45 protein-coding genes are annotated in these 44,166 nt (G+C 40.0%); 31 read left to right on the top strand and 14 right to left on the bottom strand.

The genetic code is table 11. The annotated features are described in order from the left end of the window. Nucleotides 1-288 precede the first annotated feature (288 nt). From HMPREF2619_RS06055 to HMPREF2619_RS06040, 4 genes are all read left to right on the top strand, one after another. Nucleotides 289-1,467: a ryptide export MFS transporter gene (locus tag HMPREF2619_RS06055; RefSeq protein ID WP_070460032.1), complete on the top strand. Its 1,179-nt coding sequence runs from the start codon at nucleotides 289-291 to the stop codon at nucleotides 1,465-1,467. Between the two features lie 225 nt (nucleotides 1,468-1,692). Next, a complete protein-coding gene (locus HMPREF2619_RS06050) occupies nucleotides 1,693-2,241 on the top strand; it encodes a carboxymuconolactone decarboxylase family protein (RefSeq protein WP_045763587.1) in 549 nt (182 codons plus the stop codon). A 14-nt stretch (nucleotides 2,242-2,255) separates the two neighbouring features. Further along, nucleotides 2,256-3,320 carry an acyl-CoA dehydrogenase family protein gene (locus HMPREF2619_RS06045; protein WP_049502898.1) on the top strand — a complete coding sequence of 355 codons (1,065 nt, stop codon included), beginning with the start codon at nucleotides 2,256-2,258 and terminating at the stop codon, nucleotides 3,318-3,320. 108 nt (nucleotides 3,321-3,428) lie between these two features. Then, the gene (locus HMPREF2619_RS06040) at nucleotides 3,429-4,325 is read left to right on the top strand and encodes a TDT family transporter (protein WP_070460029.1); all 897 of its coding nucleotides are present in this window, start codon (nucleotides 3,429-3,431) and stop codon (nucleotides 4,323-4,325) included. Between the two features lie 74 nt (nucleotides 4,326-4,399). Here the strand turns inward: HMPREF2619_RS06040 and HMPREF2619_RS06035 are convergent, their stop codons facing one another. Genes HMPREF2619_RS06035 through HMPREF2619_RS06010 form a run of 6 tightly spaced genes read right to left on the bottom strand, consistent with a single transcriptional unit; the run spans nucleotide 4,400 to nucleotide 6,960 of the window. Continuing rightward, on the bottom strand, nucleotides 4,400-4,939 hold the full coding sequence (locus HMPREF2619_RS06035) for a DUF3278 domain-containing protein (RefSeq protein ID WP_070460026.1): 540 nt from the start codon (nucleotides 4,937-4,939) through the stop codon (nucleotides 4,400-4,402). A 12-nt stretch (nucleotides 4,940-4,951) separates the two neighbouring features. Beyond that, the gene (locus tag HMPREF2619_RS06030) at nucleotides 4,952-5,293 is read right to left on the bottom strand and encodes a hypothetical protein (protein WP_070460023.1); all 342 of its coding nucleotides are present in this window, start codon (nucleotides 5,291-5,293) and stop codon (nucleotides 4,952-4,954) included. A 10-nt stretch (nucleotides 5,294-5,303) separates the two neighbouring features. After that, a complete protein-coding gene (locus tag HMPREF2619_RS06025; protein WP_070460020.1) occupies nucleotides 5,304-5,846 on the bottom strand; it encodes a DUF3278 domain-containing protein in 543 nt (180 codons plus the stop codon). Nucleotides 5,847-5,872: 26 nt separating this feature from the next. Next, entirely contained in the window at nucleotides 5,873-6,199 is a 327-nt protein-coding gene (locus HMPREF2619_RS06020) for a hypothetical protein (protein ID WP_070460017.1), read from the bottom strand. Nucleotides 6,200-6,209: 10 nt separating this feature from the next. Then, on the bottom strand, nucleotides 6,210-6,752 hold the full coding sequence (locus HMPREF2619_RS06015; protein WP_070460014.1) for a DUF3278 domain-containing protein: 543 nt from the start codon (nucleotides 6,750-6,752) through the stop codon (nucleotides 6,210-6,212). Between the two features lie 13 nt (nucleotides 6,753-6,765). Beyond that, on the bottom strand, nucleotides 6,766-6,960 hold the full coding sequence (locus HMPREF2619_RS06010) for a helix-turn-helix transcriptional regulator (protein WP_006152985.1): 195 nt from the start codon (nucleotides 6,958-6,960) through the stop codon (nucleotides 6,766-6,768). Nucleotides 6,961-7,168: 208 nt separating this feature from the next. On the opposite strand from HMPREF2619_RS06010, the gene HMPREF2619_RS06005 reads away from it, so the two are divergent. After that, on the top strand, nucleotides 7,169-8,002 hold the full coding sequence (locus tag HMPREF2619_RS06005; protein ID WP_070460011.1) for a metallophosphoesterase family protein: 834 nt from the start codon (nucleotides 7,169-7,171) through the stop codon (nucleotides 8,000-8,002). A gap of 63 nt (nucleotides 8,003-8,065) precedes the next feature. Here HMPREF2619_RS06005 and HMPREF2619_RS06000 read toward each other — a convergent pair whose 3' ends face one another. After that, nucleotides 8,066-8,875: an amino acid ABC transporter substrate-binding protein gene (locus HMPREF2619_RS06000; RefSeq protein WP_070460007.1), complete on the bottom strand. Its 810-nt coding sequence runs from the start codon at nucleotides 8,873-8,875 to the stop codon at nucleotides 8,066-8,068. 222 nt (nucleotides 8,876-9,097) lie between these two features. Between HMPREF2619_RS06000 and HMPREF2619_RS05995 the strand changes: the two genes are divergently transcribed. The 6 genes from HMPREF2619_RS05995 to brnQ all read left to right on the top strand — a co-directional run bounded on the left by HMPREF2619_RS05995 (nucleotide 9,098) and on the right by brnQ (nucleotide 14,046). Further along, a complete protein-coding gene (locus tag HMPREF2619_RS05995) occupies nucleotides 9,098-9,703 on the top strand; it encodes a nitroreductase family protein (protein ID WP_049502903.1) in 606 nt (201 codons plus the stop codon). A 9-nt stretch (nucleotides 9,704-9,712) separates the two neighbouring features. After that, the gene (gene pepV / locus HMPREF2619_RS05990) at nucleotides 9,713-11,113 is read left to right on the top strand and encodes a dipeptidase PepV (RefSeq protein ID WP_070460004.1); all 1,401 of its coding nucleotides are present in this window, start codon (nucleotides 9,713-9,715) and stop codon (nucleotides 11,111-11,113) included. A 50-nt stretch (nucleotides 11,114-11,163) separates the two neighbouring features. Then, nucleotides 11,164-11,748 carry a uracil-DNA glycosylase family protein gene (locus HMPREF2619_RS05985; RefSeq protein WP_070460001.1) on the top strand — a complete coding sequence of 195 codons (585 nt, stop codon included), beginning with the start codon at nucleotides 11,164-11,166 and terminating at the stop codon, nucleotides 11,746-11,748. Between the two features lie 12 nt (nucleotides 11,749-11,760). After that, on the top strand, nucleotides 11,761-12,252 hold the full coding sequence (locus tag HMPREF2619_RS05980) for a prolyl-tRNA synthetase associated domain-containing protein (protein WP_070459999.1): 492 nt from the start codon (nucleotides 11,761-11,763) through the stop codon (nucleotides 12,250-12,252). A 20-nt stretch (nucleotides 12,253-12,272) separates the two neighbouring features. Beyond that, a complete protein-coding gene (locus HMPREF2619_RS05975) occupies nucleotides 12,273-12,554 on the top strand; it encodes a rhodanese-like domain-containing protein (RefSeq protein WP_070459996.1) in 282 nt (93 codons plus the stop codon). A 166-nt stretch (nucleotides 12,555-12,720) separates the two neighbouring features. Continuing rightward, complete coding sequence (brnQ, locus tag HMPREF2619_RS05970; RefSeq protein WP_049502907.1) at nucleotides 12,721-14,046, top strand: branched-chain amino acid transport system II carrier protein; 1,326 nt, start codon at nucleotides 12,721-12,723, stop codon at nucleotides 14,044-14,046. A gap of 47 nt (nucleotides 14,047-14,093) precedes the next feature. On the opposite strand, the gene HMPREF2619_RS05965 is transcribed toward brnQ, so the two are convergent. Continuing rightward, nucleotides 14,094-14,630 (bottom strand): DUF1307 domain-containing protein, encoded by a 537-nt coding sequence (locus HMPREF2619_RS05965; RefSeq protein ID WP_070459992.1) that lies wholly within the window; start codon nucleotides 14,628-14,630, stop codon nucleotides 14,094-14,096. A gap of 133 nt (nucleotides 14,631-14,763) precedes the next feature. On the opposite strand from HMPREF2619_RS05965, the gene HMPREF2619_RS05960 reads away from it, so the two are divergent. The 5 genes from HMPREF2619_RS05960 (at nucleotide 14,764) to pheT (ending at nucleotide 20,850) form a co-directional block, all read left to right on the top strand. Then, a complete protein-coding gene (locus tag HMPREF2619_RS05960; protein WP_060955400.1) occupies nucleotides 14,764-15,801 on the top strand; it encodes a M42 family metallopeptidase in 1,038 nt (345 codons plus the stop codon). 1 nt (nucleotide 15,802) lies between these two features. Beyond that, nucleotides 15,803-16,264 carry an HIT family protein gene (locus HMPREF2619_RS05955; RefSeq protein ID WP_070459989.1) on the top strand — a complete coding sequence of 154 codons (462 nt, stop codon included), beginning with the start codon at nucleotides 15,803-15,805 and terminating at the stop codon, nucleotides 16,262-16,264. An 11-nt stretch (nucleotides 16,265-16,275) separates the two neighbouring features. After that, entirely contained in the window at nucleotides 16,276-16,992 is a 717-nt protein-coding gene (gene ldcB, locus HMPREF2619_RS05950; protein WP_070459985.1) for an LD-carboxypeptidase LdcB/DacB, read from the top strand. 275 nt (nucleotides 16,993-17,267) lie between these two features. Beyond that, nucleotides 17,268-18,314 carry a phenylalanine--tRNA ligase subunit alpha gene (gene pheS, locus HMPREF2619_RS05945; RefSeq protein WP_000103748.1) on the top strand — a complete coding sequence of 349 codons (1,047 nt, stop codon included), beginning with the start codon at nucleotides 17,268-17,270 and terminating at the stop codon, nucleotides 18,312-18,314. Between the two features lie 130 nt (nucleotides 18,315-18,444). Further along, a complete protein-coding gene (gene pheT / locus HMPREF2619_RS05940) occupies nucleotides 18,445-20,850 on the top strand; it encodes a phenylalanine--tRNA ligase subunit beta (protein WP_070459982.1) in 2,406 nt (801 codons plus the stop codon). 115 nt (nucleotides 20,851-20,965) lie between these two features. Here the strand turns inward: pheT and HMPREF2619_RS05935 are convergent, their stop codons facing one another. Further along, entirely contained in the window at nucleotides 20,966-21,871 is a 906-nt protein-coding gene (locus HMPREF2619_RS05935) for an alpha/beta fold hydrolase (RefSeq protein WP_070459979.1), read from the bottom strand. Nucleotides 21,872-22,198: 327 nt separating this feature from the next. Here HMPREF2619_RS05935 and HMPREF2619_RS05930 point away from each other — a divergent pair, with 327 nt between their 5' ends. The 7 genes from HMPREF2619_RS05930 (at nucleotide 22,199) to HMPREF2619_RS05900 (ending at nucleotide 30,628) form a co-directional block, all read left to right on the top strand. Continuing rightward, nucleotides 22,199-23,092: an ABC transporter ATP-binding protein gene (locus tag HMPREF2619_RS05930; RefSeq protein ID WP_070459977.1), complete on the top strand. Its 894-nt coding sequence runs from the start codon at nucleotides 22,199-22,201 to the stop codon at nucleotides 23,090-23,092. Next, complete coding sequence (locus tag HMPREF2619_RS05925; protein ID WP_070459974.1) at nucleotides 23,089-24,288, top strand: ABC transporter permease; 1,200 nt, start codon at nucleotides 23,089-23,091, stop codon at nucleotides 24,286-24,288. The genes HMPREF2619_RS05930 and HMPREF2619_RS05925 overlap by 4 nt, the downstream gene beginning before the upstream one ends. 290 nt (nucleotides 24,289-24,578) lie before the next feature. Then, nucleotides 24,579-25,154, top strand: a complete 576-nt coding sequence (gene rpoE, locus HMPREF2619_RS05920) for a DNA-directed RNA polymerase subunit delta (protein WP_070459970.1) — start codon at nucleotides 24,579-24,581, stop codon at nucleotides 25,152-25,154. A gap of 321 nt (nucleotides 25,155-25,475) precedes the next feature. Beyond that, nucleotides 25,476-27,083, top strand: coding sequence for a CTP synthase (locus tag HMPREF2619_RS05915; protein WP_070459967.1), 1,608 nt, complete (start codon nucleotides 25,476-25,478; stop codon nucleotides 27,081-27,083). A gap of 116 nt (nucleotides 27,084-27,199) precedes the next feature. Further along, a complete protein-coding gene (locus HMPREF2619_RS05910; protein ID WP_070459964.1) occupies nucleotides 27,200-28,330 on the top strand; it encodes an N-acetylmuramoyl-L-alanine amidase family protein in 1,131 nt (376 codons plus the stop codon). 103 nt (nucleotides 28,331-28,433) lie between these two features. Further along, the gene (locus HMPREF2619_RS05905; protein ID WP_070459962.1) at nucleotides 28,434-29,387 is read left to right on the top strand and encodes a class I SAM-dependent methyltransferase; all 954 of its coding nucleotides are present in this window, start codon (nucleotides 28,434-28,436) and stop codon (nucleotides 29,385-29,387) included. A 50-nt stretch (nucleotides 29,388-29,437) separates the two neighbouring features. After that, a complete protein-coding gene (locus HMPREF2619_RS05900) occupies nucleotides 29,438-30,628 on the top strand; it encodes an acetate kinase (RefSeq protein WP_045763559.1) in 1,191 nt (396 codons plus the stop codon). Nucleotides 30,629-30,682: 54 nt separating this feature from the next. Here the strand turns inward: HMPREF2619_RS05900 and birA are convergent, their stop codons facing one another. Continuing rightward, nucleotides 30,683-31,618, bottom strand: a complete 936-nt coding sequence (gene birA, locus HMPREF2619_RS05895) for a bifunctional biotin--[acetyl-CoA-carboxylase] ligase/biotin operon repressor BirA (RefSeq protein ID WP_070459959.1) — start codon at nucleotides 31,616-31,618, stop codon at nucleotides 30,683-30,685. A gap of 210 nt (nucleotides 31,619-31,828) precedes the next feature. Between birA and HMPREF2619_RS05890 the strand changes: the two genes are divergently transcribed. Beyond that, complete coding sequence (locus tag HMPREF2619_RS05890; protein ID WP_000835674.1) at nucleotides 31,829-33,019, top strand: O-antigen ligase family protein; 1,191 nt, start codon at nucleotides 31,829-31,831, stop codon at nucleotides 33,017-33,019. Nucleotides 33,020-33,068: 49 nt separating this feature from the next. Here HMPREF2619_RS05890 and HMPREF2619_RS05885 read toward each other — a convergent pair whose 3' ends face one another. Further along, nucleotides 33,069-33,617, bottom strand: a complete 549-nt coding sequence (locus HMPREF2619_RS05885) for an NADPH-dependent FMN reductase (RefSeq protein WP_070459956.1) — start codon at nucleotides 33,615-33,617, stop codon at nucleotides 33,069-33,071. Nucleotides 33,618-33,878: 261 nt separating this feature from the next. On the opposite strand from HMPREF2619_RS05885, the gene HMPREF2619_RS05880 reads away from it, so the two are divergent. The 5 genes from HMPREF2619_RS05880 to HMPREF2619_RS05860 all read left to right on the top strand — a co-directional run bounded on the left by HMPREF2619_RS05880 (nucleotide 33,879) and on the right by HMPREF2619_RS05860 (nucleotide 39,293). Continuing rightward, nucleotides 33,879-34,367 carry a cell wall elongation regulator TseB-like domain-containing protein gene (locus HMPREF2619_RS05880; RefSeq protein ID WP_070459953.1) on the top strand — a complete coding sequence of 163 codons (489 nt, stop codon included), beginning with the start codon at nucleotides 33,879-33,881 and terminating at the stop codon, nucleotides 34,365-34,367. Further along, nucleotides 34,364-35,542, top strand: a complete 1,179-nt coding sequence (locus tag HMPREF2619_RS05875; protein ID WP_070459950.1) for a pyridoxal phosphate-dependent aminotransferase — start codon at nucleotides 34,364-34,366, stop codon at nucleotides 35,540-35,542. Before HMPREF2619_RS05880 ends, HMPREF2619_RS05875 begins: the two co-directional genes overlap by 4 nt. A 149-nt stretch (nucleotides 35,543-35,691) precedes the next feature. Next, nucleotides 35,692-37,035: an asparagine--tRNA ligase gene (asnS, locus tag HMPREF2619_RS05870; RefSeq protein ID WP_083279616.1), complete on the top strand. Its 1,344-nt coding sequence runs from the start codon at nucleotides 35,692-35,694 to the stop codon at nucleotides 37,033-37,035. Between the two features lie 223 nt (nucleotides 37,036-37,258). Further along, on the top strand, nucleotides 37,259-38,458 hold the full coding sequence (locus tag HMPREF2619_RS05865; RefSeq protein ID WP_070459948.1) for an MFS transporter: 1,200 nt from the start codon (nucleotides 37,259-37,261) through the stop codon (nucleotides 38,456-38,458). A gap of 67 nt (nucleotides 38,459-38,525) precedes the next feature. Next, entirely contained in the window at nucleotides 38,526-39,293 is a 768-nt protein-coding gene (locus HMPREF2619_RS05860) for an epoxyqueuosine reductase QueH (RefSeq protein ID WP_006154672.1), read from the top strand. A 265-nt stretch (nucleotides 39,294-39,558) separates the two neighbouring features. On the opposite strand, the gene HMPREF2619_RS05855 is transcribed toward HMPREF2619_RS05860, so the two are convergent. The 3 genes from HMPREF2619_RS05855 to HMPREF2619_RS05845 form a co-directional block, all read right to left on the bottom strand. Continuing rightward, nucleotides 39,559-40,092: a nucleoside tri-diphosphate phosphatase gene (locus HMPREF2619_RS05855; RefSeq protein WP_000775325.1), complete on the bottom strand. Its 534-nt coding sequence runs from the start codon at nucleotides 40,090-40,092 to the stop codon at nucleotides 39,559-39,561. Nucleotides 40,093-40,180: 88 nt separating this feature from the next. After that, nucleotides 40,181-40,957: a recombination regulator RecX gene (recX, locus tag HMPREF2619_RS05850; protein ID WP_070459945.1), complete on the bottom strand. Its 777-nt coding sequence runs from the start codon at nucleotides 40,955-40,957 to the stop codon at nucleotides 40,181-40,183. Between the two features lie 9 nt (nucleotides 40,958-40,966). After that, entirely contained in the window at nucleotides 40,967-41,740 is a 774-nt protein-coding gene (locus HMPREF2619_RS05845) for an aminoglycoside 3'-phosphotransferase (protein WP_070459942.1), read from the bottom strand. Nucleotides 41,741-41,795: 55 nt separating this feature from the next. On the opposite strand from HMPREF2619_RS05845, the gene rlmD reads away from it, so the two are divergent. Together rlmD and tpiA are read left to right on the top strand one after the other, a co-directional pair. After that, nucleotides 41,796-43,163, top strand: a complete 1,368-nt coding sequence (gene rlmD, locus HMPREF2619_RS05840; protein WP_070459939.1) for a 23S rRNA (uracil(1939)-C(5))-methyltransferase RlmD — start codon at nucleotides 41,796-41,798, stop codon at nucleotides 43,161-43,163. Nucleotides 43,164-43,280: 117 nt separating this feature from the next. After that, nucleotides 43,281-44,039: a triose-phosphate isomerase gene (tpiA, locus tag HMPREF2619_RS05835; protein WP_000087887.1), complete on the top strand. Its 759-nt coding sequence runs from the start codon at nucleotides 43,281-43,283 to the stop codon at nucleotides 44,037-44,039. Nucleotides 44,040-44,166 lie beyond the last annotated feature (127 nt).

Here is a 44,166-nt window from a genome sequence, read left to right as displayed (position 1 = left end):
GCGGTTTGAAGAGATTTTCGAAGAGTATTATGTCATAAGATGAATGAAATTCAATAGTACCTCTTTAATGATATCCTTTATTTGCACTTTTATTTATTGTATAATAGTCAGCATAAATCTGTTTTTATACTCAATGAAAATCAAAGAGCAAACTAGGAAGCTAGCCGCAGGCTGTACTTGAGTACGGCAAGGCGACGCTGACGTGGTTTGAATTTGATTTTCGAAGAGTATTAGTCTGATATGTCTTGTTTCATCTATGTGCGAAAGAGAAATAAACTGGAGGTGTTTATGTCAAAAGATATTCGAAAATTAGTGACTTCACAGGGAATAGCGAATCTAGCAGATGTCTTTTTTAGAGTCATTGTGATTGCGAATGTTTTTGTCTTATCTGGTTCGGTCATTTCAACCTCCCTAGTGCCAATTCTGATAGGTCTATCCTCCTTTTTAGCCAGTTTCTTAGTTCCATTAGTAACGAAGAGATTAGCTTTAAATCGTGTTCTTTTCTTGACTCAATTTGGTAAGACGATTCTGCTAGCGATTTTGTTTTTTCTACTCAAGCAATCTGAAACTATTTCCCTCCCTCTTTTATATGCTATTGTTACCTTAATCTCCGTTTTGGAAGGTTTTGCAGCGCCTGTTTCCTATGCGATTGTTCCACGATATGCAAGTGATTTAGCTAAAGCGAACGCAGCTATTTCTATGAGTGGTGAAAGTGTACAGCTAGTAGGTTGGGGCTTAGGAGGTTTCTTATTTGCGAGTCTGGGAATGAATCCTAGTCTGCTCATTGTGTTAGTTTTGTTTACAATTTCGACGATTTTGATGTTCGGTTTACCACTTGTCGAAAAAGAAGAGTTGTCCTCTGAAACAAGTCTTGAGACTTTAACAAAAGGTTGGCGATTGGTAGCTAAAGAATCAAGATTAGGCTTTATTGTCCAAGCCAATCTTTTAGAAATTCTAGCCAATGCTATCTGGGTATCTTCTGTTTTACTTGTGTTTGTGACTGAAATTTTACATCAGTCAGAAAGCTATTGGGGCTACGTCAATACAGCCTATTCCTTGGGGATTATCTTGGGAGGAGCTATTGTCTTCCGTCTAGCAGAGAAAGTTGTTACCTATAAATATCAAACTATGACCTTTTCTTTGTTAGCAACAGCACTAGTAACTCTTTTGATAGTGTTATTTCCAAATCCACCTATTTTTCTATTCCTATCTCTAGTAATTGGTTTTCTATCTCAAATTAAGGAAGTTCCTGAGAGCGTATTTTTACAGGAATCGGTTGATGAGAAGGAACTTGTGAATGTTTACTCCGTTATCGAAGTTGTCTCTACATTGGCCTTTTCTGTCTCTGTTTTTCTAATGAGTTTTATCACAGAATATTTTGGAGTATTTACTGGCTTTGGCTTGGCTATCTTCTGCTTGCTGGTAGAGTCTATCTTAGTTTTAAGAAACAAGCACCAGATAAATTAACAGTTATAATCACACATCTGGTGTGATTTTTTTGTTTTCATAAAAATTTTTTATCAGTGCAATTTAAAATATATATTATGCAAGGTATAGATTCTGTGTTAGACTTATTGTCAACGAAAAGCTAATGAGTCATCAATCAAGGCAAGGATTTGTTCAATAGGCTGATGAGATTTCGTAAGATTTTCGCAGAAACCATTTAATTACAAAACGAAAAGAGGTCCCCTTATGACAACATTTACTATCCACACAGTAGAATCAGCGCCAGCAGAAGTGAAAGAAGTTCTTGAAACGGTACAAAAGGACAACAATGGTTATATCCCAAATCTTATCGGTCTTTTGGCCAATGCCCCTACAGCCCTAGAGGCTTATCGCACTGTTGGAGCTATTAACCGTCGCAACAGTCTAACACCTGTAGAGCGCGAAGTGGTACAAATCACTGCAGCCGTAACTAACGGTTGTGCCTTCTGCGTCGCTGGCCATACAGCTTTTTCTATCAAGCAAATCCAGATGAATGATGACCTACTTCAAGCCCTTCGCAATCGTACTCCAATCGAAAGCGATCCTAAGCTGGATACCCTGGCTAAGTTTACCTTGGCAGTTATCAATACCAAAGGGCGCGTTGGAGATGAAGCTCTTGGAGAATTTCTTGAAGCAGGCTATACACAAGAAAATGCCTTGGATGTTGTTCTCGGTGTCAGTCTAGCAAGTCTTTGTAACTATGCCAACAACCTAGCTAACACACCGATTAATCCAGAATTACAACCTTATGCATAAGAGGAGGACAAAGTATGGGATTTTTTTCAGAAGAATTTTTAAGCTGGTTAGACCAGCACGCTGATGAAATTGACAAAAAATCATGTCAAGCTGGAGAAGAGCTGATTGAGAAAATTGCTGCAGAAGGCGCCTTTCGTGTAGGAGTACCAAAAGTTCTTGGAGGGCTAGATGGAAATGATCAAGATGTTATCGATATCCTTGCTGAACTCGCTCAACATTCCTTAACAGCCTCCTTTATCTCATGGGGGCAACGAACTTTAATAGACAATATTCTACATACTGACAATGCTTATTTCAAAGAAGTTTACTTGGAAAAACTCTTATCAGGAGAATATGCAGGTGCTACGGCCTTATCTAATGCGGTCAAGTATCTATCTGACTTAGAGGAACTAAATGTTCGAATCCTTGAAGAAAATGGAAATTATTATCTTAAAGGACGACTTCCTTGGGTAACCAATGCTCGTAAGGATCGCTTCCTCACTATTTTTGTAGCAGGATTTGCAGATGATCCGAGTACAAGTTATGTAGTAGCCGTACCATCGGACGCAGAAAACTTTAGTCGTTCCGAAGATTTGGAATTTGTCTCTCTTCAAGGAGGGAATACAGCAGCTCTGACTTTTAACAAGGTCCCTTTAAAGGAAGAGTGGATTCTATCCAAGGATGCTCATCAATTTTTAGCGCAAAATCGTCCAGCCTTTTTAGGCTACCAATTTGGCCTAGCCTTTGGTTTGGCTGAACGTTCACTCTCAGAAGTCGAAAAAGAATTGGGGAAACGAGGTGTCTTGAAGGAAGAGTGGCAACATCAGGTCGAACAGTTAGATGATATTCGACATTCTCTCTATCAAGGACTATCTGAGGAGTCCTATTTCGTTAAAAATCCTCGTGAGCTATTCCAGTTACGGATTGATATTGTTGATGTTGTTGCCCAAAGTCTCTTATTAGAACTACAAGCTGGTGGCGGTAGAGGATACTTTAGTAAATCGACATCCGGTTTCATACGTCGTTGGAATGAAGGTGCCTTTTTACCAATTGTTTCTCCTAGTGCAGTGCAATTGCGACATATTCTAGCGACAAACTAAAAATAAAGAAAATAAAAACGAGGTTTATCTTTTTAAACTTCGTTTTTTAATCCTCCATTTAAGCGCTTTTATGCTATACTGATAATAACATGACTATTGGAGGTTCACATGAAAAAACTCCCCTTGGCCTTTTCAGGGTGCTTATTGGGATTGGCTGGAGCAGGCAATCTCATATTAGATATTTTTCCACTATTATCGCACGTCTTTAGTTTGTCAGGCTTAATTTTATGGTTTTATTTTTTATACAGTCATCTTAGTGATTGGCAAGAAAGCCAGCAAGAACTTAAGAAAGCTCCTCTATTATCGGGAATGGCGACCTTTCCCATGGCAGGGATGATTTTATCAACCTACTTACTGCGAATCTTACCTACGAGTATGAGTATCATAGCGCAAGCTCTTTGGTGGTTTGCCTTTCTACTGGATGTAGGTTTAATCATCTATTTCACTAAAAATTATGTGCAGACTAAACCAAGAACGAGCGCAACGCCAAGTTGGACAGTTCTTTATGTAGGGATAGCAGTAGCAAGCTTGACCTACCCAGTGGTGGGCATAGTCGAGATTGCCTATGGGGCTTGGATTTTTGGATTTACCTTAACCCTTTTCCTTTATCCTCTGATTTATCAAGATTTGAAAAGTAATCCATTGCCACGGGCTTTACTGGGGCAAGAAGGAATCTATTGTGCTCCCTTTTCTCTACTGTTGGCCGCACTCGTTCGGATCGGAGGTTCAGGTCTTCATGGCTGGATTTTGCTAGTCATGATCCTTGCTTCACAAACTTTCTTTTTCTTTGTCCTCAGTCGTTTGCCAAGGATTTTAAAACAGGGATTTCAACCAGCTTTTTCAGCCCTAACCTTCCCAACTATCATCACAGCAACATCATTGAAAATGGCCCAAGGCATTCTGCAGTTTCCAGTCCTTAACCTTCTCGTTTGGCTCGAAACGATCATTTGTTTAACAATCCTTGTCTATGTATTAGTAGAGTATATGCGGTATTTAAGGAACTAAAAAAGCCCCTAGCACTGAGAAGTGTTAGGGGTTCTTCTATCGTGAATGTGTAAATCAATTAGTTCAGCTTATACCTACTGTTCTTCATGTTCGGATAAAAAATAATAAGTCATAGTACCGAAGATTGATCCTACTCCAAGTCCTACTAGTAGGAAAAGTGCGATCATTTTGAGTTCTAGAAACTGCAAGAAGAAATCTGTAATCGAGTGATTTTCAAGAAGTACTTTTTTGGAAAATAGGATAAATAAGTAGAGTGTTGGGATGCTAGTTCCAACTAACCAACTTCTTAACTTGATTTGGCGCTTGCTGTAAGTGATTTGTGGGATCTCGGATTGATCATCATCTTCTAAGTGGAGCCCTCTAGTAGAATATCTTGCCTTGAGACTGAGGGCAAAAATCATCAAGAAGTAGAGATAGGGCATAGCCATTCGAACTATCTCTATAAAGCGCCCAAACAACAGATAGAACAGGAAGAAAAAGAAGGAAGAGTAAAAGATTTGGACCATGGAACGGGCGCAAGCCTTGTAGATGACCTCTTGACGGCATTCATCAAAGGGGCCTTGGATATGAAAGAAATTTCGAACTAAGCGAGTGGTTAAGTCTTCTTTTTTCATGGTAGTGACCTCTTAATAACCTTGTTTTTGATTAGCTTCTTTAAAGAGTTGATAGAGAGTATAGAAGTAGATCAAGCTAAAAACGATACAGATGGTTAGAAATAGTAGATATCTCCAATCCATAGAATTTGTTAACAGTTGTGGGAAAGATACGAGGATAAAGCAGAGAGATGCGTTTAAGAGGCGTATTTTTTTTGATGTGATTTTCTGAAATCTTTGTCCTTTGTTCAAGACAGGAAGGGCTATGAGGAAGATGATCAGAAAAGGACGCGTAATTTGGCCATAAACTAGGAAAACTGTCATAAAGATACTGACCAAAATATGGCTGAGAATTAAAGTTTGTAGTGATTTCATAAGTTTCCTCCTAATCGTCGTCTTGATCTTCTCTAGCTTTTTGAATACGAAGAGTGATGACAATATGCACTGTTAATCCGAAAAAGAAGGTTGCAACGATGGTTGACAAGATGCTTCTTGTATTCAAAAGAGCGGTAAGATAGCTTTTGCTATCATCCATTAGGATATTGAGAAGTGGCATGCCAAAGAACATAAAGACTCCATAGAAAAGTCCAGCTTTAAGGCCAGGATTACGTAACTGTTTCTTTTCCTTCTGGCTCAACATATCAGGATCGATAGCAGCAATACCAGTTTTTTTAGTTTGAGTAGTGACATAGAAAGCACAAACCAAGGAAACCAGAAAAATAATGATTGGATATCCGAAAGCGACCATTTGGGGATATTTATAAGCAAGAACAAAGGGGATGAAATTGCCTAGAGTCATGAGGTAAAAGAGAATCATAAAGACTTTATTCCCGATGTGGTCAGCCTCGCGTCGTTTGTGTTCATCAAGTGGCCCTGAAATGCCATAGATACGTTTGATTAGTTTTTCATAGAGGGGTTCTTTTTTCATGGGTGATTTCTCCTAAATGAACGATGTTATTTTGTTTCTTTTACGAATTGATAGAGACAATAGAGATAAGTGATAGAAGAAAGGCTGGCGATAGTTAGCAATAGATAATATTTCCAATCGTTTGAAATAACCGTCAGTTGTGGCAAGGATATAATCATAAAGCATAGTGCTAAGTTGAGTATGCGCGTTTTTTGGGAATCTATCTTTAGATAAGTCAGTCCTTTGTTGAGTGCTGGAACAAAGACAAGAACAAGGACGGTATCGTAGATGGGCAAGTTTCCTGAAATGATGATGAAGGCGAGTAGAGAACTGAACAAAAGATGATAGGTAAGTAACGTTACTAGTGATTTCATAGGGTACCTCCTAATCCTTATCCTGCTCTTTTTTAGCTCTTGCGATCCGGCGGGAGATGAGGAACTGTATGCTCGCTCCGAAGAAGATAGAACCGAAAATGCTTGCTAAACCATTTCTTATAGTGAGAAGAGAATGGAAATAGTCCTGACCTTCACCAGTAATTATATGGAGAAGAGGGGTTATAAAAAACATCCATAGGCCAAAGAATAAACCCGCTTTAAGACCAGGGTAGTGTAGTTGCTTATTTTCTTTCTCACTTAACATATCTGGTTCAATAGTTGTAATCCCTGTTTTTTGCATTTGGTAGGTGACATAGCCAGCAGCGATGAGGGCAATCACTAAAATCAGAGGAGGATAGACTAGAGCCACTAGTTGAGGAAATTGATAGGCCAGAACAAGCGGAATAAGATTGCCGAAAATCATCAGATAAAAGAGAATCATAAAGACTTTATTTCCGATGCGGTCAGCTTCGCGCCGTTTGTATTCGTCCAGTGGATCAGAAATACCGTAAGTGCGTTTGATGAGCTTTTCAGTGAAGGTTTCTTTTTTCATTTTTCTTCTCCTTTTAAAAATCATCCTCCCAAAAGAGACTGTTGAGGTCAGTTTGGAGGCTTCGAGCGAGATTGAGACAGAGTTCCAGGGTAGGATTGTACTTGTCGTTTTCAATCATATTAATGGTTTGTCTAGAGACACCAATATCCTTGGCAAGTTCGAGTTGGGACTTTCCCAGTTCCTTGCGGAATTCTTTCACACGATTCATGCTTCCTCCTTTTTAGATTATGTCACATATATTTGACTACAGTATATTCTTTTAAGAACATAATGTCAACTATTTTTGACATATTTTTAAAAGAATCTTGGTAACAATATTTCCCTACGAGAATCTTCTAGCGATTTTATGCTATAATGAAGAAAAATAAGAGTGATTTGGATACCCTGAATGCTATCCAATAAAGAAAGAGCAGAAAATGAACCATAAGATTGCAATTTTATCAGACATTCACGGCAACACGACCGCCTTAGCTGGAGTGCTTGAGGACGCTAAAAATTTGGGAGCGACTGAATATTGGCTTTTGGGAGATATTTTTCTTCCTGGGCCGGGAGCAAATGACTTGGTGGCTCTTTTGAAAGAACTTCCCATTACAGCATCCGTTCGAGGGAACTGGGATGATTGTGTGTTAGAGGCTTTAGATGGGCAATATGGTTTAGATGATCCCGAAGAAATTCAGTTTCTCAGGATGACTCAGTATCTGATGGAGCGCATAAACCCCGAGCATATTGATTGGTTGAGAAAGCTACCTATGATAGCCAAGAAAGAAATCGAAGGCTTGCACTTCTCACTTTCTCATAATTTGCCTGAGAAAAACTATGGTAGAGATTTACTAGTTGAAAATAATACTGAAAAATTTGACCAGCTACTTGATGAAACTACTGATGTAGCCGTCTATGGGCATGTCCATAAACAACTTCTACGTTATGGTAGTCAAGGCCAACAAATCATCAACCCAGGTTCGATTGGTATGCCTTATTTTGATTGGGAAGGGCTAAAAAATCATCGAGCCCAGTATGCCTTACTTGAGGTTGAAAATGGTGAATTGGTCAATATCCAATTTCGTAAGGTTGCCTATGATTATGAAGCAGAGCTAGAATCAGCCAAGACCAAAGGTCTTCCTTTTATCGAAATGTATGAAGAATTACGACGTGAGGACAACTATCAAGGACATAATAGGGAATTACTTGCTAGCCTAAATGAAAAGCATGGCTATGTGGAGGATGTGAAAAATTATTTTGATTTTTTGTAAGAGTTGCTTTAACGAACAGATACTAAATAAACGATTGGACGAGCCAATCGTTTTTAATATATCTTATTGTAATTGAGATTGATCTGGTAGGTAAGAACCACCGAGATAGGTTTTGCTGAGTTTTTCAAGGGTTCCATCTTGGTAGAGTTCTTTGAGGACCTTGTCAAACTGGTCTTTAAATTCTTTTTGGTCACTTGAAAAGATGATGTAGTTGTTTGGATTATCATTGCTCTCCAAGTCGACTACGTTTAAGTCTAAACCTCGGTCTTGAATAATTTTTTGAACAGAGATTTTATCAAAGATTAGGAAATCAAATTCACCATTGGCGAGATCAGTCAGACGTTTAGCGACATCCTCACCAGAGTATTGGATGGTTGCAGGATTGTCGGAGTGACTTTGATTCCAGTCTGTAACAACTTTGGCAGTAGAAGTTCCTGTATCATCCTGGGTTGTTTTACCAGCGATATCTTGCAGAGAAGTAAGAGCCTTGTCTTTTCTGCTCACAAGAACCAAAGGGTTTTTAGCGATTGGGAGTGAGTAGAGGTATTTGTCGGCTCTCTCTTTGGTATAGCTCAAGTTGTTGGCAGCAGCTTGGTAACGGCCAGCATCCACTCCAGGGAAAATACTTTCCCAAGCTGTTTTTTGAAATTCAATCTTGTATTGATCCAGTTTTTCATCGACTGCTTTTAACACCTCAACATCATATCCGGTCAAATTACCATCTTTTTCAAAATCAAAAGGTGGGATGTCTCCAGCAGTTGCTACAACAATGGTTTTAGGACTAGCAGTGGAAGTAGAAGCACTATCCTGTTTAGATTGTCCACAGGCGACCAACAAGGGACTAATGGCTAATAATAAGATTAATTTTTTCATAAGAGTCTCCTTTACTTAATGGTATCTAGCTTACCAGACAATCAATCAGATATCCAATATATATTTTTTATGGAAGTGATAGAGAAATATTATAATTTCCAGTTTTGTAGTAAACAACTCAAGTAAGAAAAAAGATAATTTGTTTCACTAATGAAAAAACTCTGCAAGCTCTTTCAGAATGTGGTAAAATGGAAGCAATAGAAATAGAAAAGGAAATCAATTATGAAATTTCTTGAGTTAAATAAAAAACGTCATGCGACCAAGCATTTTATTGATAAACCTGTCGATCCGAAGGATGTTCGTACAGCTATCGAAATCGCAACCTTGGCACCAAGCGCTCACAACAGTCAGCCTTGGAAATTCGTCGTGGTTCGTGAAAGAAATGCTGAACTAGCAAAATTGGCTTACGGTTCAAACTTTGAGCAAGTGGCATCTGCACCTGTAACCATTGCCTTGTTTACAGATACAGACTTAGCTAAACGTGCTCGCAAGATTGCTCGTATTGGTGGTGCCAATAATTTCTCAGAAGAGCAGCTTCAATATTTTATGAAAAATCTTCCAGCAGAATTTGCGCGTTACAACGAACAACAAGTCAGTGACTACTTGGCTCTTAATGCTGGGCTTGTAGCTATGAACTTGGTCCTTGCTTTGACTGACCAAGGAATCGGATCAAACATTATCCTTGGTTTTGACAAATCAAAAGTCAATGAAGTCTTGGAAATCGAAGAACGCTTCCGTCCAGAACTTTTGATCACAGTGGGATATACAGATGAGAAGTTGGAACCAAGTTATCGCTTGCCAGTAGATGAAATTATCGAAAAAAGATAGGAAGAAAAAATGACAGTTATTGATTTTACAGCAGAAGTAGAAAAACGTAAAGAAGACCTCTTGGCTGACTTGTTTAGCCTTTTGGAAATCAACTCAGAACGTGATGACAGCAAGGCAGATGCTGAGCATCCATTTGGACCTGGTCCAGTAAAAGCCTTGGAAAAATTCCTTGAAATCGCAGACCGTGATGGCTACCCAACAAAAAATGTCGACAATTATGCAGGACATTTTGAGTTTGGTGAAGGAGAAGAAGCTCTCGGAATCTTTGCCCACATGGACGTAGTGCCAGCAGGTAGCGGATGGGATACTGATCCTTACACTCCAACTATCAAAGATGGTCGTCTTTATGCGCGTGGTGCTTCTGATGACAAGGGTCCTACTACAGCTTGTTACTATGGTTTGAAAATCATCAAAGAATTGGGTCTTCCAACTTCTAAAAAAGTTCGTTTCATCGTGGGAACAGACGAAGAATCAGGTTGGGCAGATATGGACTACTACTTTGAGCATGTAGGACTTGCAAAACCAGACTTTGGTTTTTCTCCAGATGCTGAATTCCCTATCATCAATGGTGAAAAAGGAAATATCACTGAATACCTTCACTTTGCCGGTGAAAATACTGGTGCAGCTCGTCTTCACAGCTTTACAGGTGGATTGCGTGAAAACATGGTTCCTGAATCAGCAACAGCAGTCGTTTCAGGTGACTTAGCTGACTTGCAAGGGAAACTAGACGCTTTCGTTGCAGAGCACAAACTCAGAGGAGAAATCCAAGAAGAGAACGGTCAGTACAAGGTGACTGTAATTGGTAAATCAGCCCATGGTGCCATGCCTGCTTCGGGTGTCAATGGTGCAACTTATCTTGCCCTCTTCCTAAGCCAATTTGCTTTTGAAGGACCTGCAAAAGACTATCTTGACATTGCTGGTAAGATTCTTTTGAACGACCACGAAGGGAAAAACTTGAAAGTAGCTCATGTGGATGAAAAGATGGGTGCTCTTTCTATGAATGCGGGTGTTTTCCGCTTTGACGAAACAAGTGCTGACAATACTATTGCCCTTAACTTCCGTTATCCAAAAGGAACAAACCCAGAGCAAATCAAGTCAGTTCTTGAAACCTTGCCAGTTGCTTCAGTTAGCCTTTCTGAACATGGGCATACTCCTCACTACGTACCAATGGAAGATCCACTTGTCCAAACCTTGTTGAATGTTTATGAAAAACAAACTGGACTTCAAGGTCATGAGCAAGTCATCGGTGGTGGAACATTTGGACGATTGTTAGAGCGTGGTGTAGCCTACGGTGCTATGTTCCCAGATTCTATCGATACCATGCACCAAGCCAACGAATTTATCGCCTTGGACGATCTTTTCCGTGCAGCAGCCATCTACGCTGAAGCTATCTACGAATTGATCAAATAATGATATAGAAGTCTGAGATTGTATGCTTAGACTTCTTTTTGGAGGAGAAAATGTCTCAAATCGAAAGAATCAAGCAAGCTATCATAGAGGATCCACAGAATGCCAGCTATACTGAGCAAGGCATCGAGCCACTCTTTGCAGCACCAAAAACAGCTCGTATCAATATCATTGGCCAGGCGCCAGGTCTCAAAACCCAAGAAGCAGGGCTATACTGGAAGGATAAAAGTGGGGACCGCTTGCGCGAATGGTTGGGTGTGGATGAAGACACCTTTTACAATTCAGGTTACTTTGCAGTCATGCCCATGGATTTCTACTTTCCAGGTCATGGGAAATCGGGTGACCTGCCACCTCGTCCAGGTTTTGCAGAAAAATGGCATCCAGAACTCTTGAAGGAATTGCCAGATATTCAATTAACACTCTTGATTGGTCAGTATGCCCAAGCCTACTATCTACATGAGAAAGTTAGTGGTAAGGTGACAGACCGTGTGCATCGGTTCAAGGATTATTTGCCTGATTATTTCCCTCTGGTGCATCCTTCACCACGCAATCAAATCTGGATGAAAAAAAATCCTTGGTTTGAGGCAGAAGTGGTTCCAGAATTACGAGCATTGGTACAAAAGATTATTCATCAATAAAGGAGAAAAAGGATGGATGCCTATCAACAAGTAGCTAATAAGTTACAAGAGTTGGGAATTACCTATGATGTGGTGGATCATCCACCTGCATTCTCGACAGAGCAGGCAGATAGCTATATTGAAGGCCTGGAAGGGGTTCGGACCAAGTCTATGTTTTTGACCAATAAAAAGAAAACCCAGTACTATTTGCTCATCATGGATGACAAGAAACCATTGGATATGGATGACTTTAAAGTTCAAGTGGGAGCTAATCGGATCCGCATGGCCTCATTGGATTCCTTGGCTGAGAAAATGAACCTACCAGCAGGAACAGTATCACCTTTTGGTTTGTTAAATAATGAAGAGAAAGACATTCATGTTTATTTTGATAAGGAGATCGTATCAGAGGATGTCATGACCTTCCACCCTAATACAAATGAAAAAACGATTTTTATTAAAACCCAAGACTTGTTTCGATTTTTAGAGTCGATTGGATTTACCTATGAGATAGTAATCTTACCTTAATGCCATTATAAAGGAGAAAAATGAAAGAAATTACTTTTAATGATTTTTACCAACTATACCAGAAAGAGTCGCTTTCTATATTGGATGTGAGAGAAGTAGAGGAATTTGAAGCTCTTCATTTAGAAGGTGCTCGTAATTTCCCTCTCAGCCAACTAGTGGATACTTATGAGCAACTAGATAAAACCCAGCCTTACTACGTGATCTGTAAGTCAGGAATACGTTCCGCACGTGCCTGCCAATTTTTAACAGAACAAGGCTATGAGGTTGTCAATGTCCAAGGTGGCATGGATGCCTTAGAATAAGAAAAATTTCCTTCGAAACCTTTTAAAAATGAGAAAGGACTCGAAGGATTTTTTTGCATTAAAATTCGGAAAATTGAAAACATTTCAGAATTGTTTCGTGACAGCCTTTTCTAGCCTTTAATCATGTTATACTAAGAAAGTATTTTATTTTTAATAAGGAGAGTTTATGGCTAAAAAAGGTGCTTTAACAGGATTACTCCTGTTTGGAATATTTTTTGGAGCAGGTAACTTGATTTTCCCTCCAACTCTAGGCGCACAGTCTGGAGAAAACTTCCTTCCTGCCATTGCAGGATTTGTATTTTCAGGTGTTGGGATTGCCGTCCTAACCTTAATCATTGGAACCCTTAATCCAAAGGGCTATATCTATGAAATTTCTAAGAAAATTTCACCATGGTTTGCGACAATTTATCTTGCAGCTTTGTACTTGTCGATTGGTCCATTCTTTGCCATTCCACGTACAGCAACGACATCATTTGAAGTTGGTATTAGTCCGCTATTAGATCAAGCAGATAAAGGTTTAGGTTTGATTGTCTTCACCATTCTATACTTTGTAGCTGCATACCTAATCTCCTTGAATCCTTCAAAAATCTTGGATCGTATCGGTCGAGTCTTGACTCCAGTTTTTGCCATCTTAATTGTTATTCTGGTTATCCTTGGAGCTTTCAAGTATGGTGGGAACGCACCACAAGCAGCTTCAGGAGCTTATCAAGCTTCCGCCTTTGGAGCTGGTTTCTTAGAAGGATACAATACACTTGACGCGCTTGCTTCGGTTGCCTTCAGTGTTATTGCAGTACAAACCTTGAAACAACTTGGTTTTTCAAACAAGAAAGAGTACATTTCAACCATTTGGGTGGTTGGAATTGTTGTAGCTCTTGGATTTAGTGCTCTCTACATCGGTCTAGGTTTCTTGGGCAATCATTTCCCAGTAACAGATGAAGCAATGAAGAGTGGAACTCCTGGAGTTTATATCTTGTCTCAAGCGACTCAAGAAATCTTTGGTTCTACTGCTCAGCTTTTCCTAGCAGTTATGGTAACTGTTACTTGCTTTACAACGACTGTAGGGTTGATTGTATCAACTGCTGAGTTCTTTAACGGACGTTTCCCACAAATCAGCTACAAGGTTTATGCGACTGTCTTTACCTTGATTGGTTTTGCCATTGCAAATCTTGGTTTGGGTGCTATTATTAAGTACTCTGTACCAGTTCTCGTTATTTTGTACCCGATTACGATTGCCATTGTCATGATTGTGATTGTGAACAAGTTTGTTGCTCTTTCTAAACCAGGAATGCAATTAACTGTTGGTATTGTCACATCCATTGCTATTGCAAGTGTTTTAGGATCTACTTTTAAAGTTGAGGTCCTTGCAAATATCGTGAACGCTCTACCATTTGCGGAGGCTTCTCTGCCATGGTTGGTACCAGCTATTATCGGTATTCTACTTTCTCTTGTTCTTCCAAATAAACAAGAAAGTGAAGCTTTTGAAATGGAATAGAAAAAAACTTGGCCGATGCCAAGTTTTTTCTATTTAGTCTTAGTTGCTTAGTTTTTTTCTGTATAACCAAGGTCTGTTAACATTTTTTTAGAGGCTTTAAAACTTACGTTTTTTCCAACGCCTGAGTATTCTTCTGGTAAAGCTTTTCTAAGTTCGTCAATACTTGCAACTGAAAGATCGATTTCAAGATCTTGAACGACTTTACCATCTTTAACTTCGATTGAGAAAGTTACCCCTTTAAGTCCCTTATAGCCTTTGTAGGTTTCTTCAAGAACACTTTTTACAGCATCTGCTGTACTATTGAGGACTTCAGGATCAGCGACATTATGAGCAGTTTGTTTGACAACATTATCACCGTCAACTGTATATGTTAAGGTTGATACGACACCAGGCTGAGAATCGTTCACAAAGGTAGCAGTTTTTAATTCTGATTTCTTTTCAGTAGTGCTAGATTCAGAAGTTTTTACCTCAGTTGTTTCTGGTGTAGAAGAGCTAGAAGAAGTAGTTGAAGATTGTTTTGAACATCCCAACAAGAATACCAAAGGCAAGGCTAAGAGAAGTGTCGTTTTGAAATATTTGTTCATTTTGTATTCCTTTCATCATAATACTTTACTTAATTTTACCATAGATTAATTTTAAAATCAAAGTATTTAAGTTTTTCTTTTTTGCACATACTAAGATGGGAAAAGTGATATAATGGTAACGAGAGGTGAAAAAATGAATCAAACTGTAGAATATATCAAAGAACTAACTGCTATTGCATCGCCAACAGGTTTTACGCGTGAAATTACGAATTATCTAGTTGAGACGCTTGAAAAACTAGGCTATCAACCAGTCCGCACGGCTAAGGGTGGAGTGAACGTTACCATTAAAGGGAAAAATGACGAGCAACAACGCTATGTGACTGCTCATGTGGATACTCTGGGAGCTATCGTCCGTGCTGTTAAACCAGACGGTCGTCTCAAGATGGACCGTATCGGTGGCTATCCTTGGAACATGATTGAAGGCGAAAACTGTACAGTCCATGTGGCTAGCACAGGTAAAACCGTATCAGGTACGATTTTGATCCACCAAACTTCTTGTCACGTTTACAAAGATGCTGGAACTGCGGAACGTACACAGGACAATATGGAAGTTCGTTTGGATGAAAAAGTTACCAACGAAAAAGAAACACGCGCACTCGGTATCGAAGTTGGAGACTTTATCAGTTTTGACCCACGAACTGTCGTGACTGAGACAGGCTTTATCAAGTCTCGTCATTTGGATGACAAGGTCAGCGCAGCTATTCTCCTTAATCTCCTCAAAGTCTACAAAGAAGAAGGGATTGAACTTCCTGTCACTACGCATTTTGCCTTTTCAGTTTTTGAAGAAGTGGGACATGGTGCTAACTCAAGTATCCCTAGTCAAGTTGTTGAGTACCTAGCAGTAGACATGGGAGCAATGGGAGATGATCAGCAGACAGACGAGTACACAGTCTCTATCTGTGTCAAGGATGCTTCAGGTCCTTATCACTATGAATTCCGTCAACATTTGGTTGCTTTAGCAAAAGAGCAAGACATTCCATTTAAACTAGATATCTATCCATTTTACGGTTCGGATGCTTCTGCAGCGATGTCAGCTGGAGCAGAGGTTAAGCACGCTCTTCTAGGAGCAGGTATTGAATCAAGCCATTCTTATGAGCGTACTCATATTGATTCTGTAGTGGCTACTGAGCGTATGGTGGATGCTTATCTCAAGAGTGAGTTGGTGGACTGAGATGTGCTTGATTTGTGATCGAATTGAACTCATCAAGTCTGGTGACAATCCCTACTTTGTCAAGGAGTTAGAAACAGGATATGTTGTCATCGGAGATCACCAGTATTTTGAAGGTTACACTCTATTCTTAGCCAAGGAACATGTCACAGAACTACATCATCTAGATCCAAGTGTCAGACTTCAATTTTTAGAGGAAATGAGTCTGGTTCAGGAAGCTGTCTCTAAGGCTTTTTCTGCTGAAAAGATGAATGTAGAGTTGCTTGGAAATGGAGATGCCCATGTCCACTGGCATATTTTCCCTAGACGAGCTGGTGATATGAAGGGACACGGTCTTAATGGTCGTGGTCCAGTCTGGTGGGTTCCATGGGAAGAAATGATTGCTGAAGAATATCAGGTTAAGGGAAGTAAATTAGAAGACTTGATTGCAAGATTATCTGAGACTTTAAACCAGAGGATTAAATGAAAGGATAACAGATGAAAAAAAGATACCTTATCTTATCAGGATTATTAGCCTTGACATTGGCAGCTTGTTCACAAGAAAAATCAGCGACTTCTGACGCAAAAGCTTCTTCAGAGCAATCAACTGTACAAGAAGGAACCGCGGGAAGTAAGTCGCAGGAAGCTAGTCAAAAGAAAGCAGAAGTGGTTAACAAAGGAGACCACTACAGCATTCAAGGCAAGTACGATGAGATTGTTGTGGCTAATAAGCATTATCCTATGTCAAAAGATTACAATCCTGGAGAAAATCCTACCGCAAAGGCAGAACTGTTAAAACTCATTGTAGCTATGCAACAAGCAGGTTTCCCAATTAGTGATCACTATAGTGGGTTTAGAAGTTATGAAACTCAAACTCAGCTTTATCAGAACTATGTAAATAAAGATGGCAAGGCGGAAGCTGACCTCTATTCTGCAAGACCTGGCTATAGTGAACACCAAACTGGCTTAGCTTTTGATCTGATTGGAACAAATGGAGACCTAGTCACTGAAGAAAAGGCTGCCCAATGGCTTTTGGACCATGCGGCTGACTATGGCTTTGTTGTTCGTTATCTCAAAGGCAAGGAAAAGGAAACGGGTTATATGGCTGAGGAATGGCACCTTCGCTATGTTGGTAAAGAAGCCAAAGAAATTGCAGCAAGTGGCCTCAGTTTGGAAGAGTATTACGGTTTTGAAGGTGGAGACTATGTTGATTAGTCGCAAAACATCTTGCAAGATTACTTAAAATTTGATAAAATGAATAATAATTAAATAGGAATCTGCAAGACTAGTATCTCAGGGGAAGTATCTCAGGGAGGAGAGCCGTGACTGAAAGCTCTCTATATGAAAGCTGGGTGAATTCACTTGCCTATGGATTCAGAATAAAGGTCTGACTTGTCAGATGAAAACGGATGGTACCGCGTGTCAACGCTCCGAGTGGAGTTTTTGGCATGTGGTTTTCTTTTATCTTACGAGAGACTGATGGAGGAATTATGTCAACTATTGAAGAACAATTAAAAGCGCTTCGTGAAGAAACGCTAGCTAGCTTGAAGCAGATTACTGCTGAAAATGAAAAAGAGATGCAAGAATTGCGTGTCTCAGTCCTTGGTAAAAAAGGGTCACTGACTGAAATCCTTAAAGGGATGAAAGACGTTTCTGCTGAAATGCGCCCTGTTATCGGAAAACACGTCAATGAGGCTCGTGATGTCCTAACAGCTGCCTTTGAAGAAACAGCTAAGCTCTTGGAAGAAAAGAAAGTGGAAGCTCAACTAGCAAGTGAAAGCATTGATGTGACACTTCCAGGACGTCCAGTTGCGACTGGTCACCGTCACGTTCTTACACAAACTAGTGAAGAAATTGAAGATATTTTCATTGGTATGGGTTACCAAGTTGTGGATGGATTTGAAGTTGAGCAAGACTACTACAACTTCGAACGTATGAACCTTCCAAAAGACCACCCAGCCCGTGATATGCAGGACACTTTCTACATCACAGAAGAAATCTTGCTCCGTACCCACACGTCTCCAGTTCAGGCGCGTGCGATGGATGCCCATGATTTTTCTAAAGGTCCTTTGAAGATGATCTCACCAGGACGTGTATTCCGTCGTGATACTGACGATGCGACCCACAGTCACCAATTCCATCAAATCGAAGGCTTGGTTGTTGGGAAAAACATCTCTATGGCTGACCTTCAAGGAACTCTTCAGTTGATTGTGCAAAAAATGTTTGGTGAAGAGCGCCAAATCCGTTTGCGCCCATCTTACTTCCCATTCACAGAGCCTTCTGTTGAGGTTGACGTTTCATGCTTCAAGTGCGGCGGAGACGGCTGTAACGTATGTAAGAAAACTGGTTGGATCGAGATTATGGGTGCCGGTATGGTTCACCCACGTGTCCTTGAGATGAGTGGTATCGATGCGACTGTTTACTCTGGCTTTGCCTTTGGTCTTGGTCAAGAGCGTGTAGCCATGCTTCGCTACGGAATCAACGATATCCGTGGATTCTACCAAGGCGATGTCCGCTTCTCAGAACAGTTTAAATAAGATTGAAACATGAAACACAATCCTATACAGTTCTAGTCATTTCCTCTCGGTGAGAAATGGCAAGAGCTTACTCGAAGAAAAAGAAAGGAATTGAAAAGGTCTCGATTGATGAGATCTTACGATCAGAATTATGTTAGTATCATACAAATGGTTAAAAGAATTGGTGGACATTGATGTGCCATCACAAGAGTTGGCTGAGAAAATGTCAACTACAGGGATCGAAGTAGAAGGTGTGGAATCTCCAGCTGCTGGTCTCTCAAAAATTGTCGTCGGAGAAGTCTTGTCTTGCGAAGATGTGCCAGAAACACACTTGCATGTCTGCCAAGTCAATGTGGGTGAAGAAGAAGCCCGTCAAATCGTCTGTGGAGCACCAAATGTGCGTGCAGGTATCAAGGTTATGGTGGCTCTTCCAGGTGCTCGCATTGCTGATAACTACAAGATTAAAAAAGGGAAAATCCGTGGCTTAGAGTCACTCGGGATGATCTGTTCACTTGGTGAATTGGGCATTTCTGACTCCGTTGTACCGAAAGAATTTGCAGATGGCATCCAAATCTTGCCAGAAAATGCTATTCCAGGTGAGGAAGTCTTCTCTTATCTAGACTTGGATGATGAAATCATCGAACTTTCTATCACGCCAAACCGTGCAGATGCTCTTTCTATGCGTGGGGTAGCGCACGAAGTAGCCGCTATCTATGACAAGGCAGTCAATTTTAAAGAATTTACTTTAACAGAAACAGACCAAGTTGCAGCAGACGCTCTTTCTGTCAGCATTGATACAGACAAGGCGCCTTACTATGCTGCCCGTATCTTGGACAATGTGACCATTGCACCAAGTCCACAATGGTTACAAAACCTCCTCATGAATGAAGGCATCCGTCCGATTAACAATGTCGTCGACGTGACCAACTATATCTTGCTTTATTTTGGTCAACCAATGCATGCATTTGACTTGGATACCTTTGATGGAAGCGAGATTCGTGTGCGTGAGGCTCGTGCTGGTGAAACATTGGTAACCTTGGACGGTGAAGAACGTGAGTTGGAAACAAATGACTTAGTCATCACTGTAGCAGACAAGCCAGTAGCTCTTGCAGGTGTCATGGGTGGACAAGCTACAGAAATCTCTGAAAAGTCTAGTCGTGTCGTTCTTGAAGCTGCTGTTTTCAATGGCAAATCTATCCGTAAGACAAGTGGTCGCCTCAACCTTCGTTCTGAATCATCTTCACGTTTTGAAAAAGGTATCAACGTGGCAACCGTTAATGAAGCCCTTGATGCGGCAGCAAGCATGATTGCGGAATTGGCTGGTGCGACAGTGCGGAAGGGCATCGTTTCAGCAGGGCAGTTGGATACATCTGATGTAGAAGTTTCTTCTACTCTTGCAGACGTCAACCGTGTCCTCGGTACAGAGCTTTCCTACGCAGATGTAGAAGATGTCTTCCGTCGTCTTGGATTTGGCCTTTCTGGAAATGCAGATAGCTTCACAGTAAGCGTACCACGTCGTCGCTGGGACATCACTATCGAAGCGGATCTTTTTGAAGAAATCGCTCGTATCTATGGTTATGACCGCTTGCCAACTAGTCTTCCAAAAGATGATGGAACAGCTGGTGAATTGACTGCGACACAAAAACTCCGCCGTCAAGTTCGTACTATCGCTGAGGGAGCAGGTTTGACAGAAATTATCACCTATGCTCTAACAACTCCTGAAAAAGCAGTCGAGTTTACGATTCAGCCAAGTCATTTGACAGAATTGATGTGGCCAATGACTGTGGACCGTTCAGTTCTCCGTCAAAATATGGTTTCAGGTATTTTGGATACAGTTGCCTACAACGTAGCACGTAAGAATAAAAACTTGGCTCTTTATGAGATTGGAAAAGTTTTCGAGCAAATCGGTAATCCAAAAGAAGAATTGCCAAATGAAATCAATAGCTTTGCCTTTGCCTTGACAGGCTTGGTTGCTGAAAAAGACTTCCAAACAGCAGCAGTTCCTGTTGACTTCTTCTATGCTAAGGGGATTTTAGAAGCTCTCCTTGCTCGCTTGGGTCTTGAAGTGACTTATACAGAAACTTCTGAAATTGCTAGTCTTCACCCAGGACGTACAGCCTTGATCTCACTCGGTGACCAAGTCCTTGGTTTCCTCGGTCAAGTACATCCTGTTACAGCTAAGGCTTACGATATTCCAGAAACTTATGTAGCAGAGCTCAACCTTTCAGCTATCGAGAAAGCTCTTCAACCAGTAGCTCCATTTGTGGAAATTACTAAATTCCCAGCAGTCAGCCGTGATATCGCCCTTCTCCTCAAAGCAGAAGTGACTCACCAAGATGTGGTTGATGCCATCAAATCTGCAGGCGTGAAACGTTTGACAGCTATCAAACTCTTTGATGTCTTCTCAGGTGAAAAACTAGGACTTGGTATGAAGTCAATGGCTTATAGCTTGACCTTCCAAAATCCAGAAGATAGCTTGACTGATGAAGAAGTCGCACGCTACATGGAAAAAATTCAAGCATCACTTGAAGAAAAAGTGAATGCAGAGGTGCGTTAACAGTCTATAATCCATCCCTAAGGATGGATTTTTTAGTACAAAAAATCATCAAGCTTTAGCCTGATGATGTAATCAACTTGGGGAATAAGTTATATGTAATACTGCTATATCTAGGTTAGCCATCCATATTTTTGGTCATCCAATCAGCTAAGAAGTGGTAAGTATCTTGTCGATTGATTTCGTTCAGAATTTCGTGACGAGCCTCTTCAACTACTCGGACGCTTACTTTCGAATGTGAAGCCTTTAGGAGTTTTACAAATCTTTCTATACCTTTACCATTTTCTCCCAGAGGGTCTTCTTGTCCTGAAATAACGAGAATGGGGAGTTGAGCTGGAATCTCATCGATTACCTGCTTACTAGCTACTTGATTAGAGAAGTAAAAAATGGATCTGTACATAGGAATAGTAGGGATGAATTGACAGAATGGATCCTTCAGATAAGCTTGGTTAGATTCTTCATTTTTTGAGAGCCAATCTACGGATGTTTTAGGATTTTTAATACTACGGTTAAAACTGTCAGTGGACAGGTAGGTTAGAAGTTTACTACGGTGTTTATTCCCTTTTATAAGTCGGATGCATTCTGTTAGGATGAGAGCAAATCGAGTTAGAAACTGAGGTTGTTGACCAGTCGCCATGATAATCAAGGCATTGATAGGTGGTTTTCGTTTAGCTACATAATAGCGACACATAAGAGAACCCATAGAATGCCCTAGAAGGACGATTGGAAGTTCTGGATAGCTTTCTTGAATAAAAGAGGTCACTCTTTCAATATCATCGATGAGTTCCTCGGGAGATTCAGGAAAGACTCCGAGTTGACTTGGATTTTGAGCAGTATGACCATGGCCGAGATGATCATGGCCGATAACAGTAAAGCCTTCTTTATTCATGGCTAGAGCAAATTCTTCATATCGTTCCACGTACTCTACCATTCCATGTACAAGCTGAAGAACGGCTTTTGGCTGTTCAGCTTCCCAAATGATTAAGTTATTGTTGTTTGGTTCGAGTTTAAGTCTTTTTTTCATATCAGATTCCTTGCCGATGATAATCTATAGTCTATCAAAAATATACCATAAAATAGCACGATAAGCTAGGCAGGATGATGAAGATTGCTAGTAACAATTCAGGACTGAAAATGAACATTTGAGGACATAGCCAACGGATTTATCAAGAAATGAGTATAATAAATTTATCACTTAAAATCTGGAGGACTAAAATGCTTGGTGATAAGCTAATAAAGTTCCTATCCAGAAAATATCCTTCTTGAAATCAAGATTTAAAAATGTACATAAATCATTGTAAAGGCTGTCAAAAAGGAGTATAATGAGTGCAATAAATTTCGGAGGTGGATGATGCTCGAAGTAAGAAATCTAGAGAAAAGTTTTGGGTCTAAGCAAGTTTTGTTTGGTGTTGACTTTCAAGCACGACCGGGGCGTATTTTGGGGCTGGTTGGGAAAAATGGAGCTGGGAAAACAACTATTTTTCACAGTATTTTGAAATTTTTAGACTATCAAGGGGAGATTGAGCTTGATGGTCAAGATATTCGTCAGGAGACTTATGCTCGCATTGGTTATCTCCCTGAAGAACGTAGTCTTATGCCTAAATTGACAGTCCTTGAACAAGTTCGTTACTTGGCGACCCTAAAAGGCATGGACACCAAGGAAATCAAAGAAAAACTCCCTCAATGGATGGAAAAACTGGAAGTCAAGGGAAAACTGACGGACAAGATTAAGAGTCTCTCAAAAGGAAATCAACAGAAAATTCAACTGATCATTACTCTGATTCATGAGCCAGATTTGATTATCCTAGATGAGCCTTTTAGTGGCTTGGATCCAGTTAATACCGAACTTCTTAAGCGGGTTATCTTGAAAGAAAAAGAACGCGGCGCGACCATTATCTTTTCTGACCATGTCATGACCAATGTCGAAGAGCTTTGTGATGATATCCTCATGATTCGAGATGGACGTGTGGTCTTGCATGGACCGGTTCAAGAGGTCCGCAATCAATACGGCAAAACACGACTTTTTGTTTCAAGTGAACGAAGCAAGGAAGAACTGGAGAGCCTTCCTCATGTCAAACAGGTTAGCTTGACCAAGCAAGGTAGCTGGAAGTTGATTTTAGATGATGAAAGTGCAGGTAGAGAACTCTTCCCAATCTTGACTCAAGGTCAATATATCGCGACTTTTGATCAACAAGCTCCAACAATCGATGAAATCTTTAAATTAGAATCAGGGGTGGAAGTATGAGAAATATGTGGGTTGTAATCAAAGAAACCTATCTAAGACATGTCAAGTCTTGGAGTTTCTTCTTTATGGTGATTTCGCCTTTCCTCTTTTTAGGTCTATCTGGAGGAATTGGTGTTCTCCAAGGTTCTTCCTTAGCTCAAAATAGTAAGGTAGCAGTAGTTAGTTCTGTGCCTCTTGTTACAGAAGAACTTAAATCGACCAATGGTCTTAACTTTGACTATAAGGATGAAGCAAGTGCCAAAGAAGCCATCAAGGATGAAAAAATAAAAGGCTATCTAACCATTGACCAGGAGAATAGTGTCCTCAAGGCAGTCTATCATGGTGAGACTTCACTAGAGAGTGGCATTAAGTTAGCAGTGACTGCTAAGTTGAATGAACTCCAATCTCAACTCAACCGTTCAGAAGCAAATTTGTCTCAGGAACAGGAAAAACGCTTGGCTCAAACGGTTCAATTTACAGAACAGATTGATGAAGCCAAGGAAAATAAAAAGATGGTTCAAACCTTTGCGGCTGCAGGACTTGGTTTCTTCCTCTATATGATTTTGATCACTTATGCTAGTGTTACTGCTCAGGAAGTAGCCAGCGAGAAAGGAACCAAAATCATGGAAGTGGTCTTCTCAAGCATTCGTGCTAGCCATTATTTCTACGCCCGCATGATTGCCTTACTTCTAGTCATTTTGACTCATATTGGTATTTATGTTGTAGGTGGACTTGGAGCTATTTTTTTCTTTAAGGATATGCCTATCTTGGCAAATTCAGGTATTCTAAATCACTTGGGAGAAGCATTTTCTCTAAATACCTTGTTGTTTGTCTTGGTTAGTCTCTTTATGTATGTGGTCTTGGCTGCCTTCTTAGGTTCTATGGTTTCTCGACCTGAAGACTCTGGTAAGGCCTTATCGCCTTTGATGCTTTTGATTATGGTAGGTTTCATTGGGGTAACTGTATTAGGAACTTCTGGTGATAATTTAATCTTGAAAATCGGTTCTTACATCCCATTCGTTTCAACCTTCTTTATGCCATTCAGAGCTATCAATGGTTACGCAAATGGACTAGAAGCTTGGATTTCGCTTGCTATAACAGTTATTTTTGCAGTTACTGCAACAGCCTTTATCGGACGCATGTATGCTAGTTTGGTCCTTCAAACAGATGATTTGGGGATCTGGAAAACCTTTAAACGAGCTTTGAGTTATAAATAAAGTCACGGACCTGTGAGTGTATCTCCCAGGTCTTTTATACTCTTCGAAAATCTCTTCAAACCATGTCAGCTTCCATCTGCAACCTCAAAACAGTGTTTTGAGCAGCCTGTGGCTAGCTTCCTAGTTTGCTCTTTGATTTTCATTGAGTATTAATTAGCTGAAATATTTCACATTATTTCTTCTAAATCTTTGACTATTAGGCAAAATTATCGTACAATAAAGAGTACATGATAAAATGAGATCAGAGTTTATCCACTCTGGCGTTAGTAGTAAAAAAGAGGAGAAACGCTTTGGAATTAGAAGTATTTGCTGGGCAAGAAAAAAGTGAACTATCTATGATTGAGGTGGCCCGTGCCATCTTGGAACTTCGTGGTCGTGATCACGAAATGCATTTTAGTGATTTAGTTAATGAAATCCAAAACTATCTTGGCACTTCAAACAGCGATATTCGTGAAGCTTTGCCTTTGTTCTATACAGAGTTGAACTTTGACGGAAGCTTTATCTCTCTTGGAGATAACAAGTGGGGTCTTCGTTCATGGTATGGTGTGGATGAAATCGATGAAGAAATCATTGCTCTTGAAGAAAGTGATGATGAAGAAGTAGCACCTAAGGCTAAGAAAAAACGCGTCAACGCCTTCATGGATGGTGATGCGGATGCTATTGATTACAGTGCAGATGATCCAGAAGATGAGGATGCCTACGAAGAAGATCCAGCTCTTTCTTATGATGATGAAAATCCAGACGATGAGAAGAATGAAGTGGAAGCCTACGACGCTGAAATCAATGAAATCGCCCCAGACGATCTAGATGAAGAAGTCGATCTGAATGAAGAAGACGACGAAGACCCTGAAGAAGAGGAAGAATAAAAACAAAAAGGTGCTGGAACAGAAATGGATCGATCAAGTTTCTATTTACTGGTCCCAGCTTCTTTTTTATTTTTCAGTTTGAATGAGTCTTGCAAGATAGAATGCCAAGTCAAAGATTTGTTCTATTTGACAAATGCTTCATTTTGAGGTAATATATTGTTCGGGCACCTCTTTTAGAGGTCGGAGCTCCCTAGTTATTAGGGAGCTATTTTTGTTTTTCCAGGAAGCTTTTCTTCTTGGTTTGTAGTTATTGATGAAGGTCTTGTTTTCTCAATCCCCTGTTAGTGAACAAGACCTTGAGCATTTTAGAAAGAGGAATCTATGTCTACGAAATATATTTTTGTAACTGGTGGTGTGGTATCATCAATTGGTAAGGGAATCGTTGCAGCGAGTCTAGGACGATTGTTGAAAAACCGTGGTTTGAAAGTAACTATTCAAAAATTTGATCCTTATATCAATATTGACCCAGGAACCATGAGTCCTTACCAGCACGGAGAAGTCTTTGTAACAGATGATGGGGCTGAGACAGATTTGGACTTGGGCCACTATGAACGTTTTATTGATATTAACCTCAATAAATACTCAAACGTGACAACTGGTAAAATCTACAGCGAAGTTCTTCGCAAGGAACGTCGCGGTGAGTATTTGGGTGCAACTGTCCAAGTTATTCCTCATATTACAGATGCCTTGAAAGAAAAAATCAAGCGTGCTGCCCTAACGACTGACTCTGACGTTATTATTACAGAGGTTGGTGGAACAGTTGGCGATATTGAATCCCTTCCATTTTTAGAGGCGCTTCGTCAAATGAAGTCTGATGTCGGAGCAGATAATGTCATGTATATCCATACAACCTTGCTTCCTTACCTCAAGGCCGCTGGTGAAATGAAAACCAAACCAACTCAACACTCTGTCAAAGAATTGCGTGGTCTGGGAATCCAACCAAATATGTTGGTCATCCGTACAGAAAAGCCAGCTGGACAAGGAATTAAAAATAAACTAGCCCAGTTCTGTGATGTGGCACCAGAAGCCGTTATTGAGTCATTGGACGTGGATCATCTTTACCAAATCCCACTTAATCTGCAGGCACAAGGCATGGATCAAATTGTCTGTGATCATCTGAAAATTGATGCACCTGCAGCAGACATGACAGAGTGGTCAGCCATGGTTGACAAGGTCATGAACCTCAAAAAACAAGTTAAGATTGCTCTTGTTGGTAAATATGTCGAGTTGCAAGATGCCTATATCTCAGTGGTCGAAGCTTTGAAACACTCTGGTTATGCCAATGATGCAGAAGTCAAGATTGATTGGGTCAATGCTAATGACGTAACTACTGATAATGTAGCAGAACTCCTATCTGAGGCTGATGGCATCATCGTACCAGGTGGTTTTGGTCAACGTGGGACAGAAGGTAAGATTGAAGCCATCCGCTATGCGCGTGAGAATGATGTTCCTATGTTGGGTGTCTGCTTGGGAATGCAGTTGACTTGTATTGAGTTTGCCCGTCATGTTTTAGGACTTGAAGGAGCTAATTCAGCAGAGCTTGACCCAGATACAAAATATCCTATCATCGATATTATGAGAGACCAGATTGATGTTGAGGACATGGGAGGTACCCTTCGTTTAGGGCTTTATCCATCTAAGCTAAAACGTGGCTCTAAGGCAGCAGCTGCTTATCATAACAAAGAGGTGGTACAACGCCGTCACCGTCACCGTTATGAGTTTAACAATGCCTTCCGTGAACAGTTTGAAGGAGCAGGTTTTGTCTTTTCAGGAGTGTCACCAGATAATCGTTTGGTAGAAATTGTGGAAATTCCAGAAAATAAATTCTTTGTAGCTTGTCAGTATCACCCTGAACTTTCAAGCCGTCCAAACCGCCCAGAAGAACTCTACACTGCTTTTGTAACAGCAGCGGTTGAGAACAGCAATTAGCAAAATCAGAACCTTTGAGAACAATCTCAGAGGTTTTTTGCTTGCAAATTTAGGATAAGATTTGCAAAACAAAAATATAGTGATATAATTAACATAAAAAAACAGGAGGAAATCTCATGAAAAAAATCACACTATTTAGTTTGTCTCTAGCAGGTCTAGCTTTACTAGCTTTCCCTCATTCAGGAAAGGCATTCGAGCTTGAAGAAGAGTGGGTTATTAAGGGTGGTGTTAAGTATCAAGAGGGCAAAATTCTACGATTTGAAAATGGACATGAAGTAGATATCAAAGTCTTAGATTTGCCAAAAACTGAGAAAATCGAGTGGAAAGTTACTTTAGATGGTCAAGACCAGACTGTCAATTTCCTAGCTCAAGAAGTGGATAGATCCAATATTGGTGAAGAAGGACGTTATCTGAATTTCTATGTTCCATATGGCTATAGAGGAGATATCAAGGTAGAGGCCAAGAGCGGAAATGAAGTAAAGACCTGGTCCACTAAAGTAGTTGATGATGTGTATAATGACGGTGGAAAGAGTGGTTACTACCGTATTGAAGAATCAAACGATCAATACACCTACCTTGATGCAAAATGGGACTATCAAACCAAGACCTACACTGCCACCTTACCAAAGACTGTCAATGGTCAAAAAGTATATGGTTGGGTAGACTATGACAATGGTGAGTTGAAACTTGCAAAACCAGAAACTATCAGTCATTACTATAAGGATGGAGGATCTTTCCAAGAACTTTATCCAATTGTAAAAGCAGAAAGCTGGCTTAAATCAAAACAAAACTGGTACTATCAAAAACAAGGCCAACTAGTTAAAGATGCTTGGATCAAGGATCAGGGAAGCTGGTACTTTATGGATGACAAAGGAGTTATGTTTAATCAAACTTGGCTCTATCAAGGTGGCAGTTGGTATGCCTTTAAGTCATCAGGAGCCATGATTTCAGCTAATTGGTTATATGATAATGGCTCTTGGTATTACCTAAAAGACTCAGGTTCAATGGCGACAGGATGGTTTAAAGATGGTGGCTCTTGGTACTACCTAAACAAGTCAGGTTCAATGGCAACAGGCTGGGTCAAAGATAGCGGATCTTGGTATTACCTAAAAGATTCAGGTGCAATGGCGACAGGTTGGGTCAAAGATAATGGTAAGTGGTACTATCTGGCTTCATCTGGTAGCATGCTTCGCAACACATACACACCAGACGGCTACTATGTAGATGCTAGTGGCGCTTGGAAATAAATGTTAAACAGAGAAAATCTACTGAGAAGGTAGGTTTTCTTTTTTTCATTTTCACAATTGTGAAAATCTGGAAAAAGAACACTATTTTTGATAAGATAGGAGTATGGATTTTGAAAAAATTGAACAAGCATATACTTATTTACTGGAAAACGTCCAAATCATTCAAAACGATTTAGCGACAAGTTTTTACGATGCCCTGATTGAACAAAATGGGATTTATCTAGATGGTCAAACCAATCTAGAGCAAGTCAAAAAAAATAACCAGGCCCTAAAACGATTGGCACTTCGGAAAGAGGAGTGGTTACGGACCTATCAATTTTTGTTAATGAAGGCAGCGCAAACAGAACCTCTTCAGGCTAATCACCAGTTTACCCCAGACGCGATTGGTCACTTGATGATTTTTCTGATGGAGCAACTGTGGCCTGCTGAAGATTTAAGTCTACTAGAGTTGGGCTCTGGGATGGGAATCCTGGGTGCTAGCTTCTTGACATCTATGAACAAAAAAGTAGACTATCTCGGGATTGAGATAGATGATCTCTTGATTGATCTAGCCGCAAGTATAGCGGAAGTTATGGATCTTCAAATGGGCTTTGTCCAAGGTGATGCAGTAAGGCCACATGTATTGAAAGAAAGTGATATCATTGTGAGCGACCTGCCGGTTGGCTACTACCCAGATAATCAGATAGCTTCGCGTTACCAAGTGGCAGCTGAGGATGAACATACTTACGCTCATCATTTATTAATGGAACAATCTCTCAAGTATCTTAAGACGGGAGGCTATGCTATATTCCTTGCTCCTAGCAATCTCTTGACGAGTCCTCAGAGTGATCTCTTGAAATCTTGGCTCACTGAACAGGCTCAATTAGTAGCTATCATAGCTTTGCCAGAGGATCTCTTTGCTCAGGGAGCCCAGTCTAAGACTATTTTTGTTCTACGAAAGAAAGCAGGAGAAGGCCTTGAGCCCTTCGTTTATCCACTTACTAGTCTTCGGGATCCTGAAATTTTGTTGGAATTTAAGGAAAATTTTCAAAATTGGTGCCAAGAACATGAAATCTAGTATAAATTTTGATATAATAGTTGAAAACGCTTAAAAAAAGGGGAAATATTATGACAAAAACCATTGCAATTAACGCTGGAAGCTCTAGCTTGAAATGGCAACTCTATCAAATGCCAGAAGAAAAAGTATTAGCAAAAGGGTTGATTGAACGAATTGGATTGAAAGATTCTATTTCTACAGTTAAATTTGATGGTCGTTCAGAACAACAAGTCCTTGACATTGACAACCATACTTTGGCTGTAAAAATCTTGCTTGATGACTTGATTCGTTTTGATATTATTAAATCTTATGATGAAATTACTGGTGTTGGACACCGTGTCGTTGCAGGAGGAGAGTACTTCAAAGAGTCTACAGTCGTGGAAGGTGATGTAATTGAAAAAGTTGAAGAGTTAGGTCTTCTTGCTCCATTGCACAATCCTGCGAATGCTGCTGGTATTCGTGCTTTCAAAGAATTATTGCCAGATATTACGAGTGTCGTTGTTTTTGATACTTCCTTCCATACAACAATGCCAGAGAAAGCTTATCGCTATCCTCTACCAACAAAATATTACACAGAAAACAAGGTTCGTAAGTACGGAGCCCATGGAACTAGCCATCAGTACGTTGCTCAAGAAGCAGCAAAACTCTTGGGCCGTCCACTTGAAGAGTTGAAGTTAATCACTTGTCACATCGGTAATGGTGCTTCTATTACAGCTGTTAAGGGTGGGAAATCTGTTGATACCTCAATGGGATTCACTCCACTTGGTGGTGTAATGATGGGAACTCGTACAGGGGATATTGACCCAGCCATCATTCCTTATTTAATGCAATATACAGAGGACTTTAACAAGCCTGAGGATATCAGTCGTATCCTCAATCGTGAGTCAGGGTTGATGGGTGTTTCAGGTAAGTCTAGTGATATGCGTGATGTAATTGCTGCTATGGATGCAGGAGATCATGATGCTACTTTGGCTTATGAAATGTATGTTGACCGTATCCAAAAACATATTGGTCAATACCTTGCAGTTCTAAATGGAGCAGATGCTATTATTTTCACAGCAGGTATCGGTGAAAATTCTACTAATGTACGTGAAGATGTTATTTCAGGGATTTCTTGGTTCGGTTGTGATGTAGATCCAGAGAAAAATGTCTTTGGTGCAACCGGAGATATTTCGACAGATGCAGCAAGTGTACGTGTACTGGTAATTCCAACGGATGAAGAATTGGTCATTGCGCGTGACGTTGAACGTTTGAAAAAATAACAGATCAAAAATCGACCTTCAATAATAAAGGTCGATTTTTTTGATCTAGGAAAACTACCATTTAGTCAGTGAAACTTCGCCACTATTGAGCCAAATCTTTTCACCGTTTGCTAATTCTATCTGCAGTTGACCTTGGTCAGAGATGTCACAGGCTTTTCCTGTGATTATTTCCTGATCCTTCTTGAAGGAAATTTCTTTTCCTAAAACGATTGAGCGTTTTTTATAGAGATAGAGGAGTTCATCGGCTTCTGTTTCATAGAAACATTTCCAGATTTCAGCAATTAATTCATTGCGAGTAATGGGAGTATGTTGAGAAAATAAGCTTCCAGCTTTAGTTTGTAGATTCTTTGGAAATTCAGCGATAGAAAAGTTGATCCCGACCCCAATGATAACATCTGTAACGAGTCCAGTTTCGACAGAGGTAATGGCATCTGTTAGAATACCAGCAATTTTTTTCTGGTTCAGATAAATGTCATTGACCCACTTGATATCCACGTCGATTAAACTAAGGTTTTTGATAGCCTTGTAGATAGCTCCAGCTGTTAGAAGTGTATAGGCTGGAAGATTCTGATAAGGGAGATTTGGTTGTAGGTGAAGGGACATGTAAATCCCCCCCTTATCTGGAGAATAATAAGGACGTTGAAAACGGCCACGTCCCATAGTTTGGCTAGTGGAAAGGTAGAGCCTATCCCCTTTGGCACCAGCTTCCATAGCCTCTTTAGCATCAGTTTGGGTAGATTTTGTTGAGGGTTTAAACTGGACAGTAATGGGACTATTCGCTTCGATTTCCTCAGGCAAGATAAGGTCTCCGTCCAGAAGTTTATACCCACGGTTTTTGATACTGTCAATCTCCAGTCCCTCTTGCTGGAGACGTTGGATAGCTTTCCATACGGAAGTTCGAGATAGATTTAATCTCTCAGCTATTTTTTCTCCGCTTAGATAATCAGTCTCAGTAATTAGTATTTTATAGACTTCTTGGTAGGATTTCATGCTAGACCCTTTCTGGAATAATTAGATTTATTGTACCATATTTTTAAAAAAGGGATAGCGATTTTCAAGTAATCTTAGCTAACTATAAAATTTTACCCAGTTTTAGTTAGGAGTATAGAGGTAAAGAGGTTTTCAAATCGCTTGAAAAATGGTAAAATGTTTTAATAGCTTATTTATCTGAATGTGATATTCAGAAGGAAAGGATCTGTTGTGAAATCAATAGGTGTCATTGAAAAGTTAAAAAGTTTATCGAAACAAGAAGGACTTCTTTTAGGAGTTATTCTGAGTATTTTTCTCCCTTTTTATCTTTTTGTTATTATTTTTATCTCTTACTTACTTTGGTTAGTATATACTGGGGAGATGAAGGGGATCTTGAAACGTTTGTCTCAACACCCTGTTTTGCTCTTTTTTATTGCCTATAGCACTGCAATTTCTCTTCTAGCACAAAATGTGATGGGAGTAGTTGCCTCAGTTGCAATGTTTCTGTTTGCAATCTTCTTTTACTATTACCAATCTCAATTGACTCCTAAATTTTTCAGGTTGACGATTGAAGGAGTTTTAGCCTCGAGTGTCTTGGCAGCAGTCTTTGCAGCCTTGGAACATTTCCAAATTGTAAAGAAATTTGATTATACCTTCCTCTCACCAAGAATGCAGGTTTGGCATCAAAATCGAGCGGAAGTTGCCTTCTTTAATCCCAATTACTATGGAATTATCTGTTGTTTCTGTATCATGATTGGTTTTTATCTGATTAGCACAACTAAGTTAAGGTGGTTACGAATCTTTTCTATGATTGCCATCTTTGCTAATTTATTCGGTTTAAACTTTACGCAGAATCGTACAGCTTTTCCAGCCATTATTTTTGGAGCGATTATTTATCTCTTCACAACCATTAAGAACTGGCGTGCTTTCTGGCTTAGTATTGGAGTTTTTGGGGTTGGTTTAGCCTTTCTATTTTCAAGTGATTTGGGTGTTCGAATGGGAACCTTAGATTCATCTATGGAAGAGCGTGTTTCTATCTGGAATGCTGGAATGGCCTTGTTTAAGCAAAATCCATTCTGGGGTGAAGGACCACTAACCTACATGCACTCTTTCCCTCGTATTGGAGCACCTTATCATGAACATGCTCATAGTATTTATATAGATACGATTTTGAGTTATGGAGTTGTTGGTACAGTTCTCTTGGGGATTGCTTCTGCCACTCCGGTACGAATGTTGATTGATATGAGTCAAGTACCTAGTAAGCGTCCTATCCTTGGACTTTACCTCTCTTTCTTGACAGTAGTAGCTGTGCACGGAATTTTTGATTTGGCTCTCTTTTGGCTTCAATCATCCTTTATTTTCCTTTTAGTGATGTGTAGTTTACCACTAAAACATAGTATGATTGATGAATTAGTTGATTAAGAAAAAGATAGTAGAAACTAACATTTTCTACTATCTTTTTTCCATTCAATTATTGAATAGCTTGAACCAAGTCTTCAGCTTGTTGTTTTAGGGAAGTAGCAACACTGTCTTCAAGGACTAATTTGCCATCTGCCCAAGCAGAATCATTGACACGAGCTGCAGTGAATTCACCAACAACTTGTGTACGGATGAATGGCAAGAGGTCTTTGTAGATTGTAAAGAGTTGTTCATGACCTGCATTTGCTACTGAAGATACAGTAACGATTTTATCTTGAAGAGCAGATGCTCCGCGTGTATCAGACAAGTCAATTGCGCGTGAAAGCCAGTCAAGCAAGTTTTTCACTGTTCCAGGGATTGAGAAGTTGTAGACTGGAGAGAAAATCCAGATAGCATCAGCAGCTAGAACAGCTTCACGAGCTGCTGCTACAGCTGGAAGAGTTGGAACTTCAAGTTCTTGATTAAAAAGTGGGATTGCTGAGTAGTCAAGGTAGCTAACCTCAGCTTTACCTGCAAGAGCTTTTTCAGCTTCTAGCGCCATTTGGTGGTTGAAAGAACCTTCACGAAGTGAACCAACGATAAATAATACTTTTTTAGACATAGGGAGTCTCCTTTAGATTTTAATCAAAGTTATCTCTGTTGTTATAAACAATGTTACAACAAAAGAGAATCATTTGCAAGAAATCTGCTCAGAAAATAAAAATCGATGATAGTCAAGATTATTTTTAGGAGTAGAGATTAGGAAAAGTCTGTGAAATCAATGATTCAAGCGTTATATATTTCTGTCATAAGAGAAGTTCCGAGACAAATCCTTCTCCTTTATTCACTTGTAATTCACTTGGATAGATGGTAAAATAGACGAGTGAAAATGAGACAGAAAAAAGAAAAAAATTCCTTATTATTTCAGTACAGTATTGGCTTGACCCTGCTGGCTCTAGTTGTGACTTCTTCTTTTCTCTATTTGGTGTGGCTTAGCATGAAGCCTTATCAGACAGCGAAGGTAGAAGGGGAAAAACTTGCCAAGCAGTATGCGAATCTAGAAACGGTCAGCCAGGTTGATTTCTTCAATGGTTTAGAGAGCTATTATAGTGTCCTTGGCCAAGACAAGAATCAAAAGTCAGTAGCTGTTTTAATTGAGAAAAATAGTCAAAAAATCTATGTGTATCAACTAGAAAGTGGCACTTCACAAGAAAAAGCAGAAGCAGTTGTCAGAGAAAAAGGAGCAACTGAGATTGACACGATTACCTTTGGACGGTATGCTGATAAACCCGTCTGGGAAATCAAGTCTGGTGGAGACTACTATCTAGTGGATTTTGAATCTGGTGCCCTAATCGAAAAGGAGAAACTATGAAATTATCTAAACGTGTCTTAGAAATGGAAGAAAGTGTGACTTTGGCTAGCGATGCAAGAGCAAAGAAATTAAAGGATGAAGGAAAAGATGTTCTTTTCTTAACTTTAGGTCAGCCCGATTTTCATACTCCTGAAAATATTCAAGATGCTGCTGTGGAGGCTATTCGAGATGGACGTGCTTCTTTCTATACGGTAGCTTCAGGTTTGCCTGAATTAAAAGCAGCGGTCAATACCTATTTTGAACGTTATTATGGTTATTCTGTAGCGGCTAATGAGGTCACATTTGCTACCGGTGCCAAGTTCTCCCTCTATACTTTCTTTATGGCTGTAGTCAATCCAGGCGATGAGGTCATTATTCCAACACCATATTGGGTCAGCTATGGAGACCAGGTTAAGATGGCAGAAGGTGTTCCAGTATTTGTCCAAGCCAAAGAAGACAATCACTTTAAAGTAACCGTGGAGCAATTAAAAGCAGCTCGAACAGATAAGACTAAAGTCTTGGTACTAAACTCACCATCTAATCCGACTGGGATGATCTATTCTCGTGAGGAATTATTAGCCATTGGAAATTGGGCTGTTGAACATGATATTCTCATCCTAGCAGATGATATTTATGGTCGTTTGGTCTATAACGGGAATGAGTTCGTTCCAATCTCTAGTCTGTCAGAAGCCATTCGCAAGCAAACCATCGTCATCAATGGTGTATCTAAAGCTTATGCCATGACAGGTTGGCGGGTGGGTTATGCAGTAGGTGATCCAGAAATCATTGCTGCTATGAGTAAACTAACAGGTCAAACGACTTCAAACTTGACTGCGGTGTCTCAATATGCAACGATTGAAGCGCTAACTGGACCGCAAGATTCTGTGGAAGTTATGCGTCAAGCATTTGAAGAACGTTTGAATACCATCTATCCACTCTTGTGTGAAGTCCCTGGCTTTGAGGTTGTCAAACCACAAGGAGCTTTCTATCTCTTCCCAAATGTTAAAAAGGCTATGGAGATGAAAAGTTATACCGATGTAACAGCATTTACAACGGCTATCCTTGAGGAAGTTGGTCTGGCCTTGATTACAGGTGCTGGATTTGGAGCACCAGAGAATGTTCGTCTCAGTTATGCGACAGACTTGGAAACTCTTAAGGAAGCCATTCGTCGTTTGCATCGATTTATGGATAAATAAAAATAAGATCTTCGTCGTCTTGACGGAGATTTTTTTGGATAAAACCTGAGATTTTTCTCTGATAGAATCTAGCTATCAGGCATTATTTGTGGTACAATAGTGGGTAATAATGTCTTTAGACAAGTTAAACAAAAAAAGGAAGATAAATGATGACAAAACGTGTAACAATTATCGAAGTAAAAGATTACGTTGGTCAAGAAGTCACTATCGGTGCTTGGGTTGCCAACAAATCTGGAAAAGGGAAAATTGCCTTCTTACAATTGCGTGACGGGACTGCCTTTTTCCAAGGTGTAGCTTTTAAACCAAACTTTATCGAAAAATTTGGAGAAGAAGTAGGTCTTGAAAAATTTGACACCATCAAACGCCTAAGCCAAGAAACATCTGTTTTTGTGACAGGGATTGTCAAAGAAGACGAACGTTCTAAATTTGGTTACGAGTTGGATATTACAGACATCGAAGTAATCGGTGAATCTCAAGATTACCCAATCACTCCAAAAGAACATGGAACAGACTTCTTGATGGACAACCGTCACTTGTGGCTTCGTTCTCGTAAGCAAGTCGCTGTCATGCAAATTCGTAATGCCATCATCTATGCAACTTATGAGTTCTTCGACAAGAACGGCTTTATGAAGTTTGATAGCCCAATTCTTTCAGGAAATGCGGCAGAAGATTCTACAGAACTTTTTGAAACTGACTACTTTGGAACACCAGCCTACTTGAGCCAATCTGGTCAGCTTTATCTTGAAGCTGGGGCTATGGCTCTTGGTCGTGTCTTTGACTTTGGTCCAGTATTCCGTGCTGAAAAATCTAAAACTCGTCGTCACTTGACTGAATTCTGGATGATGGATGCGGAGTACTCATACTTGACACACGATGAGTCACTTGACTTGCAAGAAGCTTATGTAAAAGCATTGCTTCAAGGTGTTCTTGATCGTGCTCCTCAAGCCTTGGAAACATTGGAACGTGACACTGAGCTTTTGAAACGCTACATTGCAGAGCCATTCAAACGCATCACTTACGATCAAGCCATTGACCTCTTGCAAGAGCATGAAAATGATGAAGACGCTGACTACGAGCATCTTGAACATGGTGATGACTTTGGTTCACCACACGAAACTTGGATCTCAAACCACTTTGGTGTACCAACATTTGTCATGAACTACCCAGCAGCCATCAAGGCCTTCTACATGAAACCAGTTCCTGGAAATCCAGAGCGTGTGCTTTGTGCAGACTTGCTTGCACCAGAAGGTTACGGAGAAATCATCGGTGGTTCAATGCGTGAGGAAGACTACGATGCCCTTGTGGCTAAGATGGAAGAGCTTGGTATGGATCGTACAGAGTATGAATTCTACCTTGACCTTCGTAAATACGGTACAGTACCACACGGTGGATTTGGTATCGGTATCGAGCGTATGGTGACTTTTGCAGCAGGTACAAAACACATCCGTGAAGCCATTCCATTCCCACGTATGTTGCACCGTATCAAACCTTAATAGCCATAAAAACGCCGTCTGGCGTTTTTATACTCTTCGAAAATCTCTTCAAACTACGTCAGCTTCACCTTGCCGTACTCAAGTACAGACTGCGGCTAGCTTCCTAGTTTGCTCTTTGATTTTCATTGAGTATTACTTTAAATGAAAGAGGTGGAGAAAATGTAGGCAAATCTCAGTAAGTCTTTTAGAAACAATCATATTACATATTGAAAGAGAGAAAACAATGTTTAAAAGAACTTACAAACGCAATATTCCACTCCTAGCAGGTCTGGAATTTACATCTTATTTTGGAATCACTAGTTTTTGGATTTTATTTTTCATTCAGAATGGTCTTTCCTTGCTTCAAATCGGTCTATTAGAGAGTATCTTTCATGGGACAAGTCTCTTATGTGAAATCCCATCTGGTATGTTGGCCGATCGATTTAGCTACAAGACCAATCTCTATTTGGCTCGCTTGGCCAGTATTGTGTCCTCTATGTTGATTTTGTTTGGTCAGGGGAATTTTTGGATGTATGCGATTGCCATGATGGTTAATGCTTGGTCCTACAATTTTGACTCGGGTACCAGTATCGCTTTCTTATATGATTCGGCGGTTGAAGCGGGTCAAAAGGACCGATATCTTCAGATTTCTAGTTTTTTGTCTGGTGTGGCAGAAGTCACCCGAACCCTAGGTACAGTTATGGCAGGCTTCTTTATTCATGGAGCATTGGCTTGGACCTATCTGATTGCTATTGGATTATCTTTTCTTTCTATAATCTTGATTTATTTGATGAAAGAACCAATGGCTAAGAGAGAGAAAAATGAAGTCTTAACCTTTAAAATGATTGTCCAACAAGTTCGTAAAGAATGGCAGGAAAAACCAGTACTCTTTTACTGGATGCTGACTTATCAGCTAATAGGGACACTCATGTGTATGTTTTACTTTTATTATCAGCAGAAAATAAGTGACTTAGCAGGATGGCAGGTTTCACTGGTTATGCTTATTGGTAGTGGGTTAAATCTTATAGCTGTTTATGTAGCTAGTCAAATCGGTAAAAAATGGAATAGTAATCGAGTTTTTCCGACTCTTGTTGCACTAACGGGCTTGGCCTTGTTGTTGGTGTTTTTAGGAACCCCCTTTGCTTTTCTTCTTGTATATCTTTTAACTGATACACTTTATGCAGTTTATCAGCCGATCTATTTCAATGACTTACAAGGTTATTTACCTTCCAGTGTAAGAGCAACTATGCTTAGTATCAATTCCATGCTCTTTAGTCTTTCCATGATTGTCATATTTCCACTGACAGGCTGGATGATTGATCGTTGGGGTCTTGTAGCAGTCTTTTTAGTTCTAGGTCTTATCTTGCTTTTAATTTATCCTATATTAATAATCAGTCTGACAAGGATGGGCAAGCTATTAGATAAGGACTTAAAAACTGAGTAAATCACGAAAACCTATTTGCCCAAAGGATCATCCTGTGGTACAATAGCAAGAGGAAAAGGAGAAGAGTATGATCGATGTAGAAGAAATTCTAAGTAAGATGAATCCCAATCAAAAGATCAACTATGATCGAGTCATGCAAAAGATGGTTCAAGTTTGGGAAAAAAATGAAGAAAGACCAACCATTCTCATGCACGTCTGTTGTGCTCCTTGTAGCACCTATACTTTAGAGTATTTGACCAAGTATGCAGATGTAACTATTTATTTTGCTAATTCAAATATCCATCCTAAAGCTGAGTATCACAAGCGTGCCTATGTGACAAAAAAGTTTGTCAGTGATTTCAATGAACGAACTGGCAACAAGGTCCAATATCTAGAAGCACCCTATGAACCCAATGAATACCGTAAACTGGTTCGAGGTTTGGAAGAAGAACCTGAAGGTGGCGATCGTTGCAAGGTTTGTTTTGACTATCGTCTGGATAAGACAGCGCAGGTGGCTATGGACTTAGGATTTGATTACTTCGGTTCTGCCCTGACTATCAGTCCTCACAAAAATTCGCAAACCATCAATAGTATCGGGATTGATGTGCAGAAAATCTACACAACTCATTATCTTCCGAGCGACTTTAAGAAAAATCAAGGCTATAAACGCTCTGTAGAAATGTGTGAAGAGTATGACATTTATCGCCAATGCTACTGTGGCTGTGTCTATGCCGCTCAAGCACAGAATATTGACTTGGTACAGGTCAAGAAGGATGCAACCGCCTTTATGGTAGATAAGGATATCGAAAAAGATTATTCGCATATCAAGTTCACTGTTACGAAGTTAGACATTTAAACGAAAACCTGCCACATTAGGCAGGTTTTTTGCTAAAATGTACTGGGATAGAAATAGATGGATCAATCTTTAAATTCCTAGCCTATGACTTGCGAGACTTCAATAAATCAGTTGAGACTTAAGATTTGTGGATAAAAATGAAGTTTTGTTCAAAGGAGCTTTTTGGGATTTAGAAGGCTGATAAACAGTTCAATTAGTCGCTACTCAAAGGCTTGTTGAAAACCAAAAAACGAGGTCAGGATTTTAATCCTGACCTCTGACAACTTTACCGATTCTTTAGTTCTACGTAGCGTTTGTACCAAATGTTGACATAGGCTTCTGAGAAAGGACCTCGCTCATTGTTAATCCAATCAACAAGAATCTTAACATGCTCTTTCAGAATATAGTCTAGATCAGAAGAATACTTCATTTTTCGCTTGTGTCGTTCATACTCCTCAACGTCCAAGAGGCGTTTCTCACCATCTGTAAAAACTTTAACATCCAAATCATAGTCAATGTATTTTAAAGCTTCTTCATCCAGATAGTAAGGACTAGCCATATTGCAGTAGTAGGAGATACCATTTTCACGAATCATAGCGATAATATTAAACCAATATTTCTTGTGAAAGTAAACAATAGCCGGTTCTCGAGTTACCCAACGACGACCGTCACTTTCGGTAACAAGTGTGTGGTCGTTGACGCCGATAATAGCGTTCTCTGTTGTTTTTAGTACCATGGTGTCCCGCCAAGTACGGTGGAGACTCCCATCATGCTTATAACTTTGAATTGTAATAAAGTCGCCTTCTTTTGGAAGTTTCATAACTAACCAACTTTCTACAATTTATAAGTTTATCGTTTACTATTGTATCACATTTTTGTTTAAAGTTCTTAGTTTTTTTATGAAAAAATTAAAGATATTCTCTTAGAGCGCTGGCTATATCCGAAAAATCATAGCCTTTTCGTGCTAAAACTTGGGTCAAACGCTGCTTGAGTTCGTATCCTTCATACTTACGCGAATATTTCCGATATTGCTTATCCAACTCTTTAAAGATTAGTTCCTGAACGGTTTCCTCTTCTATCTGGCTATCCAGTTGGTCAAAGGCTGTTTTAGCTTCTGGGTAGGAAAATCCTTTGTTGGTAAGATTTTGGATTATCTTGTCTTGTAGAGCGCGAGCAGGCAATTTACCCTGATATTTTTTCAATAGTTTTTCAGCTGTACGCTCTGCGACTTCCGTCATATCAAATTCTTGTAAGACTTCTTGGATAACGGCCTTAGCAACGCCTTTTTGAGAAATCTTCTGCATCAGCATATAGCTTCCCTTATCTCCTGAAAGCTGATTGGAATTGATGATAGCTTGTGCATATTGGCGGTCATTGATCCAGTTGTCGTCCTTTAGAGACTGAATGACTTGGGGAATGATTTTCTCATCAATTTCATGTTTGGCAAGATAATCTCTAACTTCTTTTTCAGTACGGGCCTTGAAGGATAAGTGGTAGAGAGCTAGATTTTTACTGTAGGAAAATTGCGCAAAGGATTGAATCTCAGTTAGTTCCTCAGCTGATATCTCTTTCCCTTTTGTCAACATAAAGCGAACAATGGTATCCTCTGTAATGTAGCAGGTTTGGTCGCTATCAAGTTCGAGCAGATAGAGTCTTTTTTTCTTTTCAAGTTTTGTGATTTTCATATTTTCCTCTTACCCAAATGCTTCAAAGGCAGCAACGAGTCGAAGTTTGTTGCTATCAACCAGCTCTCTCCCGTAATAGTCGAGAAATAGTTCAGCATATTTGGGGTCTTTTAAGTTGTAATTGAGGGACCAAATTACCCAAAAGAGATCGATATGCCGATCACTGAAATCAGCCGAACCAAGATCAATGAAGCAAGAGAAATGGCTAGCATCTTTTAGAATAAAGTTCGGTAGACAGGCGTCCCCGTGAATAAAGGCCTCTGTTTCTAGAAGGTGCCCTTGTTCTTGGATGAGTTGGAAGGCCTCTTCGCGACTGTTAATCTGGAATTGGGGTAGGAGTGCCTTGGCATAGAACTCCCCTTTTTCATAGTTTTTAAAGGCTCTGTCTTTATAGGTCTGTAAATGATTTTCTGATGGAAAATTTTGTGGGTTTAAGTTGTGAAGCTTTTTAAGAGCCTCGGCCAAGGTTCGGCAGATTTTTTCTGGCTGATCTAAAAAAGCGAGAGCATCATGACCAATAGCCTCTTTAGTCAGGAGGTAGTCTTTATCTGTAGATAGATAGTGGATAACTGGAGTTCCCAGTCCTTTGATTTCAAACCACCTTGCAATGCTAGCTTCTCGCTTTAATCTTCCCTTTTGATCTATTTTTAAATAGTAACCTGAGTCAAGATAAAGGACCCTTGCGCCTGAATGAGAAGAGCTGTCAGAGAGGCTTGTCCCCTCTATATAAGTTCGTAATTGCTCAGGAAAATCCAATGAGGAAAAAGATATCTTTGTATTCATGGTTTTATTGTAACATATTCTTAAACATTGAGAAACTACGTGGTATAATAGACTTATGAGTCTTAAAGTCAAACAAAAAATTCCATTAAAAATCAAGCGTATGGGGATTAACGGAGAGGGAATCGGTTTTTACCAGAAAACCCTTGTTTTTGTTCCAGGTGCCCTCAAGGGTGAAGATATCTATTGTCAGGTGACTTCTGTCAAACGTAACTACGTTGAGGCCAAACTGCTTGAGGTCCATAAAAAATCTAAGTTTCGAGTGGTACCAGACTGTACTATTTATAATGAGTGTGGAGGTTGTCAAATCATGCACCTGCATTATGATAAGCAACTAGAGTTCAAAACGGACCTTCTCCATCAAGCTCTGAAAAAATTTGCGCCTGCAGGTTACGAAAACTATGAGATCAGACCAACTATTGGTATGCAAAAACCAAAGTATTATCGAGCTAAACTGCAATTTCAAACGCGGAAATTTAAAGGTCAGGTCAAGGCAGGATTATATGCTCAAAATTCGCATTATCTGGTTGAATTAAAGGACTGCCTGGTTCAAGACAAGGAGACGCAAGCTATTGCTAATCGCATTGCTGAACTCTTGACCTATCATCAAATTCCTATTACAGATGAACGGAAAATTCTGGGTGTTCGGACCATCATGGTTCGTCGCGCACGGAAAACTGGGCAAGTTCAGATTATCATTGTGACTAATCGCCAATTAAATCTGACTCAATTTGTGACAGACCTAGTCAAGGATTATCCTGAAGTAGTGACTATCGCAGTCAATACCAATACTGCCAAAACTTCTGAGATTTATGGGGCCAAGACAGAGATTATTTGGGGGCAGGATAGTATAGGCGAGGGTGTATTAGACTATGAGTTTTCTCTTTCACCTCGAGCTTTTTACCAGCTCAATCCTGAACAGACTGAGATCCTCTATAGTGAAGCTGTGAAAGCTTTGGACGTAAATGAGAATGACCATCTGATTGATGCCTATTGTGGTGTTGGAACCATTGGTTTTGCCTTTGCTAAGAAAGTCAAAAGCTTGAGAGGGATGGATATTATTCCAGAAGCTATTGAGGATGCCAAAGAAAATGCTAAGCGCATGGGTTATACCAATACTCACTATGAAGCAGGAACTGCAGAAGAAATTATTCCCCGTTGGTACAAGGAAGGCTATCGTGCAGATGCTTTGATTGTGGACCCGCCACGTACAGGTTTAGATGACAAGCTCTTGGATACTATTGTCAAGTATGCTCCTGAAAAGATGGTCTATGTTTCCTGCAATGTGTCTACCTTGGCGCGTGATTTAGTCCGTCTGGTAGAGGTCTATGATCTACACTATATCCAATCTGTTGATATGTTTCCACACACGGCTAGGACAGAAGCAGTGGTCAAATTAACCAGGAGAAAGCGAGCTTCTAGATAAAAACGGTAACTGGAAAGTTTTTGAAAAGAAGACTTCTAGTTACAGAGTAAGATTTGCAAGCTATCTTTAAATATGATAAAATAAGTAGAAAATAAAATGAAAAAAGAGGTATGTGAAATGTCACGTAAACCATTTATCGCTGGGAACTGGAAAATGAACAAAAACCCAGAAGAAGCAAAAGCATTCGTTGAAGCTGTAGCATCAAAACTTCCTTCAGCAGACCTTGTTGAAGCAGGTATCGCAGCTCCAGCTCTTGATTTGACAACTGTGCTTGCTGCTGCTAAAGGTTCAAACCTTAAAGTTGCTGCTCAAAACTGCTACTTTGAAAATGCTGGTGCTTTCACTGGTGAAACTAGCCCACAAGTTTTGAAAGAAATCGGTACTGACTACGTTGTTATCGGTCACTCAGAACGTCGTGACTACTTCCACGAAACAGACGAAGATATCAACAAAAAAGCAAAAGCAATCTTTGCAAACGGTATGCTTCCAATCATCTGTTGTGGTGAAAGCCTTGAAACTTACGAAGCTGGTAAAGCAGCAGAATTCGTAGGTGCTCAAGTTTCTGCTGCTCTTGCTGGATTGACTGCAGAACAAGTAGCTTCAACAGTTATCGCATACGAGCCAATCTGGGCTATCGGTACTGGTAAATCAGCTTCACAAGACGATGCACAAAAAATGTGTAAAGTTGTTCGTGACGTTGTAGCTGCTGACTTCGGTCAAGAAGTAGCTGACAAAGTACGTGTTCAATACGGTGGTTCAGTTAAACCTGAAAACGTTGCTGAATACATGGCTTGTCCAGACGTTGACGGAGCTCTTGTTGGTGGTGCATCACTTGACCCAGAAAGCTTCTTGGCATTGCTTGACTTTGTAAAATAAGCCTTAAATATCTGAGACAGACAGTTCCCCCTCTCGAGGTTTTGGCTGCCTGTCTTCTTTTTAGTAAAAAGGCGTGCGAAAGCACGCTCTTTTCTGCATTTTATACTCAATGAAAATCAAAGAGCAA

Source organism: Streptococcus sp. HMSC074B11 (genome assembly GCF_001808705.1).
Classification (GTDB): domain Bacteria; phylum Bacillota; class Bacilli; order Lactobacillales; family Streptococcaceae; genus Streptococcus.
Note: the sequence above shows the minus strand (reverse complement) of the source record. Positions and strands in the feature narration are given on the sequence as shown.

What these genes read in the sequence shown, in the direction of transcription:
- HMPREF2619_RS06055 (WP_070460032.1), top strand. Translation starts at nt 289, where the DNA reads ATGTCAAAAGATATTCGAAAATTAGTGACTTCACAGGGAATAGCGAAT.
- HMPREF2619_RS06050 (WP_045763587.1), top strand. Translation starts at nt 1,693, where the DNA reads ATGACAACATTTACTATCCACACAGTAGAATCAGCGCCAGCAGAAGTG.
- HMPREF2619_RS06045 (WP_049502898.1), top strand. Translation starts at nt 2,256, where the DNA reads ATGGGATTTTTTTCAGAAGAATTTTTAAGCTGGTTAGACCAGCACGCT.
- HMPREF2619_RS06040 (WP_070460029.1), top strand. Translation starts at nt 3,429, where the DNA reads ATGAAAAAACTCCCCTTGGCCTTTTCAGGGTGCTTATTGGGATTGGCT.
- HMPREF2619_RS06035 (WP_070460026.1), bottom strand. Translation starts at nt 4,939, where the DNA reads ATGAAAAAAGAAGACTTAACCACTCGCTTAGTTCGAAATTTCTTTCAT.
- HMPREF2619_RS06030 (WP_070460023.1), bottom strand. Translation starts at nt 5,293, where the DNA reads ATGAAATCACTACAAACTTTAATTCTCAGCCATATTTTGGTCAGTATC.
- HMPREF2619_RS06025 (WP_070460020.1), bottom strand. Translation starts at nt 5,846, where the DNA reads ATGAAAAAAGAACCCCTCTATGAAAAACTAATCAAACGTATCTATGGC.
- HMPREF2619_RS06020 (WP_070460017.1), bottom strand. Translation starts at nt 6,199, where the DNA reads ATGAAATCACTAGTAACGTTACTTACCTATCATCTTTTGTTCAGTTCT.
- HMPREF2619_RS06015 (WP_070460014.1), bottom strand. Translation starts at nt 6,752, where the DNA reads ATGAAAAAAGAAACCTTCACTGAAAAGCTCATCAAACGCACTTACGGT.
- HMPREF2619_RS06010 (WP_006152985.1), bottom strand. Translation starts at nt 6,960, where the DNA reads ATGAATCGTGTGAAAGAATTCCGCAAGGAACTGGGAAAGTCCCAACTC.
- HMPREF2619_RS06005 (WP_070460011.1), top strand. Translation starts at nt 7,169, where the DNA reads ATGAACCATAAGATTGCAATTTTATCAGACATTCACGGCAACACGACC.
- HMPREF2619_RS06000 (WP_070460007.1), bottom strand. Translation starts at nt 8,875, where the DNA reads ATGAAAAAATTAATCTTATTATTAGCCATTAGTCCCTTGTTGGTCGCC.
- HMPREF2619_RS05995 (WP_049502903.1), top strand. Translation starts at nt 9,098, where the DNA reads ATGAAATTTCTTGAGTTAAATAAAAAACGTCATGCGACCAAGCATTTT.
- pepV (WP_070460004.1), top strand. Translation starts at nt 9,713, where the DNA reads ATGACAGTTATTGATTTTACAGCAGAAGTAGAAAAACGTAAAGAAGAC.
- HMPREF2619_RS05985 (WP_070460001.1), top strand. Translation starts at nt 11,164, where the DNA reads ATGTCTCAAATCGAAAGAATCAAGCAAGCTATCATAGAGGATCCACAG.
- HMPREF2619_RS05980 (WP_070459999.1), top strand. Translation starts at nt 11,761, where the DNA reads ATGGATGCCTATCAACAAGTAGCTAATAAGTTACAAGAGTTGGGAATT.
- HMPREF2619_RS05975 (WP_070459996.1), top strand. Translation starts at nt 12,273, where the DNA reads ATGAAAGAAATTACTTTTAATGATTTTTACCAACTATACCAGAAAGAG.
- brnQ (WP_049502907.1), top strand. Translation starts at nt 12,721, where the DNA reads ATGGCTAAAAAAGGTGCTTTAACAGGATTACTCCTGTTTGGAATATTT.
- HMPREF2619_RS05965 (WP_070459992.1), bottom strand. Translation starts at nt 14,630, where the DNA reads ATGAACAAATATTTCAAAACGACACTTCTCTTAGCCTTGCCTTTGGTA.
- HMPREF2619_RS05960 (WP_060955400.1), top strand. Translation starts at nt 14,764, where the DNA reads ATGAATCAAACTGTAGAATATATCAAAGAACTAACTGCTATTGCATCG.
- HMPREF2619_RS05955 (WP_070459989.1), top strand. Translation starts at nt 15,803, where the DNA reads ATGTGCTTGATTTGTGATCGAATTGAACTCATCAAGTCTGGTGACAAT.
- ldcB (WP_070459985.1), top strand. Translation starts at nt 16,276, where the DNA reads ATGAAAAAAAGATACCTTATCTTATCAGGATTATTAGCCTTGACATTG.
- pheS (WP_000103748.1), top strand. Translation starts at nt 17,268, where the DNA reads ATGTCAACTATTGAAGAACAATTAAAAGCGCTTCGTGAAGAAACGCTA.
- pheT (WP_070459982.1), top strand. Translation starts at nt 18,445, where the DNA reads ATGTTAGTATCATACAAATGGTTAAAAGAATTGGTGGACATTGATGTG.
- HMPREF2619_RS05935 (WP_070459979.1), bottom strand. Translation starts at nt 21,871, where the DNA reads ATGAAAAAAAGACTTAAACTCGAACCAAACAACAATAACTTAATCATT.
- HMPREF2619_RS05930 (WP_070459977.1), top strand. Translation starts at nt 22,199, where the DNA reads ATGCTCGAAGTAAGAAATCTAGAGAAAAGTTTTGGGTCTAAGCAAGTT.
- HMPREF2619_RS05925 (WP_070459974.1), top strand. Translation starts at nt 23,089, where the DNA reads ATGAGAAATATGTGGGTTGTAATCAAAGAAACCTATCTAAGACATGTC.
- HMPREF2619_RS05915 (WP_070459967.1), top strand. Translation starts at nt 25,476, where the DNA reads ATGTCTACGAAATATATTTTTGTAACTGGTGGTGTGGTATCATCAATT.
- HMPREF2619_RS05910 (WP_070459964.1), top strand. Translation starts at nt 27,200, where the DNA reads ATGAAAAAAATCACACTATTTAGTTTGTCTCTAGCAGGTCTAGCTTTA.
- HMPREF2619_RS05905 (WP_070459962.1), top strand. Translation starts at nt 28,434, where the DNA reads ATGGATTTTGAAAAAATTGAACAAGCATATACTTATTTACTGGAAAAC.
- HMPREF2619_RS05900 (WP_045763559.1), top strand. Translation starts at nt 29,438, where the DNA reads ATGACAAAAACCATTGCAATTAACGCTGGAAGCTCTAGCTTGAAATGG.
- birA (WP_070459959.1), bottom strand. Translation starts at nt 31,618, where the DNA reads ATGAAATCCTACCAAGAAGTCTATAAAATACTAATTACTGAGACTGAT.
- HMPREF2619_RS05885 (WP_070459956.1), bottom strand. Translation starts at nt 33,617, where the DNA reads ATGTCTAAAAAAGTATTATTTATCGTTGGTTCACTTCGTGAAGGTTCT.
- HMPREF2619_RS05875 (WP_070459950.1), top strand. Translation starts at nt 34,364, where the DNA reads ATGAAATTATCTAAACGTGTCTTAGAAATGGAAGAAAGTGTGACTTTG.
- asnS (WP_083279616.1), top strand. Translation starts at nt 35,692, where the DNA reads ATGACAAAACGTGTAACAATTATCGAAGTAAAAGATTACGTTGGTCAA.
- HMPREF2619_RS05865 (WP_070459948.1), top strand. Translation starts at nt 37,259, where the DNA reads ATGTTTAAAAGAACTTACAAACGCAATATTCCACTCCTAGCAGGTCTG.
- HMPREF2619_RS05860 (WP_006154672.1), top strand. Translation starts at nt 38,526, where the DNA reads ATGATCGATGTAGAAGAAATTCTAAGTAAGATGAATCCCAATCAAAAG.
- HMPREF2619_RS05855 (WP_000775325.1), bottom strand. Translation starts at nt 40,092, where the DNA reads ATGAAACTTCCAAAAGAAGGCGACTTTATTACAATTCAAAGTTATAAG.
- recX (WP_070459945.1), bottom strand. Translation starts at nt 40,957, where the DNA reads ATGAAAATCACAAAACTTGAAAAGAAAAAAAGACTCTATCTGCTCGAA.
- HMPREF2619_RS05845 (WP_070459942.1), bottom strand. Translation starts at nt 41,740, where the DNA reads ATGAATACAAAGATATCTTTTTCCTCATTGGATTTTCCTGAGCAATTA.
- rlmD (WP_070459939.1), top strand. Translation starts at nt 41,796, where the DNA reads ATGAGTCTTAAAGTCAAACAAAAAATTCCATTAAAAATCAAGCGTATG.
- tpiA (WP_000087887.1), top strand. Translation starts at nt 43,281, where the DNA reads ATGTCACGTAAACCATTTATCGCTGGGAACTGGAAAATGAACAAAAAC.